This is a genomic window from Allobosea sp. LC85 (assembly GCF_000735605.1).
Taxonomy (GTDB): Bacteria; Pseudomonadota; Alphaproteobacteria; order Rhizobiales; family Beijerinckiaceae; genus Allobosea.
Window position 1 is genome coordinate 171,028 of sequence record NZ_JPKG01000034.1, and the last position, 56,348, is coordinate 227,375.

General features: G+C 65.0%; 51 protein-coding genes, 3 tRNA genes and 1 pseudogene (2 of these 55 only partly in view). 20 read left to right on the top strand and 35 right to left on the bottom strand.

Annotated features, from left to right (window positions below; all coding sequences use genetic code 11):
- The 8 genes from nuoG to FG93_RS18090 all read right to left on the bottom strand — a co-directional run.
- Positions 1–466: the beginning of an NADH-quinone oxidoreductase subunit NuoG gene (nuoG, locus tag FG93_RS18055; protein ID WP_043236794.1), read on the bottom strand. The gene continues 1,598 nt to the left of window position 1, outside the view; only the first 466 of its 2,064 coding nucleotides appear in the window; the start codon lies at positions 464–466; its stop codon lies off the left edge, out of view.
- A gap of 4 nt (positions 467–470) precedes the next feature.
- Positions 471–1,775 carry an NADH-quinone oxidoreductase subunit NuoF gene (gene nuoF / locus FG93_RS18060; protein WP_043236795.1) on the bottom strand — a complete coding sequence of 435 codons (1,305 nt, stop codon included), beginning with the start codon at positions 1,773–1,775 and terminating at the stop codon, positions 471–473.
- Between the two features lie 8 nt (positions 1,776–1,783).
- Positions 1,784–2,728, bottom strand: coding sequence for an NADH-quinone oxidoreductase subunit NuoE (nuoE, locus tag FG93_RS18065; protein WP_052513905.1), 945 nt, complete (start codon positions 2,726–2,728; stop codon positions 1,784–1,786).
- Positions 2,728–3,918 (bottom strand): NADH-quinone oxidoreductase subunit D, encoded by a 1,191-nt coding sequence (locus tag FG93_RS18070; protein ID WP_043236797.1) that lies wholly within the window; start codon positions 3,916–3,918, stop codon positions 2,728–2,730. Before FG93_RS18070 ends, nuoE begins: the two co-directional genes overlap by 1 nt.
- Positions 3,919–3,920: 2 nt before the next feature.
- Positions 3,921–4,355 carry a GFA family protein gene (locus FG93_RS18075; protein WP_043236798.1) on the bottom strand — a complete coding sequence of 145 codons (435 nt, stop codon included), beginning with the start codon at positions 4,353–4,355 and terminating at the stop codon, positions 3,921–3,923.
- A gap of 5 nt (positions 4,356–4,360) precedes the next feature.
- A complete protein-coding gene (locus FG93_RS18080) occupies positions 4,361–4,966 on the bottom strand; it encodes an NADH-quinone oxidoreductase subunit C (protein WP_043236800.1) in 606 nt (201 codons plus the stop codon).
- Positions 4,967–5,040: 74 nt separating this feature from the next.
- Complete coding sequence (locus FG93_RS18085) at positions 5,041–5,625, bottom strand: NADH-quinone oxidoreductase subunit B family protein (RefSeq protein ID WP_043236802.1); 585 nt, start codon at positions 5,623–5,625, stop codon at positions 5,041–5,043.
- A 65-nt stretch (positions 5,626–5,690) separates the two neighbouring features.
- Complete coding sequence (locus FG93_RS18090; RefSeq protein ID WP_043236915.1) at positions 5,691–6,071, bottom strand: NADH-quinone oxidoreductase subunit A; 381 nt, start codon at positions 6,069–6,071, stop codon at positions 5,691–5,693.
- Positions 6,072–6,313: 242 nt separating this feature from the next.
- Here FG93_RS18090 and FG93_RS18095 point away from each other — a divergent pair, with 242 nt between their 5' ends.
- The 3 genes from FG93_RS18095 to FG93_RS18105 all read left to right on the top strand — a co-directional run bounded on the left by FG93_RS18095 (position 6,314) and on the right by FG93_RS18105 (position 7,490).
- Complete coding sequence (locus tag FG93_RS18095; protein ID WP_043236803.1) at positions 6,314–6,637, top strand: HdeA/HdeB family chaperone; 324 nt, start codon at positions 6,314–6,316, stop codon at positions 6,635–6,637.
- Between the two features lie 64 nt (positions 6,638–6,701).
- Positions 6,702–7,331 (top strand): D-Ala-D-Ala carboxypeptidase family metallohydrolase, encoded by a 630-nt coding sequence (locus FG93_RS31285; RefSeq protein ID WP_052513906.1) that lies wholly within the window; start codon positions 6,702–6,704, stop codon positions 7,329–7,331.
- Between the two features lie 83 nt (positions 7,332–7,414).
- A tRNA-Val gene (locus FG93_RS18105) sits at positions 7,415–7,490 on the top strand.
- Positions 7,491–7,694: 204 nt separating this feature from the next.
- On the opposite strand, the gene FG93_RS18110 is transcribed toward FG93_RS18105, so the two are convergent.
- The gene (locus FG93_RS18110; RefSeq protein ID WP_043236805.1) at positions 7,695–9,266 is read right to left on the bottom strand and encodes an alkaline phosphatase; all 1,572 of its coding nucleotides are present in this window, start codon (positions 9,264–9,266) and stop codon (positions 7,695–7,697) included.
- Positions 9,267–9,849: 583 nt separating this feature from the next.
- On the opposite strand from FG93_RS18110, the gene FG93_RS18115 reads away from it, so the two are divergent.
- Positions 9,850–9,926, top strand: a tRNA-Asp gene (locus FG93_RS18115).
- A gap of 38 nt (positions 9,927–9,964) precedes the next feature.
- Here the strand turns inward: FG93_RS18115 and FG93_RS32480 are convergent.
- From FG93_RS32480 to FG93_RS18140, 6 genes are all read right to left on the bottom strand, one after another.
- Positions 9,965–10,411 (bottom strand): hypothetical protein, encoded by a 447-nt coding sequence (locus FG93_RS32480; protein WP_152579498.1) that lies wholly within the window; start codon positions 10,409–10,411, stop codon positions 9,965–9,967.
- A 407-nt stretch (positions 10,412–10,818) separates the two neighbouring features.
- On the bottom strand, positions 10,819–13,248 hold the full coding sequence (gene lon / locus FG93_RS18120; RefSeq protein WP_043236807.1) for an endopeptidase La: 2,430 nt from the start codon (positions 13,246–13,248) through the stop codon (positions 10,819–10,821).
- A 292-nt stretch (positions 13,249–13,540) separates the two neighbouring features.
- Positions 13,541–14,809 (bottom strand): ATP-dependent Clp protease ATP-binding subunit ClpX, encoded by a 1,269-nt coding sequence (clpX, locus tag FG93_RS18125; RefSeq protein WP_043236809.1) that lies wholly within the window; start codon positions 14,807–14,809, stop codon positions 13,541–13,543.
- 340 nt (positions 14,810–15,149) lie between these two features.
- On the bottom strand, positions 15,150–15,773 hold the full coding sequence (locus FG93_RS18130) for an ATP-dependent Clp protease proteolytic subunit (protein WP_043236918.1): 624 nt from the start codon (positions 15,771–15,773) through the stop codon (positions 15,150–15,152).
- A gap of 150 nt (positions 15,774–15,923) precedes the next feature.
- A complete protein-coding gene (tig, locus tag FG93_RS18135) occupies positions 15,924–17,393 on the bottom strand; it encodes a trigger factor (protein WP_043236811.1) in 1,470 nt (489 codons plus the stop codon).
- 91 nt (positions 17,394–17,484) lie between these two features.
- Positions 17,485–17,569: transfer RNA gene (locus FG93_RS18140), tRNA-Leu, on the bottom strand.
- 177 nt (positions 17,570–17,746) lie between these two features.
- Between FG93_RS18140 and FG93_RS18145 the strand changes: the two genes are divergently transcribed.
- Genes FG93_RS18145 through FG93_RS18155 form a run of 3 tightly spaced genes read left to right on the top strand, consistent with a single transcriptional unit; the run spans position 17,747 to position 21,364 of the window.
- Complete coding sequence (locus tag FG93_RS18145; RefSeq protein WP_052513907.1) at positions 17,747–19,222, top strand: multicopper oxidase family protein; 1,476 nt, start codon at positions 17,747–17,749, stop codon at positions 19,220–19,222.
- Positions 19,223–19,282: 60 nt separating this feature from the next.
- Positions 19,283–20,155 carry a 3-deoxy-8-phosphooctulonate synthase gene (kdsA, locus tag FG93_RS18150; RefSeq protein WP_043236813.1) on the top strand — a complete coding sequence of 291 codons (873 nt, stop codon included), beginning with the start codon at positions 19,283–19,285 and terminating at the stop codon, positions 20,153–20,155.
- A 6-nt stretch (positions 20,156–20,161) separates the two neighbouring features.
- Positions 20,162–21,364, top strand: a complete 1,203-nt coding sequence (locus FG93_RS18155) for an MFS transporter (protein WP_043236815.1) — start codon at positions 20,162–20,164, stop codon at positions 21,362–21,364.
- 2 nt (positions 21,365–21,366) lie between these two features.
- Here FG93_RS18155 and queF read toward each other — a convergent pair whose 3' ends face one another.
- The gene (gene queF / locus FG93_RS18160) at positions 21,367–21,822 is read right to left on the bottom strand and encodes a preQ(1) synthase (RefSeq protein ID WP_043236920.1); all 456 of its coding nucleotides are present in this window, start codon (positions 21,820–21,822) and stop codon (positions 21,367–21,369) included.
- A gap of 143 nt (positions 21,823–21,965) precedes the next feature.
- Here queF and eno point away from each other — a divergent pair, with 143 nt between their 5' ends.
- Complete coding sequence (gene eno, locus FG93_RS18165) at positions 21,966–23,249, top strand: phosphopyruvate hydratase (RefSeq protein ID WP_043236816.1); 1,284 nt, start codon at positions 21,966–21,968, stop codon at positions 23,247–23,249.
- A gap of 17 nt (positions 23,250–23,266) precedes the next feature.
- Here eno and FG93_RS18170 read toward each other — a convergent pair whose 3' ends face one another.
- Entirely contained in the window at positions 23,267–23,941 is a 675-nt protein-coding gene (locus FG93_RS18170; protein ID WP_043236818.1) for a hypothetical protein, read from the bottom strand.
- Positions 23,942–24,108: 167 nt separating this feature from the next.
- On the opposite strand from FG93_RS18170, the gene FG93_RS18175 reads away from it, so the two are divergent.
- The gene (locus tag FG93_RS18175) at positions 24,109–25,107 is read left to right on the top strand and encodes a DMT family transporter (protein ID WP_043236819.1); all 999 of its coding nucleotides are present in this window, start codon (positions 24,109–24,111) and stop codon (positions 25,105–25,107) included.
- On the opposite strand, the gene FG93_RS18180 is transcribed toward FG93_RS18175, so the two are convergent.
- The 4 genes from FG93_RS18180 to FG93_RS18195 form a co-directional block, all read right to left on the bottom strand.
- On the bottom strand, positions 25,012–25,809 hold the full coding sequence (locus tag FG93_RS18180; protein WP_043236821.1) for a hypothetical protein: 798 nt from the start codon (positions 25,807–25,809) through the stop codon (positions 25,012–25,014). The genes FG93_RS18175 and FG93_RS18180 overlap by 96 nt on opposite strands.
- Before the next feature lie 34 nt (positions 25,810–25,843).
- A complete protein-coding gene (gene tgt, locus FG93_RS18185; protein ID WP_043236823.1) occupies positions 25,844–26,968 on the bottom strand; it encodes a tRNA guanosine(34) transglycosylase Tgt in 1,125 nt (374 codons plus the stop codon).
- Between the two features lie 128 nt (positions 26,969–27,096).
- The gene (locus FG93_RS18190) at positions 27,097–27,447 is read right to left on the bottom strand and encodes an ArsC family reductase (RefSeq protein WP_043236824.1); all 351 of its coding nucleotides are present in this window, start codon (positions 27,445–27,447) and stop codon (positions 27,097–27,099) included.
- Between the two features lie 48 nt (positions 27,448–27,495).
- Positions 27,496–28,401, bottom strand: a complete 906-nt coding sequence (locus FG93_RS18195; protein WP_043236826.1) for a LysR family transcriptional regulator — start codon at positions 28,399–28,401, stop codon at positions 27,496–27,498.
- 103 nt (positions 28,402–28,504) lie between these two features.
- On the opposite strand from FG93_RS18195, the gene FG93_RS18200 reads away from it, so the two are divergent.
- Complete coding sequence (locus FG93_RS18200; protein ID WP_043236827.1) at positions 28,505–29,686, top strand: MFS transporter; 1,182 nt, start codon at positions 28,505–28,507, stop codon at positions 29,684–29,686.
- 54 nt (positions 29,687–29,740) lie between these two features.
- Positions 29,741–30,775, top strand: coding sequence for an aldo/keto reductase (locus FG93_RS18205; RefSeq protein ID WP_043236828.1), 1,035 nt, complete (start codon positions 29,741–29,743; stop codon positions 30,773–30,775).
- A gap of 36 nt (positions 30,776–30,811) precedes the next feature.
- Here FG93_RS18205 and FG93_RS18210 read toward each other — a convergent pair whose 3' ends face one another.
- The 3 genes from FG93_RS18210 to FG93_RS18220 are packed head-to-tail and all read right to left on the bottom strand — an operon-like array spanning position 30,812 to position 32,235.
- Positions 30,812–31,303, bottom strand: coding sequence for a DUF2165 family protein (locus tag FG93_RS18210; protein WP_043236829.1), 492 nt, complete (start codon positions 31,301–31,303; stop codon positions 30,812–30,814).
- Positions 31,296–31,634 carry a tetratricopeptide repeat protein gene (locus FG93_RS18215; RefSeq protein ID WP_043236831.1) on the bottom strand — a complete coding sequence of 113 codons (339 nt, stop codon included), beginning with the start codon at positions 31,632–31,634 and terminating at the stop codon, positions 31,296–31,298. Before FG93_RS18215 ends, FG93_RS18210 begins: the two co-directional genes overlap by 8 nt.
- Positions 31,635–31,638: 4 nt before the next feature.
- Complete coding sequence (locus FG93_RS18220) at positions 31,639–32,235, bottom strand: superoxide dismutase (RefSeq protein ID WP_043236921.1); 597 nt, start codon at positions 32,233–32,235, stop codon at positions 31,639–31,641.
- Between the two features lie 312 nt (positions 32,236–32,547).
- On the opposite strand from FG93_RS18220, the gene FG93_RS18225 reads away from it, so the two are divergent.
- Complete coding sequence (locus tag FG93_RS18225) at positions 32,548–32,988, top strand: hypothetical protein (RefSeq protein WP_348270483.1); 441 nt, start codon at positions 32,548–32,550, stop codon at positions 32,986–32,988.
- On the opposite strand, the gene FG93_RS18230 is transcribed toward FG93_RS18225, so the two are convergent.
- Positions 32,980–33,612 carry a 2'-5' RNA ligase family protein gene (locus tag FG93_RS18230; protein WP_081881633.1) on the bottom strand — a complete coding sequence of 211 codons (633 nt, stop codon included), beginning with the start codon at positions 33,610–33,612 and terminating at the stop codon, positions 32,980–32,982. The two genes, FG93_RS18225 and FG93_RS18230, sit on opposite strands and share 9 nt — an antisense overlap.
- 183 nt (positions 33,613–33,795) lie before the next feature.
- Positions 33,796–34,278 (bottom strand): MarR family winged helix-turn-helix transcriptional regulator, encoded by a 483-nt coding sequence (locus FG93_RS18235; protein WP_152579500.1) that lies wholly within the window; start codon positions 34,276–34,278, stop codon positions 33,796–33,798.
- A 91-nt stretch (positions 34,279–34,369) separates the two neighbouring features.
- On the opposite strand from FG93_RS18235, the gene FG93_RS18240 reads away from it, so the two are divergent.
- Positions 34,370–34,732, top strand: coding sequence for a DUF488 domain-containing protein (locus FG93_RS18240; protein ID WP_043236835.1), 363 nt, complete (start codon positions 34,370–34,372; stop codon positions 34,730–34,732).
- A gap of 1 nt (position 34,733) precedes the next feature.
- The gene (locus FG93_RS18245) at positions 34,734–35,657 is read left to right on the top strand and encodes a PLP-dependent cysteine synthase family protein (RefSeq protein ID WP_043236836.1); all 924 of its coding nucleotides are present in this window, start codon (positions 34,734–34,736) and stop codon (positions 35,655–35,657) included.
- A 104-nt stretch (positions 35,658–35,761) separates the two neighbouring features.
- Here FG93_RS18245 and FG93_RS18250 read toward each other — a convergent pair whose 3' ends face one another.
- On the bottom strand, positions 35,762–36,661 hold the full coding sequence (locus tag FG93_RS18250; RefSeq protein WP_043236838.1) for a LysR family transcriptional regulator: 900 nt from the start codon (positions 36,659–36,661) through the stop codon (positions 35,762–35,764).
- 106 nt (positions 36,662–36,767) lie between these two features.
- Between FG93_RS18250 and FG93_RS18255 the strand changes: the two genes are divergently transcribed.
- From FG93_RS18255 to FG93_RS18270, 4 genes are read left to right on the top strand one after another with little or no spacing between them, the layout of a single operon-like run.
- A complete protein-coding gene (locus FG93_RS18255; RefSeq protein WP_043236839.1) occupies positions 36,768–38,291 on the top strand; it encodes a TIGR02677 family protein in 1,524 nt (507 codons plus the stop codon).
- The gene (locus FG93_RS18260) at positions 38,288–39,571 is read left to right on the top strand and encodes a TIGR02678 family protein (RefSeq protein WP_043236841.1); all 1,284 of its coding nucleotides are present in this window, start codon (positions 38,288–38,290) and stop codon (positions 39,569–39,571) included. The genes FG93_RS18255 and FG93_RS18260 overlap by 4 nt, the downstream gene beginning before the upstream one ends.
- Positions 39,568–43,743 carry a TIGR02680 family protein gene (locus FG93_RS18265; RefSeq protein WP_052513909.1) on the top strand — a complete coding sequence of 1,392 codons (4,176 nt, stop codon included), beginning with the start codon at positions 39,568–39,570 and terminating at the stop codon, positions 43,741–43,743. The genes FG93_RS18260 and FG93_RS18265 overlap by 4 nt, the downstream gene beginning before the upstream one ends.
- Positions 43,740–45,020 carry a TIGR02679 family protein gene (locus FG93_RS18270; protein WP_043236843.1) on the top strand — a complete coding sequence of 427 codons (1,281 nt, stop codon included), beginning with the start codon at positions 43,740–43,742 and terminating at the stop codon, positions 45,018–45,020. The genes FG93_RS18265 and FG93_RS18270 overlap by 4 nt, the downstream gene beginning before the upstream one ends.
- Positions 45,021–45,676: 656 nt before the next feature.
- On the opposite strand, the gene guaA is transcribed toward FG93_RS18270, so the two are convergent.
- Together guaA and FG93_RS18280 are read right to left on the bottom strand one after the other, a co-directional pair.
- Positions 45,677–47,239, bottom strand: coding sequence for a glutamine-hydrolyzing GMP synthase (guaA, locus tag FG93_RS18275; protein ID WP_043236844.1), 1,563 nt, complete (start codon positions 47,237–47,239; stop codon positions 45,677–45,679).
- A gap of 50 nt (positions 47,240–47,289) precedes the next feature.
- The gene (locus FG93_RS18280) at positions 47,290–48,588 is read right to left on the bottom strand and encodes an RsmB/NOP family class I SAM-dependent RNA methyltransferase (protein ID WP_043236846.1); all 1,299 of its coding nucleotides are present in this window, start codon (positions 48,586–48,588) and stop codon (positions 47,290–47,292) included.
- Positions 48,589–48,926: 338 nt separating this feature from the next.
- On the opposite strand from FG93_RS18280, the gene FG93_RS33230 reads away from it, so the two are divergent.
- The gene (locus tag FG93_RS33230; protein WP_162835448.1) at positions 48,927–49,067 is read left to right on the top strand and encodes a hypothetical protein; all 141 of its coding nucleotides are present in this window, start codon (positions 48,927–48,929) and stop codon (positions 49,065–49,067) included.
- 220 nt (positions 49,068–49,287) lie between these two features.
- A complete protein-coding gene (locus FG93_RS18285; protein WP_043236847.1) occupies positions 49,288–50,457 on the top strand; it encodes a glycerophosphodiester phosphodiesterase in 1,170 nt (389 codons plus the stop codon).
- Positions 50,458–50,526: 69 nt separating this feature from the next.
- On the opposite strand, the gene FG93_RS18290 is transcribed toward FG93_RS18285, so the two are convergent.
- The 6 genes and pseudogenes from FG93_RS18290 to FG93_RS18315 all read right to left on the bottom strand — a co-directional run.
- Complete coding sequence (locus FG93_RS18290) at positions 50,527–50,796, bottom strand: hypothetical protein (protein ID WP_043236849.1); 270 nt, start codon at positions 50,794–50,796, stop codon at positions 50,527–50,529.
- Between the two features lie 232 nt (positions 50,797–51,028).
- Positions 51,029–51,820, bottom strand: a complete 792-nt coding sequence (locus FG93_RS18295) for an amino acid ABC transporter ATP-binding protein (protein WP_043236851.1) — start codon at positions 51,818–51,820, stop codon at positions 51,029–51,031.
- Between the two features lie 20 nt (positions 51,821–51,840).
- Positions 51,841–53,217, bottom strand: coding sequence for an amino acid ABC transporter permease (locus tag FG93_RS18300; protein ID WP_043236852.1), 1,377 nt, complete (start codon positions 53,215–53,217; stop codon positions 51,841–51,843).
- A gap of 10 nt (positions 53,218–53,227) precedes the next feature.
- Positions 53,228–54,412 carry an amino acid ABC transporter permease gene (locus FG93_RS18305; protein WP_043236927.1) on the bottom strand — a complete coding sequence of 395 codons (1,185 nt, stop codon included), beginning with the start codon at positions 54,410–54,412 and terminating at the stop codon, positions 53,228–53,230.
- 145 nt (positions 54,413–54,557) lie between these two features.
- On the bottom strand, positions 54,558–55,580 hold the full coding sequence (locus tag FG93_RS18310) for an amino acid ABC transporter substrate-binding protein (protein WP_043236854.1): 1,023 nt from the start codon (positions 55,578–55,580) through the stop codon (positions 54,558–54,560).
- A gap of 158 nt (positions 55,581–55,738) precedes the next feature.
- Positions 55,739–56,348: pseudogene (locus FG93_RS18315) on the bottom strand (amino acid ABC transporter substrate-binding protein) (its annotated part continues 215 nt past the right edge of the window); the annotation flags it as partial.

Below are 56,348 nucleotides of genomic sequence, written 5' to 3' on the forward strand. Positions count from 1 at the left end.
TGCAGCGCGTCATCGTCGTCTTCACCAACGGGCCGATATACTTGTCCTCGACCGCGCGCTTGTTCTCGGCATAGCGGGAATTGTCCACGCCATAGGCCATCGCCTGGTCCTGCAGGTCGCATTCGCCGCCCTGGTCGCAGATCGGGCAGTCGAGCGGGTGGTTGATGAGCAGGAACTCCATCACCCCCTCGCGCGCCTTCTTGACCATCGGCGACTTGGTCGAGACGACCGGCAGCTCGCCATTCGGGCCGGGGCGCAGGTCGCGCACGCCGATGGCGCAGGAGGCCTGGGGCTTCGGCGGCCCGCCCTTCACCTCGACGAGGCACATGCGGCAGTTGCCGGCGATCGAGAGCCGCTCATGGAAGCAGAAGCGCGGCACTTCGGCGCCCGCGGCCTCACAGGCCTGGAGCACGGTGTAATCGGCCGGGACGTCGACCTCGATGCCGTCGATGACGAGTTTGGTCATGGTCTTACTCCGCCGCCATCAGCCGCGCCGGCTCGGAATGCGGATTGGCGGCATAATCGTCGATGCGCTTTTCGATCTCGTGACGGAAATGCGCGATCAGGCCCTGGATCGGCCAGGCCGCGGCATCGCCGAGCGCGCAGATCGTGTGGCCTTCGACCTGCTTGGTGACGTCCAGCAGCATGTCGATCTCGCGCTTCTGCGCCCTGCCCTCGGCCATGCGGTTGAGGACGCGCCACATCCAGCCCGTGCCCTCGCGACATGGCGTGCACTGGCCGCAGCTCTCATGCTTGTAGAAATAGCTGATACGGGCAATGGCGCGGACGATATCGGTGGACTTGTCCATGACGATCACGGCGGCGGTGCCGAGGCCCGAGCGCAGCTTCGAGAGCGAGTCGAAGTCCATCGGCGTGTCGATGATCTGCTCGGCAGGCACCATGCGCACGGAGGAGCCGCCGGGGATGACGGCGAGCAGATTGTCCCAGCCGCCACGGATGCCGCCGCAATGGCGGTCGATCAGCTCGCGGAACGGGATGCCCATCACCTCTTCGACGTTGCAGGGCTTGTTCACATGGCCCGAGACGCAGAACAGCTTGGTGCCGACATTATTCGGATTGCCAAGCGAGGAGAACCAGCTCGCGCCGCGGCGCAGGATGGTCGGCGCCACCGCGATCGACTCGACGTTGTTGACGGTAGTCGGGCAGCCGTAGAGGCCGACATTGGCCGGGAATGGCGGCTTCAGGCGCGGCATGCCCTTCTTGCCTTCGAGGCTCTCCAGCAGCGCCGTCTCTTCGCCGCAGATATAGGCGCCGGCGCCGTGATGCACATAGAGATCAAACGGATAGCCGTGCTTGTTGTTCTTGCCGATGAGGTTTGCCGCATAGGCCTCGTCGACGGCGCGCTGCAGCGCCTCGCGCTCGCGGACATATTCGCCGCGAATATAGATGTAGGCCGCATGCGCGCCCATGGCGAAGGAGGCGATCAGGCAGCCCTCGACCAGCGTATGCGGGTCGTTGCGCATGATCTCGCGGTCCTTGCAGGTGCCGGGCTCCGATTCGTCGGCATTGACGACGAGGTAATGCGGACGCCCGTCGTTCTGCTTCGGCATGAACGACCACTTGAGTCCGGTCGGGAACCCGGCGCCGCCGCGCCCGCGCAGGCCCGAGTGCTTCATCTCGTCGATGATCCAATCGCGCCCCTGCTCGAGCAGGAACTTGGTGCCGTCCCAGGCGCCACGCGCCATGGCGCCCTTCAGCGACAGGTCGTGCCGGCCGTAGAGGTTCGTAAAGATGCGGTCGCGATCTGCGAGCATGTCTCGCCTCACTCTTTCGGCTTGTCGCTGGGCTTGGTAGCCCGCGTACGGCGCGCCGGCGCATCGGCCGGCTTCGCAGATTCAGCAACGGCGGCCTTGTCGACCTTGCCGCCAGCTGCCGGCGTGTCCTGAGCCGAACCCGCCGGCTGAGCTGGGGACGAGGGCTTCGGACGGGCAGGAGCCGCCGTTTCGGTCGCGGGCTTGGTCGCGACCGCTGCTGGCGTCGCTTCGGCCGCCTTGGCATCGGCTTCCGCGGCAGCCTTGGCCGCAGCCGCCTCGGCCGCCGCCTTGCGCTGTTCGGCGACGCGAGCCTGCCAGTTGCCCGCGCCGACCATCGAGCCGTCATAGAGGCCCGGATCCTTCAGCGTCTCGCCACCGCCGACCGGTTCCGAGCAGGAGCGGTCGATCTGCGGGCCGGACTTGGTCGGACGATCGTGTCGCAGATCGTCGAGGAGCGCGCGGAAATTCTCGGGCGTCAGGTCTTCGTAATAGTCGAAATTGATCTGCGCCATCGGGGCGTTGCAGCAGGCGCCGAGGCATTCGACCTCGAGCCAGGACAGCTTGCCATCGGCAGAAACGGTCGATTGCGGGCCGATGACGTCCTCGCAGACCTTCTTCAGCGCCTCGGCACCGCGCAGCGCGCAAGGGGTCGTGCCGCAGAGCTGGATGAAGTGAGCTCCGACCGGCTGCAGGTTGAACATGGTGTAGAAGGTCGCGATCTCCAGCACGCGCATCGGTGCCATCGAGAGCTTCTTCGCCACCGCCTCGATCGCGGCGCGCGGAACCCAGCCGTGATGCTGTTCCTGCGCCTTCCACAGCAGCGGAATCACGGCGGAGGCCTGCCGGCCTTCCGGATATTTGGCGATCTGCTGATCAGCCCAGTTCTCGTTCGCCGCGGTGAAGGCGAAGGACGCGGGTTGAACGTGATCGGGCGCGAGACGACGGACGGACATTAGCGGTCCACCTCACCAAAGACGATGTCGAGAGAGCCGAGGATCGCGGAGACGTCCGCCAGCATGTGCTTGCGGCACATGAAATCCATGGCCTGGAGATGGGCGAAGCCCGGAGCCTTGATCTTGCAGCGATAGGGCTGGTTGGTGCCGTCGGAGACGAGATAGACGCCGAACTCGCCCTTCGGCGCCTCGACGGCGGCGTAGACTTCGCCTTCGGGGACCTTGTAGCCCTCGGTGTAGAGCTTGAAATGGTGGATGAGCGCTTCCATCGAGCGCTTCATCTCACCGCGCTTCGGCGGCACCATCTTGCCGTCGAGCGAAGAGACCGGCCCGCCGCCATCGGCCGCCAGCAGCTTTTCGCAGCACTGCTTCATGATGCGCACGGACTGGCGCATTTCTTCCATGCGGATGCAGTAGCGGTCGTAGCAGTCGCCGTTCTTGCCGATGGGGATGTCGAATTCCATCTCCTCGTAGCATTCATAGGGCTGGCTCTTGCGCAGGTCCCAGGCGGCGCCGGAGCCGCGCACCATCACGCCCGAGAACCCCCATTTCCAGCAGGTATCGAGATCGACGACGCCGATATCGACATTGCGCTGCTTGAAGATGCGGTTGTCGGTGAGCAGCCCCTCGAGGTCGTCGCAGACTTTGAGGAAGGGGTCGCACCATTCGGCGATATCGTGGATCAGCGAGGGCGGCAGGTCCTGGTGGACGCCGCCCGGCCGGATATAGGCCGCATGCATGCGCGCGCCGCAGGCCCGCTCATAGAAGATCATCAGCTTCTCGCGTTCCTCGAAACCCCAGAGCGGCGGCGTCAGCGCGCCGACATCCATCGCTTGCGTGGTGACATTGAGGATATGCGAGAGGATGCGGCCGATCTCGGAATAGAGCACGCGGATGAGTTGCCCGCGCCGTGGCACGGTCACCCCCATCAGCTTCTCGACCGCGAGCGAATAAGCATGCTCCTGGTTCATCGGCGCGACATAGTCGAGCCGGTCGAAATAGGGCAGCGCCTGCAGATAGGTCTTGGCCTCGATCAGCTTCTCGGTACCGCGATGCAGCAAGCCGATATGCGGATCGACGCGCTCGACGATCTCACCGTCGAGTTCCAGGACGAGGCGCAGCACACCGTGCGCGGCCGGGTGCTGCGGCCCGAAATTGATCGAGAAATTGCGGATGTTGTGTTCGGTCATTCTCAGCCCGCCTGTTTCGCGGCGAATTCGGCGACGACCTGCGCGCCGGTCTTGCGCGTCCGCTCTCCTGCAAAGACATAGAGGGCTGGCTTCTCGTCGATGAAGATTTCTTCGGTAAAGGTGAAGGACGAAAGGTCGTCGAAGCTCTGCATCGAGACGGCGACATGCCCATCCCCGCCGCGCAGCCGCCAAAACAGGCTGGAGCCGCAGGTCTTGCAGAACACGCGCTCGCCCCAGTCAGAGGACGGGTAGACACCGAGCGCAGTGTCGTCGACGACGGTCACTCCGGTGCAGGGCACGGCCATGAAGGTGCCGCCGCTCCATTTCCGGCACATGCCGCAATGGCAGACATCCATTTCCAGCTTCTCGGGCACGGCCGCAAAACGGACCGCGCCGCAGAGACAGCCTCCGGACAGGGATTTGTCGGCAGCAGCCATCGCGCTCAGGCTCCCTTCGCCTTCTCGTCACCGGGCAGCACGTAATCCGTGCCTTCCCAGGGGCTCAAAAAGTCGAAATTCCTGAATTCCTGGTTGAGCTTCACCGGTTCGTAGACGACCCGCTTCTGTTCGTCGTCATAGCGAACCTCGACGAATCCGGTCAGCGGGAAATCCTTGCGCAGCGGATAGCCCTCAAACCCGTAATCGGTGAGGATACGACGCAGGTCCGGGTGTCCCGAAAACAGGATTCCGTAGAAATCATAGGCTTCGCGCTCGTACCAGTTCGCGGCCGGGAAGATATCGATGATTGACGGAACCGGGGTCGCCTCGTCCGTCTGCACCTTGACCCGGATACGCCGGTTATGGCGCGGTGACAGCAGATGATAGACGACATCGAAGCGCCTTTCGCGCCTCGGATAATCGGCGCCGGCGATATCGGTGAAGTTCACGAAACGAAAGCGCGAATCATCGCGAAGCGTCGCCATGATCTGGACGATCGACGCGGCCTCGGCCTCGATCGTCAACTCCTCGAAGGCGACGACAGCCTTCACGACGGCGCCGGGCAGCGCAGCCTTGATCTCTTCACCGAGTGTCACGAGCTCTTCGCTCATCTCAACCTCAACCTTTTCGCCGCTCGTCTCGTCACGACCGGAGCAATACCCGCCTTGGTGCGATGCGGGGGCGTTTACCGTTCGATCGTGCCTGTGCGCCGAATCTTCTTCTGCAGCAGCAGCACGCCATAGAGCAGCGCTTCCGCAGTCGGCGGGCAGCCGGGAACATAGATGTCGATCGGCACGATCCGGTCGCAGCCGCGCACCACCGAGTAGCTGTAGTGGTAATAACCGCCGCCATTGGCGCAGGAGCCCATCGAGATGACGTAGCGCGGCTCCGGCATCTGGTCATAGACCTTGCGCAGCGCCGGAGCCATCTTGTTGGTCAGCGTACCGGCAACGATCATCACATCCGACTGGCGTGGAGACGCGCGTGGCGCGAAGCCGAAGCGCTCGACATCATAGCGCGGCATCGACATCTGCATCATCTCGACCGCGCAACAGGCGAGGCCGAAGGTCATCCACATCAGCGAGCCGGTCCGGGACCAGTTGATCAGATCGTCGGTCGCCGTGACGAGGAAACCCTTGTCGGCGAGTTCGTTGTTGATCTCGACGAAGAAGGGATCGCGCGCACCCACCGGCTTCCCGTCGGGGCCGAGCAGCCCCCGGGGCGCGGGCGCGACGAGCGGATCGCCGCGGTCGATCGCTGTGATTGCCATGAAACTACCCTTGTGAACCCGTTACCGTCAGATCAACACCGAGGCGGCGCCTCGCGAACCGACAGCTAGTCCCACTCCAATGCGCCCTTGCGCCACTCGTAGACGAAGCCAACGGTCAAGACGCCCAGAAAGATCATCATTGACCAAAAACCATACCAGCCGAGATCGCCGAACGCGACCGCCCATGGGAACAGGAAGGCGACCTCGAGATCGAAGATGATGAACAGGATGGAGACCAGGTAGAAGCGGACATCGAACTTCATGCGCGCGTCATCGAACGCATTGAAACCGCACTCATAGGCGGAGAGCTTTTCAGCGTCCGGCTTGGAAAATGCGACTGCGAACGGCGCGATCAGCAGCGCAAGACCAATGACCATGGAAACGCCGATGAAGATGGCCAGCGGCAGGTAGTCGCTCAGCAAGGACGGTACAGGTAATGCTTGCATGGACAACCTCGCTTCGCGGGCCCAGACCCGCGGCACACGCATCGGCAGTCGATTAGCCCCTACTCTAGAATCACGCAAGGGTTCGCCGCGCCGCACAACCGCGCCACGGCAATGAACCAGGCGCATTGCACGCAATTTTTACCGCAAGATCGATAGCTCGCACCGACCGGCAAGCGCACGGCGCGACAAGATGGTTACGAATCGGCCTAATTGCGGGAATCAGCCGCCCAGGAGCGAGACGCATGGTCCGACCTCTCCACCGTATCGCGGCGCTCGCGACTCTGGCCGGAAGCTTGCTCGCACCCGCCGGCGCTCCGCATGCCGAGGGTATCGACCTCACCCGCGCGACCTGCGCCGATTTCAGCGCAATGACCGGCAACGACCAGAGCCAGCTCGTGCTGTGGCTCGCCGGCTATTATGCGGGCGGTGCGCAGCGTCCGCTGCTCGACGTCGAGAAAGTCACGGCGGCCCCTGCCGAGCTTCTCGCGCTTTGCGGAAAGACGCCGCAGCTTCCACTCGTAGGCGCCGAAACACGTGCCGTCTTCCTGCCAGCGCCGACACCCTGAGATGCCTTTGCCTAAGCCTTTGCCTGCAGGAAATACCAGATCAACCCCGCGGCCCGGCTTCCCATTGCCGCTGCTCGCGATCGTCTTCGCCCTGACGGCGTCCCATGCCAGCGCCGAAGACGGCCAGATGGTGCTGGCGCCGCTGCCGCCCGGACGTCCCTTCGATCTGGACCTGCCGGCAAAGACGGTGACGCCTGTCATCGTCGTCCCTCCCCCGGCTGTCGCTGATCTTGCTCCCACGCCTGTGAGTGCGCAGGTCGATTCTCCCCCTGCTCCGAATTCTCCAGCGGTCACGGAACCTGACGAGGACGAAGGTCCGGAATGGCCGCAGCTGACGCCCGGCCAGAAGGCCGGAGCGGAGCCGGACTTCGATCCGAACGAGAAACCGGACCGGCCGGGCATCTCGACCGACCCTGGCACCTCGACCGCCTGTCTTCCGCAATTGCTCAAGTCGGTTCTTGGCAAGATTGCCGACAAGTACGGAGCCGTGAAGGTGACCTCGACCTGGCGCCCGCCCTGGCGCGCCCGGCGCGGCTCCTATCACAAGCGTTGCGAAGCAATGGATTTCCGCGTGCCCGGCGTGCGGCCGCGGGTCGTGCTCGACTATGCCCGCTCACTGCCAGAGGTCGGCGGCCACAAGGTCTACTGGAACGGACTTATCCACATCGATACGGGACCGCGTCGGCCCTGGTGAGGCCGGAGGGCGCCTTATCCTGGCTTCCATCGGCCTCAAGGCTTGAAGGCGCGGCGCTGAAGCCTTAAACCGCACCTCTGTGGGGGCGGTTAGCTCAGTTGGTAGAGCATCTCGTTTACACCGAGAGGGTCGGCGGTTCGAGCCCGTCACCGCCCACCATGCATCGCCCTCAGCGTGCACGCGCTTTTATCGCGCGCCTCGGGCAGAGCGGCCGACACCGCCTGCGCCCGCGGGGTCTGCAATCGCTGAACGGATACCTATCCGGCCTATATCGCGCCGCAGGGGACGCCGGGCGAACCCGCCGGCACGAGCAATCTGCGACGCGTTGACCCTTCAGGCCCGATGGTCTCGCGCTCTCCGCTGTTAAACGCGGCGCAGCCCGGCGACGCCCCATTCAGTCTCGAAGGTCGCCAAGGTGCTGAGACCAGATACGGGGTTCCGAATGTCGTCGACAGCGCGAAATTCGAACGAAGCGCGGTCTCGCGTGAAGGTGCAGCGCGTGTATCCGTGGCGTTGAGCATCGACGAACTGGATATGTGGGTTGTTCGGAAGCGACGCAACATAGTTGCTGTGATCGCCCAGGCGCGAGCTGATCGCTCCGCAGACGATGTGCGCTGCGACGACATCCGAGTCCATATCCTGGTGCCCGGCTGGGACATTCGAGGCGACGAACCCGTGAATATCGCCTCCGAGGACTACTGTGTCGCGGCTCGGACGCGCGGCGATGAGATCGACCATGCGCTGGTGGGCCGCCGCGTAACCACCCCACCCGTCGGTGTCGAGACCGGTTCCGATTTCCAGCTTTCGCGCGAATGGGGAGAACATGAGTTGCTGGCCGAGAAGCAGCCATCGTCCGCGAGCCGGCTCGGTAAGGCACCGCGCAAGCCAACTCTCCTGATCGAGCCCCAGCATGGTGCGCTTGGGGTCGAATGCATCCGCGCATTCGCTGGCCGAAACCAACCGACTTCGATCAAGCTGCGGCGCTGGCGGTGGGCAGGCAAGCGGCGAGCGATATTGGCGTTCGTCGAGCATGATGAGGTCGATCAGGTCGCCGAACGCCAAACGCCGATAGAGGAGTGCATCCGGTCCCAGAGGCCGCTGTGCAATTCTCAGCGGCATGTGCTCCCAATAGGCCTGATAGGCAGCAGCACGCTGCCGCAGGAACGCCGCCGCGGGAGGTCGGCCGGGCGCTTGATTCCCCGCATAGTCGTTTTCGACGTCGTGATCGTCCCAGATGGCAATCCAGGGAAAGGCAGAGTGCGCCGACTGGATCGCCGGGTCGGTCTTGTACCAGGAATGCATCCGACGATAGTCGGCCAACGTCTTTGGAACATCGATCGGGACGTCGCGGACCTTTTGCCTGACGGCGGCCTGGCTCGATGACGGAGCCTCATAGATGTAATCTCCCAGGTGCAAGACGAAATCGAGGTCTTCATCGGCCATCCGATGATAGGCCGCCCAGTTCCCGTACATCCAATGCTGACATGCGGCTGCGGCGAACCGCAGGCGCGACACCTGTTGCCCCGGCGCCGGCGCGGTCCGGGTCCTACCGATTGGGCTTTCGGTGTTCTCGGCACGAAAGCGGTACCAATAGGAACGTCCGGGTTCGAGGCCGCTCACCTCGACATGCACCGAATGTGCGAATTCTGGCATCGCCAGAGTGACTCCGGTCCGCACGACATCCTGCAGCCGCTCGTCGCGTGCCACCTCCCAGACAACCTCGACGGGCGCCTCGCCCATGCCGCCGTCAGCCGCCACAGCATCGCGAACCAGTCTCGTCCACAGCACGACGCCGTCCGGCCAGGGATCTCCTGAGGCGATCCCGAGTTTGAAGATGCTGCCTGAGGACGATCGAACCGGGCTCGCTGCAAGAGAGGCCGACAAGCCGATGCCGATGGCTCCGGCGAGCGTGTCGCGGCGCGTGTAGGACGTCATTGTCGTTGCCTCCACTGGAGCGATCGCCAGCCGATGCGGCACGGTCCGATCTGCATGCGTGGAGGCTGGCAACGCAGTCGGCGCGGGGCAAATAGATTTTTGAATCCCGATAGATAGAAAAAAGCGATGAGATGACCAGGATGATTACTGGGGGAAGCAGCGCGGTCCGTACGGGAGGGCGCCGCTCTGATCGGCAACCTTGCGGCCCGTCGCTTCCAGCCCGCTCCTGCTGCTGGGATTGACGTCGGCTGTGGATAACTTGGCCCGCCTCCCCGAAGTGAATCCAGGCCTCCTCTGCTTTTCACGCGGAAACCTCCCCCGGTCTCTATCGCGTGTCCATTATTGCCGCGAACCTTGACGCAACGGGGCGGCAACAGCCGCGAGCGAACGTGGCGATGAAATCGCGTTCCACGCGCATGGAGCCTCGATTTGCACAGAGAAAGGCGGAGGCTTGTGCCTGCTAGCGCCCCTGAAGGTTTGGAATTTGGGGAAGATGAATTTTGCCGGCACCTCGCGCTTGACACTGCCGGCCCGGCACCCTAATCCCAACCTCGCTGAGGCCAAGACGCCTTAGCCGCCCTGCGCGGGCGTAGCTCAGTTGGTTAGAGTGCCGGCCTGTCACGCCGGAGGTCGCGGGTTCGAGCCCCGTCGCCCGCGCCATTTATCTCAAGTAGATAGATGAAAATCTGCGTCCACCATCACAGGCGGATTTGGATGAATTGGGTCTCGGGACGGCCGCGCCTCCCACCTCCTCCTTTCGTATTTTCGGCATGGACCGCGCATCCTTTCGAGCGCTCCATCACGCCGTTTTTGATGCGTCGACGTGACCTTGGCGGGCGCTGCGGATCGGCCCTTCCCCAGTATAGCGGGGTGGTTGCCCGCCCCGTCGATTCTCGTTTCAAATCGGACGACGCTCTTGCGCCCCAAGGTACTGGGCGCAGCCACAGGGTGTGAATCACGCCGTCGTTGGTCCAGCCGATTGCGCATTCCAGCGCACCAGGCGTGGCGAAACGCGCCTCATAGACATCCACCCCGTTCTGCCCGACACCCTTGAAGCTCAGTGCCTGCAGGGCCCCTTTGGCCAGCAATGCAGCACTCACCAGGGAGAACTGCTCCTGGATGGCCACAGCAAGCTCTGGGCTCATGTTCTCGACTTAGCGATGTCCTGCCTGATGTTCCTTGATGACGCGGCGATTCGTGACCATCCTGATGAAGGATCAGAGCATCGACGCGCCCGCCATGGCCGGGAACAAAGCTGACCTGTGCTGCTGGAAATTTCAGAAGGAACTTCGTGGCGCTTTCGGCGAAGAGCTCCACGGGCATCTGCCCCGAAGTTTCCAGAAGAAGTGCCTAGCCCTTTCGGCTGATCGGCAGGATCGGCCCGGAGGTGAGCTGGTAGTCCCCGATAGAGCTGTCGAGCAGTGCCGGATCGATCCCGGCAACCGACGAGCGGCAGGCAGCGCAATCAGGACAGCCATCCGGAAACGAAGAAGGCCGGCAGCGATGCTGCCGGCCTTCTTGTCACTTTCGCGTGTAGCGCGGGATAGCCGCGTCAGTGGGCGACGAGCCCGCCCGAAGCGTCATCCTCCGCTGCCTTGGGGCGAACGGCCGAGAGGTCCTCCTCCCAGACGATCGGCACCGGCTGGCGGATCAGCGCGTGCTGGAGCACCTGCTCCATGCGCGCGACCGGGACGATCTCAAGCCCGCTCTTCACCGACTTCGGCAGGTCGACCAGATCCTTGGCATTGTCCTCGGGGATCAGCACCTTCTTGATGCCGCCTCTCAGCGCCGCCAGGAGCTTCTCCTTGAGGCCGCCGATCGGCAGCACCCTGCCCCGCAGCGTGACCTCGCCGGTCATGGCAAGGTCACGGCGGGTCGGAATGCCGGTCAGCACCGAGACGATCGCAGTCGCCATGGCGATACCGGCCGAGGGGCCGTCCTTCGGGGTTGCGCCCTCGGGAACGTGGACGTGGATGTCGCGCCGCTCGAAGAGCGGCGGCTCGATGCCGAAATCGATGGCGCGCGAGCGGACATAGGATGCCGCTGCCGAAATCGATTCCTTCATCACGTCCCGCAGGTTGCCGGTGACGGTCATCTTGCCCCGGCCGGGCATCATGACGCCTTCGATCGTCAGCAGCTCGCCGCCGACCTCCGTCCAGGCCAGACCCGTGACGACACCAACCTGATCCTCGGTCTCGGCTTCGCCATAGCGGTAACGCGGCGGGCCAAGATAGTCCTCGAGCACGGTCGGGGTGATCGCGACCTTCTTCTTCTTGGTCAGGATGATGTCCTTCACCGCCTTGCGCACGGTGTTGGAAAGCTCGCGCTCGAGGTTGCGAACGCCAGCCTCGCGCGTATAGCGCCGGATCAGCGTCATCAGGGCCTCTTCATCGATCGACCATTCCTTGGATTCAAGGCCGTGCTTCTTGATCGTCTCCGGGATCAGGTGACGACGCGAGATCTCGACCTTTTCTTCCTCGGTGTAGCCAGCAATGCGGATCACCTCCATGCGGTCCAGAAGGGCCGGCGGAATGTTCAGCGTGTTGGCCGTCGTCACGAACATCACGTTCGAAAGGTCGTAGTCGACCTCCAGATAGTGGTCGTTGAAGGCGGCGTTCTGCTCGGGATCGAGCACCTCGAGCAAGGCGGCCGAGGGATCGCCCCGGAAGTCCTGGCCCATCTTGTCGATCTCGTCGAGCAGGATGAGCGGATTCGCGGTCTTCGCCTTCTTCATCGACTGGATGATCTTGCCGGGCATCGAACCGATATAGGTGCGCCGGTGGCCACGGATCTCGGCCTCGTCACGGACGCCGCCGAGCGACATGCGCACGAACTCACGGCCGGTCGCCTTGGCAATCGACTTTCCGAGCGAGGTCTTGCCGACGCCGGGAGGGCCGACGAGGCACAGGATCGGGCCGGCGAGCCGGTTGGCGCGCTGCTGCACGGCAAGGTACTCGACGATGCGGTCCTTGACCTTGTCGAGCCCGTAGTGATCGTCGTCGAGCACCTGCTGGGCGACGGCGAGGTCCTTCTTGATCTTCGACTTCTTGCCCCACGGAATGCCGAGCATCCAGTCGAGATAGTTGCGGACCACCGTCGCCTCGGCCGACATCGGCGACATCTGGCGGAGCTTCTTCATCTCCGCCATCGCCTTGTCGCGGGCTTCCTTGGAGAGCTTGGTGTTGACGATGCGCTCTTCCAGTTCGGCGAGTTCGTCGCGGCCTTCCTCGCCGTCGCCGAGCTCCTTCTGGATCGCCTTCATCTGCTCGTTGAGATAGTACTCGCGCTGGGTCTTCTCCATCTGGCGCTTGACGCGCGAGCGGATGCGCTTCTCGACCTGCAGAACCGACATCTCGCTTTCCATCAGCGAGAGCACCTTCTCCAGCCGGTGCGCGACGTTGACGATCTCAAGCACCGCCTGACGGTCGGCGATCTTGACGGCCAGATGCGAGGCAACTGTGTCGGCGAGCTTGGAGGGCTCGTCGATCTGCGAGACGGCGGCGACGATCTCGGGCGAGATTTTCTTGTTGAGCTTCACATAGCTCTCGAACTCGCTGACGACCGAGCGGCCGAGCGCCTCGACCTCGACCTTCTTGCCTTCTTCCTCGGAGAGCCCGATCGCATCAGCCTGATAAAAGGCTTCCTCGGCGACATAGGACGTCGCCTTGGCGCGGCCGACGCCCTCGACCAGCACCTTAACGGTGGAGTCGGGCAGCTTGAGCAGCTGAAGCACGCGGGCAAGCGTGCCGATCTCATAGATGTCCTTGGTTGCCGGATCGTCGTCGCCGGCGTTCTTCTGCGTCGCAAGCAGGATCAGGCCGTCGGTCTTGACCACTTCCTCAAGGGCGCGAATGGACTTCTCGCGTCCGACGAAGAGCGGGACGATCATATGTGGGAAAACGACGATGTCGCGCAGGGGGAGAACCGGATAGGTGCCGGTCTCGCCGGGAACGAAAGGAGCGCGGGGCGCCGAACCAGTCATGACATATCCTTTGCAGTTGCGCCCGGCGAACCCCCTTATGGGCGGAACGATCGGACGTAAGCGGCTAGACGACCATTCGCCTGACCGCCCCCGTGGGCCCCGCCCTTAGAAGGCGCGCGACTCTCGCAGGTGCAGCTAAAGTGGAGGCTTCTGTGCCGGCTTTCAAGCAAGCCGAAGGCGTCTTCCAACGTTGCTTTGTCGCAAGGAACGATTCCGGCAATGCAACGGCCTTCCGAACGCAAAACGCGCGCCAACCGGCGCGCGTTCCCGAAATTGCAAGATTCAGCGGATGTCAGGCCGAGGCCGACTTCGCATCTTCCTCGCGCTCCGCATAGATGAAGAGCGGACGCGACTTGTTCTCGACAGCCTCCGGCCCAATCACGACCTGCTCGACGCCTTCCAGCCCCGGCAGCTCGTACATGGTCTCGAGCAGGATGCTCTCCATGATCGAACGCAGGCCGCGTGCGCCGGTCTTGCGCTCTATCGCCTTGCGCGCGATGAGGCTGACGGCCTCGTCGGTGAAGGTGAGCTCGGTATCCTCCATCTCGAAGAGGCGCTGATACTGCTTCACCAGCGCGTTCTTCGGTTCGGTCAGGATCGTCTTCAGCGCCGCCTCATCGAGATCCTCGAGCGTCGCCAGCACCGGCAGACGGCCGACGAATTCCGGGATCAGGCCGAACTTCAGCAGATCCTCGGGCTCGACCTCACGGAAGATCGCGCCGGTGCGACGGTCATCGGGGGCCTTCACGGTCGCGCCGAAGCCGATCGAGGTGCCCTTGCCACGGCTGGAGATGATCTTGTCCAGCCCGGCGAAGGCGCCGCCGCAGATGAACAGGATGTTGGTGGTGTCGACCTGCAGGAATTCCTGCTGCGGATGCTTGCGCCCACCCTGCGGCGGCACGGAGGCGACCGTGCCTTCCATGATCTTGAGCAGCGCCTGCTGGACGCCCTCGCCCGAGACGTCGCGGGTGATCGAGGGATTGTCGGACTTGCGGCTGATCTTGTCGATCTCGTCGATATAGACGATGCCTCGCTGCGCCCGCTCGACATTGTAGTCGGAGGCCTGGAGCAGCTTCAGGATGATGTTCTCGACATCCTCGCCGACATAGCCGGCCTCGGTCAGCGTCGTCGCATCCGCCATGGTGAACGGCACGTCGAGGATGCGGGCGAGCGTCTGCGCGAGCAGCGTCTTGCCCGAGCCGGTCGGCCCGATCAGCAGGATGTTCGACTTCGCGAGCTCGACATCGTTGTGCTTCGTCGCGTGCGAGAGCCGCTTGTAGTGGTTGTGAACCGCGACCGAGAGCACCTTCTTGGCATGGTCCTGGCCGATGACATAGTCATCCAGCACCTTGCGGATCTCGCGCGGCGTCGGCACGCCGTCCTTCGATTTCACCAGCGCGGATTTCGATTCCTCGCGGATGATGTCCATGCAGAGCTCGACGCACTCGTCGCAGATGAACACGGTCGGTCCCGCAATCAGCTTGCGAACCTCGTGCTGGCTCTTGCCGCAGAAGGAGCAGTAGAGCGTGCTCTTCGAATCGCCGCTGCTGACCTTACTCATCGTTCATCTCCATTTCCGGAGTCGGTCCACACCAGCCGAAGCGGATGCGGGCGTCGTCTCTCCGTCACAATAGGCCGCTGAGTTCGCGATTATTAGGTTAACGCGTCAGGTCGAGACTTCCGACCTGAAAACCTGACCCAAAACCGGACACCAGTTGCGCCTGTCCGCTCACCCGAGTCCCCATGCAAGCATGGGGCCGCTTTCCAAATCAATATGGGACGCCCGGCTGAGCAAGCCAACCCACAGATAGCGGGGCGGCTCGTCGCAGCCGACTCCAGGAGGGAAGCCGAAACGCCCAAGGCGTCCTTCGCTCCCTGCCCGGCTATCCATTCCGGCCCAATCAGGCCGCGGCGTCTTCCGGACGCCGATCGATGACCTTGTCGATCAGGCCGAAATCGCGGGCCGCCTCGGCAGTCATGAAATTGTCGCGCTCGAGCGCAGCCTCGACCTCGTCATAGCTACGGCCGGTATGCGTGACATAGATCTCGTTCAGCCGGCGCTTGAGGTTCTCGACCTCGCGGGCGTGGATCAGGATGTCGGTGACCTGGCCCTGATAGCCGCCGGAGGGCTGGTGCACCATGATGCGGGCGTTCGGCAACGCGAAGCGCATGTCCTTGGCGCCGGCGGTCAGCAGCAGCGAGCCCATCGAGGCCGCCTGCCCGACACACAATGTCGTGACCGGGCAGCGGATGAACTGCATCGTATCATAGATCGACAGGCCCGAGGTGACCACGCCGCCCGGCGAGTTGATGTAGAAGGAAATCTCCTTCTTCGGGTTCTCGGCCTCGAGAAACAGCAGCTGCGCCACGATCAGCGAGGCGGAGTAATCCTCGACCGGGCCGGTCAGGAAGATGATGCGCTCCCGCAGCAGGCGCGAGTAGATGTCGAAGGCGCGTTCGCCGCGGCTCGACTGCTCGACCACCATCGGGACGAGATTGTTGTAGGTCTCGATCGGATCGCGCAGCATGGGTCTGTCCTTGGGGTCGCGGTCGCCGGGAATCAGCGGATGTCGTGAATGCTATCCACATAAGCACGCGGATCGTGGCTGAAAAGGGAAGCGCCGCCCTGGCCATTGCCGGGCGGCGCCAATCTTGAATCAAGGTTTCCGAACGTCTCAGGCCGAAGCGTCGTCGGCCTTGGCTGCGTCGTCGGCCTTGGCTGCGTCGTCGGTCTTGGCTTCGGACTTCTTGGTCTTCTTGGCGGCTGCCTTCTTCGGCTTGGCCTCACCGGCCTCCTCAGTGGCGTCCTCATCGGCGTAAAGAGCCTCGCGGCTGACCGTCTGGTCCTCGACCTTCACCTGGCCGAGCAGATGGTCGACGACCTTCTCCTCGAAGATCGGAGCGCGGATCTCGGCGAGAGCCTGCGGGTTCTTCTGGTAGAACTCCCAGACCTGCTTCTCCTGGCCGGGGAACTGGCGAACGCGCTCGACCAGAGCCTGGGTGACCTCGTCATCCGAGATCTGGACCTTGGCCTGCTCGCCGATCTCGGCCAGCACGAGGCCCAGGCGCACCCGGCGCTCGGCGATCCTGCGGTACTCGGCGCGGGCCTCGTCCTCGGTTGTGTTCTCGTCCGCGAAGGTCTTCTTCGCGTCCTTCATGTCGGCCTCGACCTGGCTCCAGACGGCAGCGAACTCCTGCTCGACCAGGGTCGGCGGCAGTTCGAACGTGTACTTGCCATCAAGCGCGTCGAGCAGGCTCTTCTTGATCTTGCGGCGCGACTGGGCGCCGAAATCACGGCCGATCTGCTCGCGAACGGCGGTCTTGAGCGCGTCCAGCGACTCCATACCGAAGCCCTTGGCGAGTTCGTCGTCGATCTTGAGGGCGTCGGGGCCCTGCACGTCGTCGACGGTGACCTCGAACTCGGCCGGCTTCCCGGCAAGGTGGGTCGCGGTGTAGTTCTCCGGGAAGGTCACCTTGACGGTGCGCTTTTCGCCGGTCTTGGCGCCTTCGAGCTGATCCTCGAAGCCGGGAATGAACTGGCCGGCGCCGAGATCGAGCGGGATGCCCTCGCCGGTGCCGCCGTCGAAGGGCTGGCCCTCGAGCGTGCCGACGAAGGAGATCATCAGGCGATCGCCCTTCTCGGCCTTGGCCTTTTCACCCTTCGAGGTGAAGCTGCGGTTCTGCGAAGCCATGCGCTCGAGGGCGGCATCGACTTCGCTCTCAGGCACTTCCGCGACCGGCTTGACCAGCGAAACGTCGGAGATGTCGGCGAGCTCGATCTTCGGCAGGACCTCGAGTGCGACCGTGAAGGCGAGATCGCCCTTGGCCTCCATCGCGGCCTCGATCTCGTCCTTGTTCTCGGGGAACCGGATCTGCGGCTCGAAAGCGAGCTTCAGGCCGTTATCCGCGACGATCTTCTGGTTGGCCTCGTTGACCGCGTTCTGCAGCACATCGGCCATGACCGAACGGCCATAGAGCCGGCGCAGATGCGCGACCGGTACCTTGCCGGGGCGGAAACCGTTGATGCGCGCCTTGCCCTGCAGGCCCTGCAGGCCGTCATCGAGCCTGGTCTTGAGGTCGGCAGCGTTCAGCACCACCTGGAATTCGCGCTTGAGGCCCTGGGACAGGGTTTCGGTCACGTTCATTGTTTCGTTCCGCCAACTGCTCGTTAATTCAAAAATCCAAACGCGCGCCGTCGGGTTGTCCGCCGCCGCGCTTGAGAAATCCGGCCAAGTCTGGTGCGGGCGGAGGGACTCGAACCCCCACGACTTTCGCCGCTGGAACCTAAATCCAGTGCGTCTACCAATTCCGCCACGCCCGCCGACCCGATGCGCTGCGCGCGAGCAAACGCAGCGCCGCCATCGTTGGGCCGCGGTGCTATACGCATTTCAGGCGCGGCATGCAGCAAAAAAATGCGACGGTTCTGCGAAACCGCTGAAACAGGAGCGCGATACCCGCCCTCTCGCCAGATCGCGCGCCACGGATTATGCCGCTAGCCATGACCGACAGAAGCGCTCGCCGTCCTGCCTCTCACGCCTTCAAGGCGACCGTGCCAACACGGCGCATGGTGCTGGCAGGGCTCGGCGCCAGTGCGGTTCTGGGCGAGGCCGGCGCACAGTCATCGCCAACCGCCACTCCAGTGAAGCCCCTGACAGAGAACGCCGATTCGGCTGTGCTGCCGAGCCGGAACCTCGTTGCCGGCCCGGTGAAGTCACGCCTGCGCCCGCCCCCGGCGCCGGAGAGTGAGGTCTGGGCCGTCGATGGAGAAACGCCTGGCCCCGTCTTGCGGATCAAGCTGGGGCAGACGCTGCGGCTCCAGCTACAGAACCGGACGACGAAACCGCTGAGCCTGCATTGGCACGGCCTGCGCGGGTTGTCCGAGATGGATGGCGTCGGCGGCTTCAGCCAGCCGCCGATAGCGCCGGGAGCCAGCTTCGAATACCGCCTGACGCCGCCCGATTCGGGCTTCTTCCTCTATCGCCCTCTCCTCGTCGGAGCCTCGTCGGAGCCGGCAGGACGCGGCCTGGCTGGCTTGCTCATCGTGGAGGAGGCTGAGGCGCCGCGCGTCGATCTCGACCTGCCCGTGATCGTCACCGACTGGCTGCTGGGCGACGACCAGTCGATTCAGCCCTTTGACGCGAAGGGGCCCGAAGGAGCCGCCGCCGGCCGGCTCGGCAACTGGATCACCGTCAATGGCAAGGCGCCGCCCCAGCGGATCGCTCTGCCTCCAGGCGCACGCGTTCGCCTGCGCCTCGCGAATGCCTGCAACGCCCGGATCACCCGGTTGCGCTTCGACGGCATCAAGCCCTTCGTCATGGCGATCGACAGCCAGCCGACCGACAATTTCGAGCCCGTGCGCGCGCAACTGCCCTTCGCCCCCGGTACGCGCTACGATCTCGTCTTCGATATGCCGGACGAAGCCGGCGCAACAGCAATGGTCACCGCGCTCACCGGCTCAGGCGTCCCGCTGCTGCGCTTCGTCGCGGAGGGTACGAAGCCGGCCGCGGCTGGCGAGATCGCCGCGCTCAGACCGAGTCCGGCCCTGCCGCTCGCGGTACGGCTGCAGGACGCCAGGCGCAGCGAGGTCATCGTGACCGGCGGAGCCAAGGTCACCGCCGACAACAAACTGGATCTCTCCAGCCTCGATCTCGTCCGGCCTTGGGCGATCAATGGTGCGATCGGCACGCCTGAGGCCAAGCCGCTCTTCAGCGTCAGGCGCGGCGCGCCGGTGGTGATCGCCATCGACAATCGCACCGCCTTCCTGCAGCCGTTCCATGTCCACGGCCACAGTTTTCGCCTGCTGCATCCGCTCGACGACGGCTGGGAGCCCTATTTCCTCGATACCGTCCAGATCCCCGAAGGGCGGCGGCTGCACATTGCCTTCATCGCCGACAATCCCGGCCGCTGGCTGATTTCGTCGACTGTGCTGGAGCGTTTCGATCTCGGTCTCTGGACCTGGTTCGAGGTGACGTGACCTGCAGCCCCGGCTTGACCTCAACCGGACGAGCGACCTAAGCCCGCCGCCAGTAACCGTATTGGAGCCGCCATGTCCGCCAACGCCATCGTCACGATCGGCGCCGACCTCGCGAGGCCGGTCCGCTTCGGCAATGCCTTGCCGCTCGCCTTGATCGCTGGCCCCTGCCAAATGGAAAGCCGCGAACACGCACTCGAAATCGCCCTTGCGCTCAAGGAGATCGCGGCGAAGCTTGAGATCGGACTGGTTTTCAAGACCTCCTTCGACAAGGCGAACCGGACCAGCGTCAAGGGGCAGCGCGGCATGGGCCTGGACGCCGCCCTGCCCGTCTTCGCCGAGATCCGCGAACGCACCGGCCTGCCGGTCCTGACCGATGTGCACGAGGCCGGGCAATGCGCAGCCGTGGCTGAGGTCGTCGACGTCCTTCAGATTCCCGCGTTCCTTTGCCGCCAGACCGATCTGCTGGTTGCCGCAGCACAGACCGGGCGCGTCGTCAACGTCAAGAAGGGCCAGTTCCTGGCGCCCTGGGACATGGTCAATGTCGCGGCCAAGGTCACCGAGAGCGGCAACCCGAATGTCATGGTCACCGAACGCGGCGCCTCTTTCGGCTACAACACGCTGGTCACCGACATGAGGGCGCTGCCAATCATGGCCGAGGGTATCGGAGCACCGGTGATCTTCGACGCGACGCATTCTGTCCAGCAGCCGGGCGGCAAGGGCGCCTCCACCGGCGGCCAGCGCGAATTCGTGCCCGTACTGTCGCGGGCGGCGGTGGCAGTCGGCGTCGCCGGCCTCTTCATCGAGACCCATCCCGACCCCGACAATGCGCCCTCGGACGGCCCCAACATGGTGCCGCTCTCAGACTTCCCTGCGCTGATTGCAGAGCTGCAAGGCTTTGACCGGCTTGCCAAGGCGAGGCGCGCGCCGGTTTAAGGCGTGATGGACAAGACCGTTGCCGCAACCAAGCCTGCCTCACTGCGCCCGCTGATCCTGGTCCTCGGGGCCTGCGGTTTTGCATCGACCTTCACCATGCGCATCCTCGATCCGCTGGTGCCGACACTGGCAGCCGAGTTCGGCCGGACCATCGCGCAGATCGCCGCCATGGCGACCGCGTTCTCCTTTGCCTACGCGGTCGGTCAACCCTTCCTCGGCCCGATCGCGGATGCGGTCGGCAAGCTGCGGACAATCAGTGTCTGCCTCGGGCTGCTTGCCCTGCTCTCGATCGCGGCCGCCTTCGCCCTGTCCTTCGACGTGCTGACCGTGATCCGCGCCAGCACCGGGATCGTCGCCGGCGGGGTGATCCCCATCGCCATGGCTGCTATCGGCGACCGCGCGCCGATGGCCGAGCGGCAGGTGCTGCTCGGCCGCTTCCTCGTCCTGATGATCGTCGGACAAATGGCGGGGGCCGCCTGCTCGGGCGTGATCGCGGAGCATTTCGGCTGGCGCAGCGTCTTCGTGATGGCCGCTGCCATGGCGGCGTGCGCGGCACTTCTCGTCATCGTCGTGCTGAAGCCGCGCCCGGACGCGGCGCGGCTGCCGCTCAGCTTTGCAGGTGCGCTGGCGAATTACAGATCGGTCTTCGCCAATCCGCGCAGCAAGCTGCTCTATGCGATCGTCATCACCGAAGGCAGCCTGATCTTCGGCATGCCGCCCTATGTCGCGGCGATCCTGCAGGAGCGCTCAGGGATCGGCCCCTCGCTTGCCGGGCTGGTGATCGCCGGCACCGGGCTTGGCGGCATCATCTACGGAATCCTGACCCGCGTCCTGGTCGAGCGCCTCGGACCGGCCCGCATGACGGTGACCGGCGGACTCCTGATGGCAACGGGCTATGTGCTGTTCTCGCTGCCCTTCCTCCCCTGGTGGAGTGCCGTCGGCCTGTTCACCCTGAACGGGTTCGGCTTTTTCCTGATGCACGGCACCTTCCAGGCTCAGGCGACGGAGCTTGCTCCGACAGCGCGCGGCTCGGCCGTCTCGCTCTTCGCCTGCGCGCTGTTTCTCGGCCACGCGATCGGCCCGGTCGCCATGGGCATCGCGCTGCATCTGCTCGGCACGACAGGCGCGATCCTGCTCTTCGCGGCAGGGATCGGCCTGCTCGGCATCGCGACGCCGCGCATCCTGCCGTTGGCAGGCTCGCGGACCTGAACTCAGCGACCGCGATAGGGAGCGACGCCCTGATCAGGCAGCCAGAGCCCCTTCGGCGGTTCGCCGGTCTGCCAGAAGACGTCGATCGGGATACCGCCCCGCGGATACCAGTAGCCGCCGATGCGGAACCATTCCGGCTCCAGCAGCTCGACCAGGGTCTTGCCGATATTGACGGTGCAATCCTCGTGGAAGGCCCCGTGGTTGCGGAACGAGCCGAGATAGAGCTTCAGCGATTTCGATTCGACCAGCCATTGGCCGGGCAGATAGTCGATGACCAGGATGCCGAAATCGGGCTGCCCGGTCACCGGGCAGATCGAGGTGAATTCCGGGCATGTGAAGCGGGCGAGATAATTCGTGCCGGCATGCGGATTGGGCACGCGGTCGAGGCGGGCCTCCTCGGGAGATTGCGGCAGCGCGCTGGCTTGGCCCAGTTGCAGGGTCGAGGCGTCGATCGTCATGGTCATGGCTCCTTGAACGCGGCCTTCTAGAGCCTCGGGCGCGCCCGCGCCACCGGCCAATCGCCGCGACGCCTCTTTCCGTTACGCCTGCGCTTGGCTAGAAGCGCGGCATCCTTCCGTTTCGCCTCGCACCGGAGCCTCCCATGACCGCGATCATCGACATCATCGGCCGCCAGATTCTCGACAGCCGTGGCAACCCGACCGTCGAGGTCGACGTGGTGCTCGAAGACGGCTCGATGGGTCGCGCTGCGGTTCCGTCCGGCGCCTCGACGGGCGCGCATGAAGCGGTCGAGCTGCGTGACGGCGACAAGAGCCGCTATCTCGGCAAGGGCGTGCTGAAGGCGGTCGAGATCGTCAACACCACGATTGCCGAAGCCCTCGTCGCCATGGATGCCGAGGACCAGGCCGCGATCGACCAGACCATGATCGATCTCGATGGTACGCCGAACAAGAAGAAGCTCGGCGCCAACGCCATTCTCGGCGTCTCTCTCGCCGTCGCCAAGGCCGCCGCCGAATGCGCCGGCCTGCCGCTCTATCGCTATGTCGGCGGCACCTCCGCCCGCGTCCTGCCCGTGCCGATGATGAACATCGTCAATGGCGGCGCCCATGCCGACAACCCGATCGACTTCCAGGAATTCATGATCATGCCGGTCGGTGCGCCCTCCTTCGCGGAAGGCCTGCGCATGGGCGCGGAGGTGTTCCACACGCTGAAGAAGGCGCTTCACGACGCCGGTCACAACACCAATGTCGGCGATGAGGGCGGCTTCGCGCCGAACCTTAAATCGGCGGAGGCGGCGCTCGATTTCGTCATGCAGGCGGTCGAGAAGGCCGGCTACCGGCCGGGCGAAGACATCGCGCTGGCGCTCGACTGTGCCGCGACGGAGTTCTTCAAGGACGGTTCCTATGTCTATGAAGGTGAACGCAAAACCCGCGATCCGAAGGCGCAGGCCAAATACCTTGCCAAGCTTGTCGGCAACTACCCGATCGTCTCGATCGAGGACGGCATGGCAGAGGATGACTGGGAGGGCTGGAAGGCCCTGACCGACCTCGTCGGCAGCAAGTGCCAGCTTGTTGGCGACGATCTCTTCGTCACCAACGTCACCCGCCTGGCGCAGGGCATCAAGAGCAAGACCGCGAACTCGATCCTGGTGAAGGTCAACCAGATCGGCTCGCTGACCGAGACGCTTGCCGCCGTCGAGATGGCGCAGCGTGCCGGCTACACCGCGGTGATGTCGCACCGCTCGGGCGAGACCGAAGACGCAACCATCGCCGATCTCGCGGTTGCGACCAATTGCGGGCAGATCAAGACCGGCTCGCTCGCCCGCTCCGACCGGACTGCGAAGTACAATCAGCTCCTGCGCATCGAGGAAGAGCTCGGCGCCCAGGCGATCTATGCCGGCCGCTCGGCCCTGAAAGCGCTGGCCTGAGGCCTACGCGCCCGCTCTCACCAGCTCGGCAGGAGCTGGCTTGCCGTCGAGACCGTCCAGGTCCCGGCGGCGCCAACCCGGTCGGCCAGACCGCCGAGCGCGCGGCCGGCTCGTGTTACGCCATCGGGCAATTCCAGCCCGAGCAGGCTCGGCCCGTGCGCTGAAGCGACGGCCGGCGTGGCATCCCCCGCTGAGGCCGCCAGGTGCAGCGGTGGCGCAATCGGCAAGGGCTGCGCCACTGCGACGCTTGGCTTGGTCCGCTCGCGCGGGATGGTGCGTGCCACCGCAGCCGTGACAGGAGCGCTGCCGGGCTGTGGTTCAGAGTGAGCCAATGCGGCTGTCGTGCCAGTCGGCAGGGTCCAAGCTGTCGCCATCGGCATCAGCAACGTCGCCGGCACAGCCAATGCCCTGGTGGACGAAACGGACTCGGCCTTACCAACGCTCATCTGATCGCGATGCCGCTCCATGAACTTGTTCACGGGCACTTCCGAGGCATTGGCAAGCGCTGCATCAGGCTGCGACGCCCGGACGATCTGCTCAGCCATGGTCGCGCGATGGGCCGCTCCGGACTGGATCTGAAGAAAGGCCAGGACCCCGGCTGCAGCCACCGAGGCCGTAACAGAAACCGCCACCTGCCCGCCAAAGCTGCGCAGAACCCGGCCGATTGCCATCTTCGTCGTATCGTCGTTCATGAGTTCATCCCTTGGTCGCCCCATGAGAAGCGGCCGGACACGGCGACAAAATGGCGCAGCCGGGGAGCAATTGCGGCCCTCGACAGATTTCCCATCCCGCGAGCGGTGCGGGCGAGCCATGCAGCATCGGGCATATCGCTATTGTGCAATGCGGGATTAATCGAAGCATGGACAAGATCGCCGATGCTTCGCTGATCGATCAAAAAGCACTGCGGCTGCGCTGGCGGCTCGCCGTCATCGGCATGCTGTGCAGCGTGCTGATCTTCGGCTCGAACTTCGTGATCAGCCGCCATGCCGTACTCAACGGACTGAGCCAGCATGACCTGCTTGCCCTGCGCTTCACGACCGCCGGACTTCTGCTGCTGCCGATCTTCCTCAGGGATGGCGGCTTTGCGACATGCGGCGGCGTGACCTGGCGGCGCGGAATCTGGCTCGCGATCACCAGCGGCTTCCCGATGACCTATCTGATGCTGACCGGGCTGACGCTTGCCCCCGCGGCCCATGGCGCCACCATCGGCCCGGGAACGGTGACGCTGATCGGCATTGCCGGAAGCGTCGTGCTGTTTGGCGCCATGCTGACGCGCAACCTGATCATCGGCGTCATCGGGGTTCTCGCAGGCCTGGCCTGCCTCGGCATCGCCGGCAGCACCGGTTCGACGGCCGGCACCTTGCGCGGCGATCTCTGCTTTCTCGGCGTCGGGCTGCTCTGGGGCTTCTATCCGCTGCTGATCCAGCTCTGGAAGGTGAATGGGCTGAAGGCGGCGGCGATCGTCTCGATCCTGTCGATGGCCTATCTGCCGTTTTACTTTCTGTTCTATTTTCGCGGCTTCGATGTCGCGCCGTGGTGGGTGCTCGTCGCGCATGCGTTGAATCAGGGCGTGCTCAACGTCATCATCGGCCTGTGGATCTGGGGCTGGGCGGCGCATGTGCTCGGCGCCTCGGTCGTCGGGCGTTTCCCACCCTTGATCCCGGTGACCGGCACCCTGCTCGCCATCCCGATCCTTGGCGAGATCCCGAGTCCGCTTCAGGTGGTGGGCTTCATCCTGATCATTGGCGGCCTGTTCGTCGCGTCATGGCGCCGCCCGACGCGCGCGGCGGCCAATAGCCATCAAGCCCAGATTCCAGCCGATGCAAAGCAGAAGCCCGAGGCCGAGCGCCGGCCATGAGCCGAGCGGCACCGCCGTCAGGTGAACAAGACCAAGCGCAAGGCCGAACCCGAGAAGGCCGAGCGCGCTGTTGGCGATGACGGCCGCAGTCGCGGGGCCGCCAATGCGCGGCTGCAGCATGGCGATGAGGCTCGACAGCACGATCGGGAATGCAGCCAGCACACCGGACCAACCCGGCCCGACGCGCGCGCTGATGGTCGTCACCATCCCCGCCAGCCCGGCGACGCAAGCGGCACGCAGCGGGATCGCGTACCAGGGCCGTCCGGGAGGTGCCGCCGGCCTCGCCGCCAGATACGGCCTGAAGAGAATGTGAAGGCCAGAAAAAACCGCAACGGTCAGCGCGGCCATGACCATGACCGGCGGCGTGAGCTGCCGCAGCACGATGGCAATCGTGAACCACATCGCCAGCCCGGGCGCGAGGCTTGCCACCGTGCCGCGGCGCTGGGCGAGCAGGACATAAACCAGCGCCAGACCGGAATTCGAGAGATTGGCGGCCATGCTGCCAAGCGCACCGGCTGCAATGAAGGCCGGGTCATGCTCGAGCGCCAGGAAGACATAGACCGGCCCGGCCGAAATCGGCAGCGTCGCGATCAGGGCCGCGACAAGCGGGCCGGTCCGCTCGGCCAGCAGCGAGCATCCGACGACGATCGCTGCCGCGATCGCCATCTTGAGCAGCAGCATGCCCAGCCAGGGGTCGATCATCGCTCCAGCCGGGACGCCGCGGCCACAATCCAAATCATGCCGGCTCGCCTCTCGCCCAGCCTTCCTTGGTCTCCGCAACGAAATCAACCAGCGTTCCGGCCGCGATCGCGGCGCGCAGCCCGGCCATCAGCTCCTGGTAATAGGCGAGATTGACCCAGGTCAGCAGCATCTTGCCGAGCATCTCGTCGGCCTTGACGAGATGGTGCAGATAGGCGCGCGCATAGCCGTTGGCAGCCTGGCAGCTCGACTGCGGGTCGATCGGCCGCGAGTCGTCGGCGTGCTTGGCGTTGCGAAGGTTCATCCGGCCAAAGCGGGTGAAGATCTGGCCATGGCGCCCGGCACGGGTCGGCATCACGCAGTCGAACATGTCGACGCCGCGGCTCACCGCCTCGACGATATCGTCCGGCGTGCCGACGCCCATCAGGTAGCGCGGCCGCTCCTGCGGCAGATGCGGCTCGACCGTCTCGATCATCGCCAGCATCACGTCCTGCGGCTCGCCAACCGCAAGGCCGCCGATCGCATAGCCCTTGAGGTCCATTTCGACGAGCGACCTGGCGCTCTCGACGCGCAGGGCCGGTACGGCACCGCCCTGGACGATGCCGAAGAGCGCCCTGCCCGCAGGATTGCCGAAGGCCGACTTGCAGCGCTCGGCCCAGCGCAGCGACAGGCGCATCGCCTTCTCCGCGACCTTGTCCTCGCATGGCAGCGAGACGCATTCGTCGAGCTGCATGACGATGTCGGAGCCGAGCAGGTTCTGGATCTCGACGGAGCGCTCGGGCGAGAGCATGTGGCGCGAGCCGTCGATATGCGACTGGAAGGTCACGCCCTCCTCGGTCAGCTTCCGGAGCTGGGACAGCGACATCACCTGGAACCCGCCGGAATCGGTCAGGATCGGGTGCTGCCAGTTCATGAACTCGTGCAGGCCGCCCAGGCCCGCGATGCGCTCCGCTCCGGGGCGCAGCATCAGGTGATAGGTGTTGCCGAGCACGACATCGGCGCCGAGCGCCTTGACCTGCTCGGGGTACATGCCCTTCACGGTCGCGGCTGTGCCGACCGGCATGAAGGCCGGGGTGCGGATCACGCCGCGTGGCATGCGAATCTCGCCGGTACGGGCAGTGCCGTCTCGACCGAGCAGGTGGAAGCTGAAATCGGTTGTCATGCGCAGCGAGGTAGCGCAGCAGCAGCGACAACGGAAGTGCGGCACACGCCGGCCCACCGTGACGGCACGGCCGGGCGCGGCGTGGCCAGGCGTGGCTTGGCCAGGCACGGCTTGGCCAGGCACGTGGATCAGCGCGTGAAGGCCGCCTCGTAGAGCGCCGGCTTGAAGCCGACCAGCGTCTGCGAGCCAAGGTCGAGCACTGGCCGCTTGACCAGGGAAGGTTGCGCCAGCATCAGGGAAATTGCCTTGCCGGTATCGAGCCCCTGCTTGTCGGCATCGGGCAGCGCCCGAAACGTGGTGCCGGCGCGGTTCAGGATCGTTTCCCAGCCATGTTCCGCGCACCATGCCTCGAGGCTGGCGCGTGCCACGCCCTCGGCCTTGTAGTCATGGAAGCGATAGGCGATCCCGTGCTCGTCCAGCCAGGTTCGAGCCTTCTTCATCGTGTCGCAGTTCTTGATGCCGTAGACCGTGATCGTCATGTCGCCCTCTGCCTGAACGCCTTGGTCTAGGCAGGGAATGGGCAGGGCTCAACCGACGCGCGCCTTCTCCCCCAGAAAATCGAGCAGGGCCCGGATGCGCGCCGGCAGGGGCCCGCCCTGCCCCAGATAGACGGCGTGAACCTCCTCGAGATCGCCCGGATTGCTTTCTTCCAGAACCGGTCGCAACCGCCCTGCCCGGATATCCTCGCGCACGGTGAAGGTCGCGAGCCGCGCAAGCCCCACCCCCGCGACAGCCAGATGCCGCAGTGCCTCGCCATCGCTGGTCTGCGTGCTGCCGACGATCGGGACGGTGACGGCTTGACCGTCATCCAGCAGCGGCCAGCCTTCAATGGTGCGGGCGTAGCAAAGGCCGATGCGGTTATGACTTTCGAGTTCCGCCACGCTCCTCGGCTCGCCGAAGCGCTCCAGATAGCTCGGCGCCGCGACGATCGTCATGCGGGTCGCGCCGAGCTTGCGGGCGATGAGATTGGAGCTCTTCAGCGGCCCGGCCCTGACCGCGACATCGGTGCGCTCTTCCATGAGGTCGATGATTGCATCGGTCTGCACGATGTTCAGCGTCACGCCGGGGTAGCGCGCCAGGAACTCCGGCACGACCGGCGCCAGAATATGCGTGCCATAGGACGCGTTGGTGTTGAGACGAATACGGCCCGACGGGCTTTCGCTGGACGAGGCGCTACGCTCCGCCTCATCCAGGTCGGCCAGGACGCGGATGCTGCGCTCATAGAAGATGCCGCCTTCCGGCGTAAGCTGGAGCTTGCGTGTCGAGCGGTTCACCAGTCTCGTGCCAAGGCGGGTCTCCAACCGGGCGACGAGCTTGCTGACGGCCGAAGGCGTCATCCTGAAGGCACGGGCCGCCGCCGAGAATCCGCCAAGCTCGACGACCCGGGCAAAAACCTCCATCTCTCCGGAGCGGTTTATTTCCAAGCGCGCCATAATGAATTCAACTCACAAATGATATTCCCAGCGGCAGCCTAACGCACGATGCTGCAGCGCGCCATCTTGCCGCAAGACATTCCCCGTCTTGCGGACAACCACCATGCCCATTGCACTCTATGCCCTCACCGCCGGCGCCTTCGGCATCGGCGTCACCGAATTCGTCATCATGGGACTGCTTATCGAAGTCAGCGCCGATCTCGGCGTCTCGATTGCTTCGGCCGGCCTGCTGATCTCCGGCTATGCGCTCGGCGTGGTCGTGGGTGCGCCGCTGATGACCGCCTTCACCGCGCGCTGGCCGCGCAAGACCGTGCTGCTCGCGCTCATGGTCATCTTCACGCTCGGCAACGCTGCCTGCGCGCTGGCGCCTGATTACGCGTTGCTAATGGCGGCGCGCATCCTCACCGCCTTCGCGCATGGCACCTTTTTCGGCGTCGGCTCGGTCGTCGCCACGGGCCTGGTCCCACAGGAGCGCAAGGCCTCGGCGATCGCGATCATGTTCACCGGCCTGACGATCGCCAATATCCTCGGCGTGCCGTTCGGCACCTGGCTCGGGCAGCAGCTCGGCTGGCGCGCCACCTTTTGGGCGGTGACGCTTGTCGGCATCGCCGCGCTCGCGATCATCGCGGCCTTTGTGCCGAAGGATAAGGCGGCACCGGAGGCCAGCGACTGGCGTACCGACCTAAAGGCCATGGCGCAGCGCCCCGTGCTGCTCGGACTGCTGACGACCGTCCTCGGCTTTGCCGGTGTCTTTGCGGTCTTCACCTATATCGCGCCAATCCTGACCAAGGTGACCGGGCTCGGCGACAGCCTGGTCTCGCCGGTCATGCTCGTCTTCGGCGGCGGGTTGATCGTCGGCAACCTGATCGGAGGGCGGCTGGCCGACCGGTACCTGGTCCCGACGGTGATCGGCAGCATGCTCGTCCTGGCGCTGGTGCTCGGCCTGATGACCTTCGCCATTCACGACGGCATCGCAGCCGCCGTCTTCGTCGGGCTGCTCGGCGCCGCCGGCTTCGCGACCGTGCCCCCGCTTCAGATATGGGTGCTGGAGAAGGCCTCCGGGGCTGGCCAGAGCCTCGCCTCCAGCCTCAATATCGCCGCCTTCAATCTCGGCAATGCGCTCGGCGCCTGGGCGGGCGGCGCGGTGATCGTCCACGGGCCCGGCCTGACGGCCGTCCCCCTCGTCGCAGCGCTGATGCCGATCGGCGGCCTGCTGGTCGCACTCTGGAGCCTGCGCCTCGATCGCAAAGCCGCAGTCACCGCACCGGCTTTGAGCGGCTGCTGACCGATTTCATCCAACCAGACCTATCTGCTCGATCGAACATCAAGGAGAACCATCATGGACTATCGCAATCTCGGAGCATCCGGCCTCAAGGTCCCTGCCCTCAGCTTCGGCGCCGGAACCTTCGGCGGCCAAGGGCCGCTCTTCGGCGCCTGGGGCACCACCGACGCCAGGGAAGCCCGGCGACTGGTCGATATCTGCCTTGAAGCGGGTCTCACCTTGTTCGACACCGCCGATGTCTATTCCAACGGAGCATCGGAGGAGGTGCTGGGCGAGGCGATCAAGGGGCGCCGCAACGAGGTGCTGATCTCGACCAAGACCAGCCTTCCGATGGGCGATGGGCCCAACGATGCCGGCTCGTCGCGCCCGCGCCTGATCAAGGCGGTCGAGGATGCGCTCCGCCGGCTCGGTGCCGACCATATCGACCTGTTGCAGCTCCACGCCTTCGACGCGCATACGCCGATCGAGGAGGTCCTGTCGACGCTCGGCGACCTCGTGCGCGCCGGCAAGCTCCGCTATGTCGGCGTCTCCAACTTTGCCGGCTGGGAGCTGATGAAGTCGCTCGCACTGGCGGAAAAGCATGGGCACCCGCGCTATGTCGCGCATCAGGTCTATTACTCGCTGGTCGGGCGCGACTACGAATGGGAACTGATGCCGCTCGGGCGCGACCAGGGCGTCGGCGCACTGGCCTGGAGCCCCCTCGGCTGGGGCCGCCTTACCGGCAAGCTGCGTCGCGGCCAGCCGCTGCCGGAGGGAAGCCGCCTGCACCAGACCGCCGAGTTCGGCCCGCCTGTCGACGATGAGCGGCTTTATTCGGTGGTTGATGCGCTCGACGAGGTCGCCAAGGAGACCGACAGATCGGTGCCGCAAATCGCGATCAACTGGCTGCTTCAGCGCCCGACCGTGTCGAGCGTCATCATCGGTGCCCGCAACGAGGAGCAGCTCCGGCAGAATCTCGGAGCGGTCGGCTGGTCACTGACCGCCGAGCAGATCGCGCGGCTCGATGCAGCAAGCAGCGTGACCGCGCCCTATCCCTATTTCCCCTATCGCCGTCAGGAAGGATTTGCGCGGCTCAACCCGCCCATCGTCTGAGACCGCAGGACACGCCAGCCTGACGCCCGAGCGGCGTCAGGCATTGACCGCGAGCGCAGCCGCGATGGTCATGAGGAGCAAGGCGATCTGCGTGAGCTGAAGCTCGCCCTGGCGGATCCAGTAGGCAAACCAGAGCCCGCCACTCATCATCGACAGCCAGACCAGCGCCATCACGCCGAGCCCCATTGTCGAGAACCAGATTCCCCGCGCCGGAGCCGTGGCAGAAAGACAGGCGCGGATCAGTTCAACCCCGCCAATTCCAAGCAGCGCGGTCGCAAGAACCTGCATCGCGAGGATGCCCGCAAGCGCCAGAACCGACCAGCGATCCGAGCGCAGTGCCCGCCGGAGCAGCGGTGTCGGGATCGCGGGCTCCTCCCTGAGCGGCGTCATCTCCAATGTTCGCGCAATGGCGCCAGCCGCCCCACGGAAGTCGCGGACGTTGTTCAGGACCGTGATCGCCGACCAGAGCGAAAGACCGCAGACCAGCATCGCCTTGAACAGCAGGATCGCTGAGGGCAGATCAGGCATGATCCACGGTTCCGACAGGTTTTGAAGCGCGCTTGAGGAAGACCTGCATCTGCCGGGCGGACTGAATGTCACCTCGCCGTTCGGCAGCCCCAATTCCGCTCTGCCACGCCGTGCACGCCTCTTCCGTCAGACCAGCCTGCAACCGGGCCCGGCCAAGCTGCGCCCACGCCGCCGAATAATCGGGATCAAGCGCGACCGCGCGCTCGAGATGCACGATCGCGGCCGGACCGTCGCCGCATTTCAGGCAGGTCGTGCCGAGGGCGAAGCGGAGAATGTGGTTGTCCGCGCCTGCCTGGAGCCGCGCCGACAGCCTCTCGGTAAGTGCCGCCACGGGCTCAGGCCGGCAAGCGTGACGCGACCACCTCCCAGTCGACCAGGTGATCGAGGAAGGCCTGGAGGTAATCGGCACGGCGGTTGCGATAGTCGACATAGTAGGAATGTTCCCAGACATCGCAGCCGAGCAGCGGAGTCTGGTCATGGACCAGCGGGTTGATCGCGCTGGCTGACTTGGTGATGGCAAGACGCCCTTCCCGCGTCTGCACCAGCCAGACCCAGCCGGAACCGAACTGGGCAAGGCCCTGCTTCACGAACTCGGCCTTCAAGGCATCGATCGTTCCGAAATCGCCCTTCAGCCGGGCTTCCAGCCTGCCGGGCATGCCGCCGGCGTCGCGCCTCATCGATGGCCAGAAGAAATTGTGATTCCAGTGCTGGCCAGCATTGTTGAAGATCGCCTCTGCGCCCGGCTTCTCGAAAGAGCCGCGAATGATCTCCTCAAGGCTCAAGCCATCGAAGGCGGAGCCCGGGACAAGCTCGTTGAGCTTGGTGACATAGGCCTGGTGGTGCTTGCCGTGATGCAGCTCCAGCGTCTCCGCCGACATGACCGGCGCCAGCGCATCGGGAGCATAAGGCAGGCTCGGTAGGATGAAGGGCATCGTCATCTCCAGCGCCAGCTTGCGGCGAGATGCGGCAAGCTCTATAAAACAAGTATAAACTTGGAATATTGGTGCTCCTGAAATATGTCAAGCCAGCACTTGGAAAATGAATCCTCACTGCTCCGCCCACCGGCTGACAGGCTCCTGACCCTGTTGAAGACACGCGGGACGCAGACCGCTTCCGACCTGGGGAAGGCACTTGGCACGACCGGCGAGAACGCGAGGCAGCAGCTCGCGAAGCTCGCGGCCGACGCGCTTGTCGAAGCCGAGACCGTTTCCCGGGGTGTCGGCCGCCCGACCCAGTTCTGGCGCTTGACCGACAAGGGCCAGGCGCGCTTTCCCGACAGCCATGCTGAGCTCACGGTCAGCCTGTTACGGTCGGTGCGCGAGCTCCTGGGCGCAGACGCGCTCGACCGATTGATCGGCGCCCGCGAGAACGAGATGCGAACCGCCTATCAGGCGGCCATGGTGGACGCCGAGGGGCTGGAGACCCGCATCGCGGCGCTCACCCAGATCCGGAGCCGCGAAGGCTATATGGCCGAATGGCAGCGAACGAAGGATGGCTGGCTTCTGATCGAGAACCACTGCCCGATCTGCGCCGCCGCGTCGATCTGCCAGGGATTTTGCCGCGCCGAGCTCGCGATATTCAGAGGCGCGCTCGGACCGGATTGCTCGATCGAACGGGAGGAGCACATACTTCATGGCGCGCGGCGCTGCGCCTACCGGATTCGGCAGGAGCCGCCTTCAACATAGGGGGTGCAGCGGCCAGCGTCCCAGAATTTCGTATCGGCTCTGCCCCTGGAAGCTCTCGATCAGGACAAAGTCGCGGGCAACCCAGCCGATCGGCCGCTCGAGCCCCATGGAGGGTACGAGTTCGCGGTCGTACAATATGGTGACATGTGGCGTAGAGCCTGCCTGACCACCGGGCTTCAGCCCGACCCTCTTGAGCGCCCGATCGATGTTGCGGCGTAGTGTCGAGAGGGCGGCGAGGTCCTCCCCGCAGCACAGGACAAAGGCGTGAGGCTCGCCGCCACTGAAACTGAGAAAACGATCAAGGCTCACGGCGAACTGATGGGCCTCGACCATGCGGCCCGCTTCCAGCGCCGCGGCGACGATCTCCTCGGGCAGTTCGATGAAATTGCCGACCTTGTTCAATGAGACGTGGAGCAGTCTCGTCGGACGCAGCCGGCCATGCAGGTTGAACTCGGCGCGAAGATCGCCAGCGAGATGGGCAATGTTGCTCGCGGTATCCGGCTCCGGCAGGAGGGCGAAGAAGATCGCGACGCTTTCGCGACTGCCTGCCCGGGGTGGGCCGCGAAGATTCTGCGGCAGACTGAGATCCGGCATCGGCAGATCACACACGTCGACAGGCGTCATCTCGCACCTCGCTCTCGACCTGTCCGGCAAGCCGCCCGACCGCTACCGCAGCACGAAATCCGATACCTCTTGTCCTGCTGCCCGCTAGCCAGGCCCTCCAATCGCAGCGCGACCGACCTCAGCGCCCTGATGCTCGCCGGAGGGGGATCAGGGCGCGCACTCGATCAAGAGATTTTGGAGCTTTCAAGGCAGCCGCGATCCGAGCTTCACCTCGTTCAGCACCTCGCTATGGTCTGCCAGGTCGCGCGCCAGTCCGGGCGGCAGGATCTGCGCGAGACTGGCCTGTGCCCTGCGCCAGACGGGCAGAGCCTCCTGCAGCCGCCGCAGGCCGGCTTCGGTCAGCCACACCGCACGACGGCGCAGGTCCGCCTCCACTAGCGTGATCTCGATGAGCCCCTCGCGCTCCAGCGTACGCAGATTGCGCGACAGGGTCGATTGTTCGAGCCCGGTCCGTTGGGCGAGCGCACTGAGCGTATCGTCGCCGATGGTCGCGATCTGCGCCATCAGCCCGGCTTGCGCCGCCGTGAGGCCAAGACCCGCCATTTGCCGATCGAGGAACAGGGTGATGCGCCGCGCCGCCAGCCGGGCATTCCAGGCCGGGCAAGCGTCGACCAGGGCGCGAGCCTCATTTCGCAGGCTGCCTTGCGATTGCTTCCCAGCTTTCATGGTTATATGCATCTACAATAAATGTAGATGCATGGAAATAGGCCGCCGCGCATTCCGCACGCGCCTCGTTCCCTCATATGGCAGGCGTCAAATGGCTTCATTCGTCCTGAAACGTGTCTACGAGCAGCCGGCTGCTGCAGACGGCAGGCGCATCCTGATCGACCGGCTTTGGCCGCGCGGCATCTCCAGGGAAAAAGCGCATATCGATCTCTGGCTCAAGGAGATCGCGCCGAGCGATGCCCTGCGGAAGCAGTTTCACGACAAGCCGAATGATTGGGATGCGTTCTGCGCAGCCTATGCGGACGAACTGACAGGCGAAGCGGCGCAAGCTGCCGCTAGGGAACTCTTCCAGCACTTGCGCGAGGGTCCGGTTACCCTGCTCTACGCGGCGCGCGACGAAGAGCGGAACAATGCGGTTGCGCTCAAGATCTGGCTGGAAAAGCAAGGCGCCTGAGATGAATCATCCGGACCGCACCATCCTGGACCTCGTCGGCAACACCACCCTCCTCGCCCTGCGGCGGATCGCACCGGCGAACGGCGCCCGGATCCTGCTGAAGCTCGAAAGCGAAAACCCGACAGGGAGCATGAAGGACCGGATGGCGCTCGCGATGATCGAGGCCGCCGAAGCGGACGGCCGCCTGAAGCCGGGAGGCTCCGTCGTTGAATATACCGGCGGCAACACAGGCGTATCCCTGTCCCTGGTCTGCGCAGTGAAGGGCTACCCGCTGCATATCGTGACCTCGGACGCCTTCGCGCGTGAGAAGCTCGAGCACATGAAGGTGCTGGGCGCCCAGCTTCAGATCATTCCCAGCGAGAGCGGTCGCATGACCGAGAAACTCACCCGCGACATGATCGAAGCCGCCCGGGTCATTGCCGCCGAGACCGGCAGCTTCTGGACCGACCAGATGAAGAATCGGGACCAGATGGCGGCCTATCACCAGATGGCTGACGAGATCTGGACGCAGACGAAGGGCAGGATCGACGGCTTCGTCCAGTGCGTCGGCACCGCCGCCTCGCTTCGCGGAACCGGCGAGGCGCTGCGCCGCCGCACCCCCACGATCGCGATCACGGCTGTGGAGCCCGCCGAGTCTCCGGTGCTGTCGGGCGGCGAGACCGGTGCCCACAGGATCGACGGGATAGGCGCCGGCTATGTCGTGCCGCTCTGGGACAAGGACGTCTCCGACCGGATCGAACGGGTTTCGACGGAAGAGGCAGCCGCCATGGCCAGCCGCCTTACCCGAGAGGAAGGCCTCTTCGGCGGAACGTCGACAGGGGCCAATGTCGTCGCGGCGCTACGCCTCGCCGAGCAACTCGGCCCCGACGCGACCATCGTCACCGTGATGTGCGATACCGGCATGAAGTATCTCAGCAAGCGCTGAGGCGCCGGTCCGACAGTTGCACGACGTCCGTTCCTCTTCGACGGGATGGAACAGGCGGTGGCAAGCGACAACAGATCATGGCGACGCGCTATGCCTCCTGAACTTCAGGCCATGAGCCTGGGCAGTGCCGTTGCCAGTGCGTCGACGGCAAGGCGGACCTTGCGCGGCAGATGAGGCGTCTGCAGCCAGAGCGCATAGTTGTCGAACACATATCCCGGCTCATCCGGCAACAACGGCACAAGTGTGCCCGCCTGAATGCGTTCGCGAACCAGCCACGATGGCAGCCACGCAAGCCCCATGCCGGAAATTGCAGCATCGGCCACCGCATCAAGGTCGTCGAGCCGCAACCGGCCGCTTGGCACAACCTCCACCGGAGGCTGGCCCTCACGCGCGAACAGCCACGGGTGGACCCAGCCCGGCCGGCTGTAGATGACGGCGTGATGCCGGCCGAGTTCTTCGATCTGCCCTGGCCGGCCGTGTGTCTCGAGATAGGACGGCGACGCGCAGACGAGCATGCGGTGACGCGCGATGCGTCGCGCGATCACGCCGGTCTTGTCCGCCAGGTCGCCGGTCAGGATGGCGAGATCATAGCCACCCTCGGCAAGATCGACGATGCGGTCGCTGAATGACAGATCAAGCTCCAACGCCGGATATTGCTGCGCAAGCTCCAGCAGGATGGGCGCAACGCAGCGTCGGCCAAGCAGTGCGGGCACGGTGACACGCAGCCTTCCGCGCGGTTCTGAAAGCTGGTCGGCAGCGAGCGCATCTGCTGCCTCCGCTTCGGCCAGGACCACCCGGCAGCGGTCGTAATAGGTGCGCCCGAAATCCGTCAGGCTCTGACGGCGTGTGGTGCGGTTGATGAGGCGCACGCCCAGCCGTTCCTCGAGAAAGCGGACATGCTTGCCGACCATCGGCGCCAACAGATCGAGTGCCTCGGCGGCAGCCGCGAACGAGCCCAAATCTACGGCTTTGACGAACACGGCCATGCTCGTAAGGCGATCCATCCTTCAAAACCCGCAGTTTCGACTGCTCTGCTCAACGATCAACACCCGTCTTGACGGGACGCGAGAACAAAGCGAAAACATTCGAAGTGGATTGGGGAGGCAGCGATTGCCTAAGCACATTCCGGAAGACCCGGCGGATCTATTTCGTCACGTGAGCGCCGAGAAGGCCGCATTCTACCGCTGCATCATGAACGTCTTCGCGGCGGCAAAGCGGCAATATCGTCTGCAGTTGAGGCCGGATGAAGTGCTTGCCGAAGCCCAATGGCCGGACGGGCCGCCACGCATCGAGGAAGTCAATGTGGCGCTCGGCCAGCTTGCGGAATGGGGTAATCTCGAATCGCACCCCGACACCGCACGGGTCTCCAGCCTCAGCGACTTCTACCGCGCACGCTTTCTCTATCGGCTATCACAGGGAGGCGAGGCGGTGGAATCGGCGTTGGCGATGTTCGTGCAGACCCTGCAACGCCGCGCCGAACTGCAAACGGTCGCGCTTGAAGACATAGCGAGCCGGTTGCAGGCCCTTCAGGCACTGGCTGGTGCTGCCGCCCCTGACGTGGCCAAGATCCACGAAACGCTGCGGGACCTTGTGCGCGTCTTCGAAGGCCTGGCCGAGAACGCGCAGGCCTTCATGGCCGGGGTCGCGCGCAGCATCGAGTTGCAGCAGGCCGAAGCGGGCGCAGTCGCGAACTACAAGAAGCGGCTGATCGACTATCTCGAACGCTTCATGGGCGATCTGGTGCGCCGTTCCGATACGATCGCCCGCCTCATTCTGGCTTTGGAACCGAACATCGACGCGCTGCTTGGGCAGGTGGCCGAGCGCGAATCGCGCGACGCGGCCCCCGGTGGCGCGCAGGATCAGGCCGAGTCGTGGAAAGGCTACCTGGACGCCTGGCGAGAGCGCTGGAAGGGTCTGCGCGGCTGGTTCCTCAGCACTGGCCACGAGCCGCCGCAAGCCGAACTGTTGCGGGCGCGGGCACGGTCCGCCATCCCGCAGCTCCTGGCGGCGATCGCCGCGCTCAACGAGCGGCGCAGCGGCCGCAGCGATCGCTCCGCCGACTTCCGCTTGCTCGCCGGCTGGTTTGCCGCCTGCGCAGACAACGGCGAGGCACACCGGCTTGCGCGGGCTGCCTTCGCTCTCAATCCGGCACGGCATTTCTCGCTCAACGCCAACGCGGACGCCGAGCTGCCGGCCAACACCTCCTGGGCCGACGCGGCGCCGCTCAAGATTCACCCGCGTCTGCGCGAGTACGGCGAAGCGGCCCCGCGCGGACCGCTGCCGCGCGTGCGAGACCGCGCCGAAGAGCGCGCGTTCCTGGCACTCCAGCTCGCGGAGGAATCACTTCAGGTCGAAGCGGCGCGCAAGCGTCTCGCCACCAGCCGCCCGGCGCGGCTTTCGGATCTGGGCGAACTCGACACGCATACCTTCGGCCTGTTCCTGGGCCTGCTCGGAGAAGCGCTGAGCGAACAGGCCGGGCCGGAGGCCCCGGTGGAACGGCAGACGGGCGACGGCCTGCTGCACATTCACCTGCGGCCGCTCGCCCGCGACAGCCACGCCAGGATCGAAACGCCGTACGGCGTCTTTGCCGGGCGTGACCATCTGATCACCATCACGCCTCTGCACGGCCGATGAAAGCGGCAAACAGGTTAAGCGACGGCCGGAACATCGGCCTGCAGCAGCAGCGCTTCCAGCGCGAGGAATTTCGCGCCTGCGTGCGCGCGCTGCTGATGACGCCTTTGATGAGCCCCGCAGATGACGATTTCGCCGCCGTGCGCCGCCAGGCCGAAGCGTTGCGCGAATGGTTTTCGCGCGAGGCCGGCTGGATATTGCAGGTCGAGCGCGAAGGCGCGCGCCTCTACAAGCGTCCGGGAAACCTGAGCGACGCCATGCGCGGCCTTCCCGGCTACGACCGTCGCCGCTACGTGCTGCTTTGCCTCGCCTGCGCGGTGCTCGAACGCGCCGACCCGCAGATCACCCTACGGCTGCTGGGCGAGAGGCTGCTGGAACTCGCCGCCGAGCCGGCGCTCGACTTCACCTTCACGCTCGAGGCGCAACACGAGCGTCGCGAACTCGTGTCGGTGTGCCGCACATTGCTGGGCCTCGGGGTGCTGCACCGCGTCGCCGGCGACGAAGAGACATTCGTGCAGGCGGGAGGCGATCAGGCCGACGCGCTGTACGACGTGCAGCGCCGCATGCTCGCCGGCATGCTGGCGGCGGTGCGTGGTCCGTCCACCTGGATACCGGAAGAAGCGCCCGTGACGCTCGAAGCGCGGCTGCACGCCATGGTCGACGAACATGTTGCGGACAGCGAGGAAGGCCGTCGCACGGCGCTGCGCCACCAACTCGCGCGCCGACTTCTCGACGACCCGGTCGTCTATGTCGAAACGCTGGATGCGGAAGCCAGCGCCTATTTCTTCAACCAGCGCGGAACGATGGCCGCCCGCCTGTGCGATGCCGCCGGCCTGGTGGCGGAACAGCGCGCGGAAGGTTTGGCACTCGTCGACGAAGGCGGCCTGCTGACCGATGTGGCGATGCCAGCCGAAGGCACCGATGCCCATGTGACGCTGCTCGTCGCCGAGCATCTGGCCGCTGGCCAAAGGCAGCGGCGAAAGGATGGCGCCGGCACGGCGCAGGCTCACGTCATGCGGGAGCACGACATTGCCGACTTCCTGCACGAGGTCAAAGGCCAGTACGGGCGCTACTGGCGCAAATCGGCGCGCGAGCCCGGCGCCGAACGCGAGCTCGCGGCAATCGCTATCGATCGGCTGGAAAAGCTGCAACTGGCGGTGCGAAAAGCCGGCGTGGTGCACCCGCTGCCGGCCCTCGCCCGCTTTGCGATGGGCGAGGCCGAACTTCGCGAAACCCGCAATGCGCCCGCCCAGGCCATCGACTCTCTGTTCGGCCCGACATGAACGACCGCTTTAACCCGCTCGCTTCGCCACTGGAAAAGCCCGCGCTACCGACACCGACGCGGCAGCGCTGGCAGCCTCTGCGGCTGGGTCTGGTGGAGCTCTATCACTATGACAGCGAGGAATTCTGGTTCCGCGACGGCCATCTGCTGCTGCGCGGCAACAACGGCACCGGCAAGTCCAAGGTGCTGTCGCTGACGCTGCCGTTCCTGCTTGACGCTCAGCTCAAATCCTCACGCATCGAGCCCGACGGAGACGCCGGCAAGAGGATGGCTTGGAATCTGCTGATGAACAGCCAGGACCGGCGCAACGGCTATGCGTGGATCGAGTTCGGCCGCGTCGCGGAAGACGGCACGCCGCATTATCTCTCGCTCGGCGTCGGCCTCTCGGCAGCGGCCGCACGCCCACAGGTCGACAGTTGGTTCTTCCTGCTGGAAGACGCCGACGGCGCGCCGCGCATCAACCAGGATCTGTGGCTGACGAGCGAGCACCGGATCGTGCTGACCAGGGAGCGCCTGCGCGATGCGCTCGAAGGCCGTGGCCAGGTGTTCGACACCGCCGCCAGCTATCGCCGCGCGGTCGACGAGCGCCTGTTCCATCTGGGCGCCAAGCGCTACGACGCGCTGATGGACACGCTGATCCAGCTTCGCCAGCCGCAGCTTTCCAGGAAACCCGATGAAACTGCGCTGTCGAACGCGCTGACCGAGGCCCTGCCGCCGCTGGCGCCCGAACTGCTCGGGGACGTCGCCGAGGCGCTCGGACAGCTCGAGGAAGACCGCCGACAGCTCGAAGAGTATCAGGCGCTGGCCAAGGCCGTCGGCCGCTTCGAGGAGCGTTATCGCGTCTATGCCGGCACGCAGACCCGCCGGCAGGCACGCCTGCTGCGCCAGGCCCAGACGGAGTTCGACAATGCCAGCCGGGCACGCGGCGAAGCCCAGGCCCGGTTCGACGAAGCGCAAGCGCGGGAAGCGCTCGCCCAGACGGCTCATGACGAATCGGAAATCGTGTTGGCGCGCGGGCGAGCGCGGCTTGACGCCTTGCGCTCCGATCCGACGATGCAGGACGCCAACCGCCTCGAAAACGCCGAGAGGGAGATGGCTGCGCGCCGGCAAGCGACGCAGAAAGCCGCGGCGGCGGTCGAGCAGGCAGGCCGGCGGCTGGGACTCAGCACCGAGGAAACCGGGCACACCGCCCGACGCGCAGAGCAGGTGGAACGCGCCTTGGCCGAGCTGCGCCGGCAAAGTGCCGTTCACGCCGACGCGGCAGGCATCGCCGGCCAGCACACCGCAAGCCCGCTCGCCGCATTCGAGACTTCCGCGCTGGTCGAGCTGATGCAGCCTGCTTTCGACAGAGCCTGCGCCGAGCTTCGCAACCTCGTCGCCGGCCGGCGTGAGCAGATCGCCTTATTGCGTCGCCGCCACGGCGAAGTCGCGCGAGCCGAGGCGGACTATATGCGCCGGCGCGAAACCCAGGACGAGCGGCAGGTCGAAGCCGAAGAGGCTGCCGAACGTCGTACGCAGGCCGATGCCGAAGTCGAGCGTCAAGGCCGGGATCTGGCGGAAAGCTGGGATCGCCACGTCATCGGCCTGAAGCAACTGCAAGTCGATGCTGATGCCAAGTTCGCAGCCTTGACGGCGCTGGCGGAATGGGCGGCGACGCTGCAAGGCGACAATCCCGCCCGGCACCTGCTGCAATCGGCACATGAAGCGGCCAGCTTCACGTTGACGCAACGTCGTGCGGCGCTCGACAGCCAACGGCAGGCGCTGGAGGGGGAAAGCGGGGCGCTCGAAGACGAACGCCAGCGCCTGGAAGCCGGCGACGACATGGTGCCGCCCCTGCCCTACACGCGCGACGCTTCCGTCCGGGATGCACGTGAGGGCGCGCCATTCTGGCAAGTGGTGGATTTTCGCGACGCGGTGGCTGCCCCGCAGCGCGCCGGCCTTGAGGCTGCGCTCGAAGCCGCGGGGCTGCTCGATGCGTGGATTTCGCCGGACGGCCGCCTTCAGGCCGGCGACGATGGGGCGCCGCTATACGACACACAGGTCCTGGAACGGCGAAAGTCTTCTCCATCGCTTGCCGACTTTATGGAAGTCACGGTGCCGGCCGGCTGTACCGTGCCGGCCGTCATCGTCGAGCGCGTGCTGTCCGGCATCGCCTGCGCGGATGACGACCCAATCGACACCGAAGCCTGGATCGCCGCCGACGGCCGATATCGTCTCGGCGCCCTTTTCGGCGGCTGGGCCAAGCCGGCGGCGGTCTATATCGGACACGCGGCCCGTGCCGCGGCCCGCACGCGGCGGTTGGCCGAGATTGCCGAGCGCCTGGCGCAGCTTTCCGACGAATTGGCTGCCGTGCAGGGCATGACCAAGCAGCTCGCGCTGGATCGCGAGCAGTCCGACGAAGAGTGGCGTCGGGCGCCCGCCGACGAGATGCTGCGTGGCGCTCACCTGGCCGCCGTTGCCAGCGCCCGCGCCGCTCGTCTGGCCAGTGAAAGGCTGGCCGAAGCGGATATGCGGTGCCGCGAGGCCGAACAGGCGCTCAAGGCCGTGCGCGAACAGCTCGCAACGGACGCCGCCGACCTGCGCCTGCCCGGATCGCCCGAGGCACTGCCCGCCGTCGAAACGGAACTGGATCAGTATCGCGACACGCAGGTCCGGCTCGAGCAAGCCGCCCACGGGTTGCGTCTGGCGCTGCCCGAATGGCAGCGGCAACTTGCCCGGGAGAACGAAGCGCGGAGCGATCTTCAGCAGCACGAGCAGGAGTCCGCGGCGGCCCGTGTCGAAGCGGAAGAGGCCCTTGCCCGGCTCGAAGTGCTGCGCGACATGGTCGGCGCCAAGGTCGAAGAATTGCAGCGGCAGCTCACCCAAGCCCGCGTCACGGTCGAAGCCGGAGAGGGCGCGCTGAAGCTCGCCGGTGACGCCCTGCGCAAGGCGGGCGAGATGCGGGCGGTCGCGAACCAACAGGCCGAGACCGCGACCAGCGTCTTGCACGGGCGCGGCGAGGCGCGCGCCCAGGCGATCTCCAAATTGCAGCAGTTTGCCGGCACCGGCCTGCTTTCGGCCGCGCTGCCGCGAGTCGAACTGCCGGACATGGCGGCCCAGTGGACGATCGATCCGGCTCTGACATTGGCCAGGCGGGCGGAACAGGAACTGTCGAACCTCAAGGACGACGACGAGGCGTGGGCGCGCGTGCAGCGCCAGATCGCCGAGGCACTGACCGAGTTGCAGCGCGCGCTCGGCGCGCTGGGCCACCAGGCCCAGGCCGACCCAAGCGATTGGGGGTTCAGCGTGGACATCATCTACCAGAACCGGCGCGAACGGCCGGACCGCCTCGCTGACCGACTCGCCGAAGAGATCAGCCAGCGCAGCGAATTGCTGACCGCCAGCGAGCGGACCGTTCTGGAGAACCATCTGCAGGCCGAGATCGCTGCTGAAATCCAGCGTCTGCTGCAAGCCGCCGAACGGCAGGTCGACGCCATCAACAGGGAGCTGCACAAGCGTCCCACCTCGACCGGCGTGCGCTATCGGCTGCAATGGCAGCCGCTGTCCGAGGAGGAAGGCGCGCCGGTGGGCCTCGACGTGGCGCGCAAGCGCCTGCTCAACACCAGCTCGGACCTCTGGTCGGCGGAAGACCGGCGCGTCGTCGGAGCGATGCTGCAGCAGCGCATCTCGGCCGAGCGGGAGCGTGCCGATTCCAGCAGCGGAAAGGACAGCGGCACCCTGCTCGACCAACTCGCGCGCGCCCTGGACTATCGTCATTGGCACCGTTTTCGCGTCGAACGCTGGCAGGAGGGGCATTGGCGCAAGCTTTCCGGCCCCGCCTCGAGCGGCGAGCGGGCACTCGGCCTGACAGTGCCGCTGTTCGCCGCGGTCGCCAGCTTCTACAATCAGGGCAGCCATGCCCTGGCGCCGCGGCTGATGCTGCTCGACGAAGCCTTTGCCGGCATCGACGACACGGCGCGCGCGCACTGCATGGGGCTGATCCGCGAGTTCGACCTGGACTTCGTCATCACCAGCGAGCGCGAGTGGGCCTGCTACGCTGAACTGCCGGGCGTCGCCATCTGCCAATTGCAGCGGCGCGAAGGAATCGATGCCGTGTTCGTGTCGCGATGGACTTGGGACGGACGAGAGAAGAAACCCGAGGCCGATCCCGATCGCAGATTTGCGCCGGCATGAACGAGCAGGTCGACCCGCGGCTTCAACGCCTGCTCGGCGGCAAGCATCTCGCTTCGCTGCGCAAGCGGCTGCGCCAGCGTTTCGAGCGCGCGCCGCTCGACGAGGCCGTCGAATACATTCGCGTCGGCGAACTCAGCGCGGAGGAACACGAAGCGCTGGCCTCGCTGCTCGGCCGCCCGCAGCGCCGCTCCAAGTCATTGCAGATCGACGTCCACCGCGTCGATGCCGACCTGCGGCGCGCCGGGCTCGCCCCTTCCCTGCGCGAGGCCCTAGAGAAGCTCGACGGTCCCATCCCTCACCTCGCGGGGGCGCGTCTGCGGCTGCAAACGCTATGGTCGGGCGTCATCGACGGGTGCGGCCACCCTGGCCTGGCTGGCCTGCTCGGGACGCCGGCGGGCATCGGCCTGCTCAAGCGGCTCGCGCGGCAGGAGCCGGCAATGGCGGGGGAGCTTTGCCGGCGTGCAGAAGAGGTGCTGCGGCATTTGCCGGCAAACGGCATCACGCGTTCGCAACTGGCCGCGGACGTACTGGGCGATGCCCACGCGCTCGACAATGGCCGCGGGGTCGCGGCGCTCGTGCTGGCCGTCTGGCGCCGGGCCGCCGCGCCCGCGGCCGATGAAGATAGCGATACGTTGCCGGAGCCGGGGGAGAACGCCGATCCGGAGCCGGCCGGCGGTGCGGAGCGGGCGCGCGACACATGGGCCAGGGCAGGCGTTCTGGTCAACGAGCTGGCACGCCCGGCCTTGTTCCTGAACCTGCCGATAGGCGAAGCCGGAAGCGATTGCCGGCCCTTGGGAGAACCGTCCTATGCATCGCTGCGATTGCTGCTGCGTTCGCCGCCGCGATGGGATGCGGCGGGCCGCACCGTTTTCGTATGCGAAAATCCCAACCTGCTCGCTATCGCCGTGGACCGATGGGGCGCCGGCTGCGCGCCGCTGATCTGCACCGACGGCATGCCCGCCGCCGCGCAACGATGTCTCCTGTCGCAGCTCGCGCAGGCGGGCGCACGGCTCCGCTATCACGGCGATTTCGACTGGCCCGGAGTGCGCATCGGCAACCATGTCATGCGCGAACATGGCGCGGAGCCATGGCGCTTTGGCGCCGTCGACTATCTAGCCGCTGTGCAAACGGCGCCGAACCCCGCCCATTCCCTCAAGGGGAACCCGGTCGAAGCATCATGGGACGGGGCGCTGACGCTCGCCATGCAAGAACGGCGCGTGGCCATCGCCGAGGAGGCCCTTGCCGCTTCGTTGTTGCAGGATCTCTGTGATCGATAAAGCTGCCTTCTTCATAGAAGAACGTATTTTCAGCGGCCCATCATATAGACACCTGCCTTTGGGGATCAGACATAGCTGATAGGCTCGTGCATTCACACGAACGCATGGAACCTTTGACAACCCAGTCTCGGGTTCCTCCCGTTCGTCGTCGCCAGCGAGCGCCGGCATGATCTCTGACATAGCTGCGATATTAGAATTCTAAGAGGGGTCGCGATCGACATCGATCGCGACCCCTGTTCAGATGGAAATTCCTCAATTGAATGTTTTGAGCAGCAAGCAGCGTGGGGTTACGCTTGGGTGCCTATTCACACCGTCAACGCTTTACAGTCGTCGGCTGAATAAACTGCGTAGGCGGTCTGATGCTCGACCATTGTCCGACGCGAAGACGGTCAGGCCAAAATACTGCGCCGCAGCATCAATCCAGCGCAAGTCGCAAATGGCATCGGGCGAATGAGAGGCGAAGTGAACCCGCCTATTTGCACGCCGTTTTACGCTAATGCGGTACGCGGCTCTGAAGGCGCTTTACATCAACAGCTGAGCGCGTTTCAGTTTCGTTGGGTTCGCTGGAAGGAGCGTTGGAGACGATCGACGGCAATATTGGGCACGTCAGCAGACAGCGAAAACCCGCCGAACCTGCGCTATTGCCGCCCTCCCCCTCACTCCCACTCGATCGTACCAGGCGGCTTCGACGTCACGTCGTAGACGACCCGGTTGATGCCCTTGACCTCGTTGATGATGCGGGTCGCAGTGCGGCCGAGGAAGGCCATGTCGTAGGGGTAGAAATCGGCCGTCATGCCGTCCACCGAGGTGACGGCGCGCAGCGCGCAGACATGGTCGTAAGTGCGGTAGTCACCCATCACACCGACGGTGCGCACCGGCAGCAGCACGGCAAAGGCCTGCCAGATCACGTCGTAGAGACCGGCCTTGCGGATCTCCTCGAGATAGATCGCGTCGGCCTTGCGCAGGATGTCGAGCTTTTCCCTGGTGATCTCGCCGGGGCAGCGAATGGCGAGGCCGGGTCCCGGGAAGGGATGGCGGCCGACAAAGGCCTCAGGCAGGCCAAGCTCCCGGCCGAGCACGCGGACCTCGTCCTTGAACAGCTCGCGCAGCGGCTCGACGAGCTTCATCTTCATGCGCTCGGGCAATCCGCCGACATTATGGTGCGACTTGATCGTCACCGAGGGCCCGCCGGAGAAGGAGACGCTCTCGATCACGTCGGGATAGAGCGTGCCCTGCGCCAGGAAATCGGCCCCGCCGAGCCTGCGCGCTTCCTCGTCGAAAACCTCGATGAAGAGGCGGCCGATGGTCTTGCGCTTGGCTTCCGGATCGGAGCCGCATTTGGCGAGCTCGGCGAGGAAGAGCTCCTCCGCCTCAACATGCACGAGCGGGATGTTGTAGCTGTCGCGGAACAGGCGCACGACCTCTTCCGCCTCGTTCATCCGCATCAGTCCATGATCGACGAAGACGCAGGTGAGCTGGTCGCCGATGGCCTCGTGGATCAGCACGGCGGCAACGGCGGAATCGACGCCGCCGGAAAGCCCGCAGATCACCCTGCCCTTGCCGACCTGCGCACGGATCTTGGCAATCGTCTCGGCGCGATAGGCGGACATGCTCCAATCCGGGACGCAGCCGCAGATATCGACGACGAAGTTGCGCAGCAGCTTGGCGCCGTCCGGCGTATGCACCACCTCCGGGTGGAACATGGTCGAATAGAAGCGCCGCTCCTCGTCGCTCGCCACCGCATAGGGCGCGTTCTCCGAGGTCGCCTTGACCGAAAAGCCAGCCGGCAACTGCGTGACGCGGTCGCCATGGCTCATCCAGACCGGAAAGCGGCCGCCCTGATTCCAGACGTTCTTGAACAGTGCCGAGGGCGCGACGATCTCGACATCGGCACGGCCGAACTCGGCGGCATGCCCGCCCTCGACCTTGCCACCGAGCTGATGCGCCATGGTCTGCTGTCCGTAGCAGATGCCGAGAAGCGGCAGGCCCGCTGAGAAGACCTCCTGCGGGGCGCGTGGTGAGCTGGCATCCGGCACGGAGGCCGGCCCACCGGAGAAGATGACGCCCTTCGGCTTCATCCGCTGGAAGGCCTCGGAGGCCGACTGGAACGGCGCGATCTCGCAATAGACGCCGATCTCGCGTACGCGACGCGCGATCAGCTGCGTGACCTGGCTGCCGAAGTCGATGATGAGAATGGAGTCGTGGGGCTTGCTCGTCATCGCGCCCGGTTACGCCATCACGCGCGCAGGCGCAACGGCGCAAGCGCGCCTCAGGCCTCGCGCCTGACGCAGGCCAGATAGAACCCGTCCGTCCCGGTGCGCTGCGGCGACAATTGCAAGCCAAGCCCGGTCGCGAACCGCGAGAGCAAAGCAAAGTCGCCTTCCGTCGATGAGAGGATCTCCTGGCTCGGCACGAGGGTGAAGCCGGGATGGCGCTGAAGAAACCCTGAGACGGCCCCGTCATTCTCATCCGGCAGCACCGAACAGGTGACGTAAGCGATACGACCGCCGGGCTTCACCAGGCGGGCTGCGCGCGCCAGCACCTCGGTCTGATCCTTGAGCCGCTCGGCGAGCGCGCCCGGTCGCACGCGCCATTTTGCATCGGGATTACGCCGCCAGGTGCCGGAGCCGGTGCAGGGCGCATCGACCAGGACGAGATCGACCTCGCCGACAACTTCAGTGAGGGATTCATGGCCGCGGCTGCGGGGCACGCGGATCTGGACGATGTTGGCCCCCGAGCGCGCCAGCCGCTCATGCAGTGGCGCCAGACGACGGCTATCGAGATCGGTCGCGAACAGGCGACCTTGGTTCTGCATCTGGGCGGCAAGCGCCAGCGTCTTGCCTCCGGCGCCGGCGCAAAGATCGACCACGGTCTCGCCGGGTTTGGCGCCGGCCAGCAGGGAGACGAGCTGGGAGCCCTCGTCCTGGATCTCGAAGGCGCCCTCGAAGAAGCTCGGCTCGCTCTGGAGCGAGGGGCCACGCCCATCAGGTCCTGGCAGGAAGCGAATCGCATCAGGGGACCATGCCCCGGCTTCCGCTCCAAGATGAGCAAGATCCGCCAACACCTTGCCCTGGTTCGACTTAAGGCGGTTGACGCGAATGTCGATCGGCGCGCGATCAGCGAGTGCAGCACCTTCCGACACAGCCTGCTCGCCAAAATTCGCGGAGAAGGCGGGCCAAAGCCATTCAGGCACATCGGCACGGACCCAGCCCGGGGCGTCGTCGAGATCGAAGGTGATGAGCCGTGTCGCCTCCTCGCGCGTCAATGGCGCAGGCGCGTGATTCTCGCCCGAGCAGAGTTCGGCGATCTCTTCCATCCGGAGCTCGCGCAGGCCGGCAAGCATGCCGAGGACCAGCGCGCGCGACGTCTCCTCACCCATGGCGAAGGTCGAGGAGGAGCGGCGACGGAGCGCGTCATAGACCAGGGTGGCAATCGCCGCACGATCCTTCGACCCGGCGAAGCGCCGAGACAGACCCCAATCCTTCAGAGCGTCGGATGCCGGCCGGCGGCGCTGGATGATGTCGTCCAGCACCTCGATGGCGGCGCTGATGCGGGCGGCAGGGGTCATTGCGTCGTTCCGTTTCGTGCCGGCGTCTGCGGCACAATCTCGACGCTGTGGTGTCATATAGACGAGGCAGGGGCAACAACGTCTCGACTTGGTACTTGAGGCGGAGGCATGTCTCACAGGCTGCGTCCCACTTGGGCCACTCTTTTGCTCCAGCCGCTCGGTCGAAAACACCATCGGGACAGATCCCGCCTCCCAATGATCCCATGATTGGGACCCGTTGCCGTTCCCGCAGGCAGCTTGAAAATCGACGCATTATCGTGTGAAGCCGCCGGCTTGACGAAGCGTCGCCATCAGCGGCACACGGGGCTCGATCGCTCCGATCAAGTGGAAACCACGCCATGCAGCGCCTCTGCCGAATCACGCTTGCCGGTCTTCTCACCCTGGCGCTCACCGCCTGCGCCACGACGCCGCCGCCGGACCTGACCCCGCCCCCCCAAAAGCGGCTCGACGCCAAGACGACGCTCGAAAACAAGCGCTGAGCCTGTCACCAGCGCCAGATGTCGCTCGGACGTGGCCGAGCGACGCTTCTGCCGGGTCCTTGATCGTCGTCCTGCAAGATCTGCCACGACACGGACCGCACCGGCAGCACTCCCGGCGCCTCTCCCAAGGGTTGTCCTCGCGGCACAAAACCACTTCACGGAGCTGTCATATCGTCTGATCATGGTCGCGCGCTCTTGCCGCGATCAGGGAACAGATCCGATGAAACAGACGCTTCTTTCGGCCACGATGCTGGCCGCCCTTGCCTGTGGCGGCGTTGTCGCCATTTCACCCGTCTCCGCTCAGCCCGCCCCGACGCTGGATGGGAAGAAGCCCCTCATTGTCGGTCACCGCGGCGCCAGCGGCCACAGGCCGGAGCACACGCTCGAATCCTACAAGCTGGCGATCGAACAGGGGGCCGATTTCATCGAGCCCGACCTTGTCGCGACCAAGGACGGCGTGCTCGTCGCGCGGCACGAGCCGATGCTGAGCGGCACCACCGACGTGTCAGAACGACCGGAGTTCGCTGCCCGCAAAACCGTCAAGAAGATCGACGGAGTCGACACCACGGACTGGTTTGCCGGCGATTTCACCCTGGCCGAGATCAAGACGCTGCGCGCCAAGCAGGCGATGCCTGATCGCGACCAGTCGCATAACGGCAAGTTCCCGATCCCGACGCTGCAGGAGATCATCGATCTCGCCAAGGCCGAAAGCACCCGCACCGGCCGTACCATCGGCATCTATCCCGAGACCAAGCACCCGATCTTTCATGCCGCGATCGGGCTGCCGCTCGAGGACCGCCTGCTCGACCAGCTGAAGACGGCCGGCTGGACCGAAAAGTCCTCGCCCGTGATCATCCAGAGTTTCGAGACAGCCAATCTCAAATATCTGCGCGGCAAGACGCAGTTGCGCCTTGTCCAGCTCGTCGATGCCGATGACGTCGACAAGGATGGCGGCATCGTGCTGGCCGCGCCCTTCGACAAGCCCTACGACTTCGTCGTCACCGGCGACAAGCGCACATTCAAGGACCTGGTCACGGCCGATGGGCTGAAGGAGATCAAGAGCTACGCCGACGGCGTCGGACCATGGAAGCCCTATATCCTCGCCGGCAAGCAGACCATCGGCGAGGACGGCAAGCCGAAGGACCTCAATGGCGACGGCAAGATCGACGAGCAGGATCGCGTGCTGATCGCACCGACCAATGTCGTCAAGGACGCGCACGCGGCCGGCCTCTTCGTCCACAGCTGGACATTCCGCAGCGAGCCGAAGCGGTTGACTTCGAACTTCAAGGGCGACCCTGCGGCTGAGTACAGGGCCTTCTTCGATCTCGGCATCGACGGGCTGTTCTCGGACTTCCCCGATGCGGCAGTGAAGGCGCGCGACGCCAAATAGGCGCCCGAAACGATTCAGAAGCCCGCCCCGGATTGCCGGGGCGGGCTTTCTCTGCTCGTCAGGAGGCGATCAATCGCAGACCCGCCTCGTGCGCCTGATCTCGCCGCGTGGCGTTTCCTCGATTGTCGTTACAGTGCGACAATCGTCGCGCCAGTTGCTGCGCTCCCAGCGTGCGCGGTCGCGCATGCGGTCCTCGCGGCGGATTTCGCGATCGATGGCACGTTCGCGCGGAGAGCGCGGATCAACGGAGACGCCGCCAGGACCAATGTTGATCGACTGGGCAAAGGCACCGCTTGTCGCAAGCAGGACAGCAGTCATGGCCGGAATAATGAACTTCATGATGCGTTCCTCCGTTCTCTAGCCAAGAACGGGGCACATCTCGAATTGTTCCCAGGATTGATCGCGGGGGATAGAACGACGATACGGAGCCGCATCTCCGCCTATGGTCTCAGCAACAATTGCCGCGCCGGCGTCAATCTACGGGGATGACGTTCGTTCCTCGCCCTGGACTTGATGCGGTTGCGGCGCACTGAGGGTTCAGCGCGCCGCATGGTTCAGGTCACACCTGGCCTCAGTGCAGGATCTGGCTGAGGAAGAGCTTTGTGCGTTCGTGCTGCGGGTTCTTGAAGAACTCGTTGGGCTCGTTCATCTCGACGACCTGGCCGGCATCCATGAAGATGACGCGGTCGGCGACCTGGCGGGCAAAGCCCATCTCGTGGGTGACGCAGAGCATGGTCATGCCCTCGTCGGCGAGCGAGACCATGGTGTCGAGCACCTCCTTGACCATCTCGGGGTCGAGCGCCGAGGTCGGCTCGTCGAACAGCATGATCTTCGGGCTCATGCAGAGCGAGCGCGCGATCGCGACGCGCTGTTGCTGGCCGCCCGAGAGCTGGCCCGGATATTTCAGCGCCTGCTCCGGGATCTTGACGCGTTTGAGATAGTGCATGCCGATCTCCTCGGCATCCTTCTTCGGCATCTTGCGCACCCAGATCGGGGCCAGCGTCAGGTTCTCCAGGATCGTCAGATGCGGGAACAGGTTGAAGTGCTGGAAGACCATGCCGACATCGCGGCGGATCTCGTCGATCTTCTTCAGATCATTGGTGAGCTCGGTGCCGTCGACGATGATCTGGCCCTTCTGGTGCTCCTCGAGCCGGTTGATGCAGCGGATCATCGTCGACTTGCCCGAGCCGGACGGGCCGCAGATCACCAGCTTCTCGCCGCGCGCCACCTTCAGGTTGATGTCGCGCAGCACATGGAACTCGCCATACCACTTGTTGACCCCGACCATCTCGACGGCCGTGTCCGTGTTCAAAGACGTCTGCTTCAGCGCCGCCGGACGCGTCGAGATGTTGCTCTCTGCCATTGCCATGTTCTTGGTCTCCCTCAACGTCTTTGGCCGGCGGCAAGGCGGCGTTCGACCGAAATCGAATAGCGCGACATGCCCCAGCAGCACAGGAAATAGAAAATCGCGGCGAAAGCATAGCCCGTCGCGCGTGTCGTCGGCGTCGCCCAGGTCGGATCGACCAGGGTCGCCTCGATGGTCCGCAGGAAGTCGAAGATGCCGACGATGGTGACCAGCGTCGTATCCTTGAACAGCCCGATGAAGGTGTTGACGATGCCCGGAATCACGATGCGCAGCGCCTGCGGCAGGATGATCAGGCGCATCATGTTCCAGTAGCCGAGGCCGAGCGACATCGCCCCCTCATACTGGCCCTTCGGGATGGCCTGCAGGCCGCCACGAATGACCTCGGCCATATAGGCGGCCGCAAAGAGCGCAACGCCGACCAGCGGCCGCAACAGACGGTCGGGCGACCATTCCTGCGGCACGAAGAGCGGCAGCATGGTGTTGGCCATGAACAGCACCGTGATCAGCGGCACGCCGCGCACGAACTCGATGAAGATCACCGAGAGCAGCTGGATGATCGGCAGGCGGGAGCGCCGCCCCAGCGCCAGCACGACGCCGAGCGGCAGCGAGAAGACGATGCCGACCGCCGCGATCAGGAAGGTCACCGTCATGCCGCCCCAGAGGCCGGTGTCAACCCGCGGCAGGCCGACTCTGTCATCCAGAATGGCGATGAGGCCAAAGGCGACAAGGGCCATCAGGATCAGTCGCTTGGGCCGATAGAAGCGTTTCCAGACCGGCAGTTCGTGCTCGACCGCGAGCTGCCCCGCTCCCGTATGGAAACGCGCCAGCGAAGGCACGAAGGACAGCACGATGTACACCGCCGCCAGTGCGGCCGTGGCGATGATCAGATAGCGCAGGAGATTGGTCGCTCCGGGGCCGCCGAGCAGCAGGACATAGGCACTGATCGGCAGCAGCACGAAGAAGAAGAAGGCGCCGAGCTTCTTCAGCGGGGCGTTGTTCCAGAGCAGCCAGACGACGCCGAGCGCGAACATTGCGAAGACGATGTTGACGCGCCAGCGCTGGCTGACCGGATAGGAGCCGTAGATGAAGTACTGGAAGCGGTCGGCAACATAGGCCCAGCAGGCGCCAACCGGCCGGCCGACCTTCTCGGCAAGGCAGGCGTCGCGGTTTGAGCCCGTCCAGACCGCATCGATGAAGTAGAACCGGATGATTTCCGGCAGGCTCGTGACGACGATATAGGCGCAGACCAGCGTCAGCAGCGTGTTGACCGGCCCGGAAAAGAGATTGGCCCGGATCCAGGCCAGCGGCCCGGCCACGGATAGCGGAGCCGCTTCCTGCGGCAGGGTCTCGCGGCGGACGAAGAAGGCGGCATTTTCGGTGGTTGCATCGGTCATCGGGGCGCCCTCACCGTTCCACCAGCGCCATGCGCTTGTTGTAGATATTCATGAACAGCGAGGTGACGAGAGAGATCGTCAAATAAACCGCCATGGTGATGGCAACGACCTCGACTGCCTGCCCTGTCTGGTTCAGCACCGTGCCGGTGAAGACCTGGACGAGGTCGGGATAGCCGATGGCAACCGCCAGCGACGAGTTCTTCGTCAGGTTCAGATAGTTCGAGGTCAGCGGCGGGATGATCACGCGCATCGCCTGCGGGATCACCACGAGTTTCAGCGTCGGCCCCGGCCGCAGGCCGAGCGCATGGGCTGCTTCCGACTGCCCCTTGGAGACGGCGAGAATGCCCGCACGCACGACCTCGGCAATGAAGCCTGCGGTGTAGGTCGTCAAGCCGATCAGCAGAGCGACGAATTCCGGGAAGATCTGGATGCCTCCGCGCAGGTTGAAGCCGGCGAGCTCGGGATAGATGAAAGTGATCGGCCGGCCCATCAGGAGATAGACGAAGAAGGGCAGCACGACGACGAGACCGAGTGCGATCCAGCCAACCGGGTACTGCTTGCCGGTCGCCTCCTGCTGCTTGCGGGCCCAATAGCGGAAGGTGATCGCGCCGACGAGGCCAAGCAGGAAGGTCAGGACGATCAGGCTGCCGCCAGGCTCAAGCTGCGGATCGGGCAGATACAGGCCGCGGTTATTGAGCAGGATCCCGGCCGGAAGTGCGATCGACTGGCGCGGGTTCGGCAGCGGCTTGAGCACTGCGTTGTACCAGAAGAACAGTTGCAGCAGCAGCGGCAGGTTCCGGATGACCTCGACATAGACCATGGCGATCTTGGCGAGGATCCAGTTGCTGGACAGGCGCGCGACACCGACGAAGAAGCCGAGGAAGGTTGCCAGCACGATGCCGATCGAGGCCACCAGCAAGGTATTCAGCAGGCCGACCCAGAAGGCCTGGCCATAGGTCGAGCCCGCGGCACTGAAGGGGATCAGCTTCTGATTGACGTCGAAGCCGGCAGCGTTGTGCCAGAAGCCGAAGCCCGACGCGATTTTCTGCGCCCTGAGGTTTTCGATGGCATTGGAGGCGGCCGAGTAGATGAGGAACCCGACGACGGCCAAGAGGGCAAGCTGATAGACATAGCCTCGGATCTTCGGATCGTAGAGTAGTGAGGCCTTGCCTGGTTGGACCGGCTCCGTCGGTATGGTCGTCACGTGTCACGCCCCTTCTTGTTCTTGGGTGGCGGCCGGTGGTCCGGCGATGCCCGGGTCGAGCATCGCCAGCCGTCTTCTTGTCCGTGCCGTGCGGCGGTAGCGAGCGATGCGCAGCGGTCGCCGCGCATCGCGAATTTCAGCGGATCGGCGGCGCGTATTGCAGGCCGCCCTTGGTCCAGAGCGCATTCTGGCCGCGAGCGATCTTCAACAGCGAGCTGGCACCAACGTTCCGTTCGAAGGATTCACCATAGTTTCCGACATGCTTGGTGATGCGGACGACCCAGTCATTGCTCAAGCCGACAGCCTCGCCGAACTTGCCCTCGGTGCCGAGCAAGCGCTTGATCTCCGGGTTCTCGGATTTCAGCATCTCGTCGAGATTGGCCTTGGTCACGCCGAGCTCCTCGGCGTTCAGCATGGCGAAATGGGTCCATTTGACGATGTCGAGCCAGGCATCGTCGCCATGGCGCACGACGGGACCGAGCGGTTCCTTGGAGATGATTTCCGGCAGCACGATATGGTCGGTCGGGACGCCGAGCTTCAGGCGCTCAGCATAGAGGCCCGAGGCATCGGTCGTGAAGGCGTCGCAGCGGCCCGATTCATAGGCCTTGATCGTCTCGTCGGCGCTCGCAAAGGCGACGACCTCGTATTTCAGTTTGTTGGCGCGGAAGAAGTCCGCGAGATTGAGTTCCGTCGTCGTGCCCTGCTGGGTGCAGACGGAGGCGCCCGCAAGCTTCAGCGCTGAATCGATGCCGAGCTTCTTGCGGACCATGAAGCCCTGCCCGTCATAGTAGTTCACGCCCGCAAAGTTCAAGCCGAGCGATGTGTCGCGCGACATGGTCCAGGTCGTGTTGCGCGAGAGCAGATCGACCTCGCCGGATTGCAGCGCAGTGAAACGGTCCTTGGACGAAAGCGGGATGAATTTGACCTTGGTCGGATCATTGAAGACCGCAGCCGAGATCGCACGGCAGAGATCGACATCGAGGCCGCTCCAGTTGCCCTGCGCATCGGGGATGCCGAAGCCTGCAAGGCCCGGACCGACGCCGCAAATCAATTGCCCCCGGCTTTTTACCTGAGCCAGCAACCCCGATTGGGCCTGCGCTCCGCCAGCGAAAGCAGCGGTTGCTGCAACGGCGAGCGCTGCACTGACAAACTTGTTCATTATTATTTCCCCTGTTGCCGGAACGGGTTTTTCCCGTTCTCGAACCTTGCAAGTCTCGGACCAGATTCTGGACCCGACCGTCCTTCCTTTCCGCGCGCCTCCTTCGCCGCCGTCGGTCAAGCAAGCGGAGGCAAGAATGCCCCCGCCGTGTCCGTTATTCACCGCACCGGGGGAGCGTATTGCAGTCCGCCCTTGGTCCACAATGCATTCTTTCCGCGGGCGATTTTCAGGATCGATCCCGATCCGACATTCGCCTCGAATGATTCGCCATAATTGCCGACCTGCTTGACGATCCGATGGGCCCAATCCGCAGTCAGCCCGATCGCCTCGCCAAACTTGCCCTCCGTCCCGAGCAACCGCCGAACCTCCGGATTGGTCGATTTCGCCTGCTCGTCGGCATTGGCTTTGGTGATACCGAGTTCCTCCGCATTGAGCATGGCGAAATGGCTCCATTTCACCAGGTTGAACCACTGCATGTCGCTGCTCCGAACGACCGGGCCCAATGGTTCCTTCGAGATGACCTCCGGAAGCACGATATGATCGTCCGGCGCCTCGAATTTCAGCCGTTGCGCATAGAGAGCCGAGGAATCGTCGCTGAAAGCGTCGCAGCGACCGGCCTCATAGGCCTTGATCGTCTCATCTCCCGTGTTGAAGGCCACCACCTCGTACTTCATGTGGTTGATGCGAAAGAAGTCGGCCAGGTTCACTTCGGTCGTGGTGCCCTGCTGGGTGCAGATCGAGGCGCCGCCGAGCTTCAGCGCCGAATCG

Bases quoted from the DNA above. Each gene is read 5' to 3' on its own strand.
- nuoF (WP_043236795.1), bottom strand. From the start codon at position 1,775: ATGCTCGCAGATCGCGACCGCATCTTTACGAACCTCTACGGCCGGCAC.
- nuoE (WP_052513905.1), bottom strand. From the start codon at position 2,728: ATGTCCGTCCGTCGTCTCGCGCCCGATCACGTTCAACCCGCGTCCTTC.
- FG93_RS18070 (WP_043236797.1), bottom strand. From the start codon at position 3,918: ATGACCGAACACAACATCCGCAATTTCTCGATCAATTTCGGGCCGCAG.
- FG93_RS18075 (WP_043236798.1), bottom strand. From the start codon at position 4,355: ATGGCTGCTGCCGACAAATCCCTGTCCGGAGGCTGTCTCTGCGGCGCG.
- FG93_RS18080 (WP_043236800.1), bottom strand. From the start codon at position 4,966: ATGAGCGAAGAGCTCGTGACACTCGGTGAAGAGATCAAGGCTGCGCTG.
- FG93_RS18085 (WP_043236802.1), bottom strand. From the start codon at position 5,625: ATGGCAATCACAGCGATCGACCGCGGCGATCCGCTCGTCGCGCCCGCG.
- FG93_RS18090 (WP_043236915.1), bottom strand. From the start codon at position 6,071: ATGCAAGCATTACCTGTACCGTCCTTGCTGAGCGACTACCTGCCGCTG.
- FG93_RS18095 (WP_043236803.1), top strand. From the start codon at position 6,314: ATGGTCCGACCTCTCCACCGTATCGCGGCGCTCGCGACTCTGGCCGGA.
- FG93_RS18110 (WP_043236805.1), bottom strand. From the start codon at position 9,266: ATGACGTCCTACACGCGCCGCGACACGCTCGCCGGAGCCATCGGCATC.
- FG93_RS32480 (WP_152579498.1), bottom strand. From the start codon at position 10,411: ATGAGCCCAGAGCTTGCTGTGGCCATCCAGGAGCAGTTCTCCCTGGTG.
- lon (WP_043236807.1), bottom strand. From the start codon at position 13,248: ATGACTGGTTCGGCGCCCCGCGCTCCTTTCGTTCCCGGCGAGACCGGC.
- clpX (WP_043236809.1), bottom strand. From the start codon at position 14,809: ATGAGTAAGGTCAGCAGCGGCGATTCGAAGAGCACGCTCTACTGCTCC.
- tig (WP_043236811.1), bottom strand. From the start codon at position 17,393: ATGAACGTGACCGAAACCCTGTCCCAGGGCCTCAAGCGCGAATTCCAG.
- FG93_RS18145 (WP_052513907.1), top strand. From the start codon at position 17,747: ATGACCGACAGAAGCGCTCGCCGTCCTGCCTCTCACGCCTTCAAGGCG.
- FG93_RS18155 (WP_043236815.1), top strand. From the start codon at position 20,162: ATGGACAAGACCGTTGCCGCAACCAAGCCTGCCTCACTGCGCCCGCTG.
- queF (WP_043236920.1), bottom strand. From the start codon at position 21,822: ATGACGATCGACGCCTCGACCCTGCAACTGGGCCAAGCCAGCGCGCTG.
- eno (WP_043236816.1), top strand. From the start codon at position 21,966: ATGACCGCGATCATCGACATCATCGGCCGCCAGATTCTCGACAGCCGT.
- FG93_RS18170 (WP_043236818.1), bottom strand. From the start codon at position 23,941: ATGAACGACGATACGACGAAGATGGCAATCGGCCGGGTTCTGCGCAGC.
- FG93_RS18175 (WP_043236819.1), top strand. From the start codon at position 24,109: ATGGACAAGATCGCCGATGCTTCGCTGATCGATCAAAAAGCACTGCGG.
- FG93_RS18180 (WP_043236821.1), bottom strand. From the start codon at position 25,809: ATGATCGACCCCTGGCTGGGCATGCTGCTGCTCAAGATGGCGATCGCG.
- tgt (WP_043236823.1), bottom strand. From the start codon at position 26,968: ATGACAACCGATTTCAGCTTCCACCTGCTCGGTCGAGACGGCACTGCC.
- FG93_RS18190 (WP_043236824.1), bottom strand. From the start codon at position 27,447: ATGACGATCACGGTCTACGGCATCAAGAACTGCGACACGATGAAGAAG.
- FG93_RS18195 (WP_043236826.1), bottom strand. From the start codon at position 28,401: ATGGCGCGCTTGGAAATAAACCGCTCCGGAGAGATGGAGGTTTTTGCC.
- FG93_RS18200 (WP_043236827.1), top strand. From the start codon at position 28,505: ATGCCCATTGCACTCTATGCCCTCACCGCCGGCGCCTTCGGCATCGGC.
- FG93_RS18205 (WP_043236828.1), top strand. From the start codon at position 29,741: ATGGACTATCGCAATCTCGGAGCATCCGGCCTCAAGGTCCCTGCCCTC.
- FG93_RS18210 (WP_043236829.1), bottom strand. From the start codon at position 31,303: ATGCCTGATCTGCCCTCAGCGATCCTGCTGTTCAAGGCGATGCTGGTC.
- FG93_RS18220 (WP_043236921.1), bottom strand. From the start codon at position 32,235: ATGCCCTTCATCCTACCGAGCCTGCCTTATGCTCCCGATGCGCTGGCG.
- FG93_RS18230 (WP_081881633.1), bottom strand. From the start codon at position 33,612: ATGACGCCTGTCGACGTGTGTGATCTGCCGATGCCGGATCTCAGTCTG.
- FG93_RS18235 (WP_152579500.1), bottom strand. From the start codon at position 34,278: ATGAAAGCTGGGAAGCAATCGCAAGGCAGCCTGCGAAATGAGGCTCGC.
- FG93_RS18240 (WP_043236835.1), top strand. From the start codon at position 34,370: ATGGCTTCATTCGTCCTGAAACGTGTCTACGAGCAGCCGGCTGCTGCA.
- FG93_RS18245 (WP_043236836.1), top strand. From the start codon at position 34,734: ATGAATCATCCGGACCGCACCATCCTGGACCTCGTCGGCAACACCACC.
- FG93_RS18250 (WP_043236838.1), bottom strand. From the start codon at position 36,661: ATGGATCGCCTTACGAGCATGGCCGTGTTCGTCAAAGCCGTAGATTTG.
- FG93_RS18260 (WP_043236841.1), top strand. From the start codon at position 38,288: ATGAAAGCGGCAAACAGGTTAAGCGACGGCCGGAACATCGGCCTGCAG.
- FG93_RS18265 (WP_052513909.1), top strand. From the start codon at position 39,568: ATGAACGACCGCTTTAACCCGCTCGCTTCGCCACTGGAAAAGCCCGCG.
- FG93_RS18270 (WP_043236843.1), top strand. From the start codon at position 43,740: ATGAACGAGCAGGTCGACCCGCGGCTTCAACGCCTGCTCGGCGGCAAG.
- guaA (WP_043236844.1), bottom strand. From the start codon at position 47,239: ATGACGAGCAAGCCCCACGACTCCATTCTCATCATCGACTTCGGCAGC.
- FG93_RS18280 (WP_043236846.1), bottom strand. From the start codon at position 48,588: ATGACCCCTGCCGCCCGCATCAGCGCCGCCATCGAGGTGCTGGACGAC.
- FG93_RS33230 (WP_162835448.1), top strand. From the start codon at position 48,927: ATGCAGCGCCTCTGCCGAATCACGCTTGCCGGTCTTCTCACCCTGGCG.
- FG93_RS18285 (WP_043236847.1), top strand. From the start codon at position 49,288: ATGAAACAGACGCTTCTTTCGGCCACGATGCTGGCCGCCCTTGCCTGT.
- FG93_RS18290 (WP_043236849.1), bottom strand. From the start codon at position 50,796: ATGAAGTTCATTATTCCGGCCATGACTGCTGTCCTGCTTGCGACAAGC.
- FG93_RS18295 (WP_043236851.1), bottom strand. From the start codon at position 51,820: ATGGCAGAGAGCAACATCTCGACGCGTCCGGCGGCGCTGAAGCAGACG.
- FG93_RS18300 (WP_043236852.1), bottom strand. From the start codon at position 53,217: ATGACCGATGCAACCACCGAAAATGCCGCCTTCTTCGTCCGCCGCGAG.
- FG93_RS18310 (WP_043236854.1), bottom strand. From the start codon at position 55,580: ATGAACAAGTTTGTCAGTGCAGCGCTCGCCGTTGCAGCAACCGCTGCT.